46 protein-coding genes, 1 tRNA gene and 3 pseudogenes (1 of these 50 running past the window's edge) are annotated in these 57,671 nt (G+C 70.2%); 40 read left to right on the forward strand and 10 right to left on the reverse strand.

What is annotated here, in order from left to right:
- The first annotated feature begins 594 nt into the window (after positions 1 to 594).
- Positions 595 to 1,578, forward strand: a complete 984-nt coding sequence (locus tag ABTW72_RS19200; RefSeq protein WP_350860988.1) for a tetratricopeptide repeat protein — start codon at positions 595 to 597, stop codon at positions 1,576 to 1,578.
- Positions 1,575 to 2,606: an HAD-IIA family hydrolase gene (locus tag ABTW72_RS19205; protein WP_350860504.1), complete on the forward strand. Its 1,032-nt coding sequence runs from the start codon at positions 1,575 to 1,577 to the stop codon at positions 2,604 to 2,606. Before ABTW72_RS19200 ends, ABTW72_RS19205 begins: the two co-directional genes overlap by 4 nt.
- A 12-nt stretch (positions 2,607 to 2,618) precedes the next feature.
- Here ABTW72_RS19205 and ABTW72_RS19210 read toward each other — a convergent pair whose 3' ends face one another.
- A complete protein-coding gene (locus tag ABTW72_RS19210) occupies positions 2,619 to 2,957 on the reverse strand; it encodes an SCP2 sterol-binding domain-containing protein (protein ID WP_088947517.1) in 339 nt (112 codons plus the stop codon).
- Positions 2,958 to 3,067: 110 nt separating this feature from the next.
- Between ABTW72_RS19210 and ABTW72_RS19215 the strand changes: the two genes are divergently transcribed.
- The 5 genes from ABTW72_RS19215 to ABTW72_RS19235 all read left to right on the forward strand — a co-directional run bounded on the left by ABTW72_RS19215 (position 3,068) and on the right by ABTW72_RS19235 (position 9,701).
- A complete protein-coding gene (locus tag ABTW72_RS19215; RefSeq protein WP_350860506.1) occupies positions 3,068 to 3,658 on the forward strand; it encodes a phasin family protein in 591 nt (196 codons plus the stop codon).
- On the forward strand, positions 3,655 to 3,930 hold the full coding sequence (locus ABTW72_RS19220) for a hypothetical protein (protein WP_350860508.1): 276 nt from the start codon (positions 3,655 to 3,657) through the stop codon (positions 3,928 to 3,930). Before ABTW72_RS19215 ends, ABTW72_RS19220 begins: the two co-directional genes overlap by 4 nt.
- 38 nt (positions 3,931 to 3,968) lie before the next feature.
- Positions 3,969 to 4,829 (forward strand): TlyA family RNA methyltransferase, encoded by an 861-nt coding sequence (locus ABTW72_RS19225; RefSeq protein WP_350860509.1) that lies wholly within the window; start codon positions 3,969 to 3,971, stop codon positions 4,827 to 4,829.
- A gap of 109 nt (positions 4,830 to 4,938) precedes the next feature.
- Positions 4,939 to 5,823: an NAD kinase gene (locus tag ABTW72_RS19230; RefSeq protein ID WP_091407282.1), complete on the forward strand. Its 885-nt coding sequence runs from the start codon at positions 4,939 to 4,941 to the stop codon at positions 5,821 to 5,823.
- Between the two features lie 158 nt (positions 5,824 to 5,981).
- Positions 5,982 to 9,701 carry a S8 family serine peptidase gene (locus ABTW72_RS19235; protein WP_350860511.1) on the forward strand — a complete coding sequence of 1,240 codons (3,720 nt, stop codon included), beginning with the start codon at positions 5,982 to 5,984 and terminating at the stop codon, positions 9,699 to 9,701.
- An 80-nt stretch (positions 9,702 to 9,781) separates the two neighbouring features.
- On the opposite strand, the gene ABTW72_RS19240 is transcribed toward ABTW72_RS19235, so the two are convergent.
- A complete protein-coding gene (locus ABTW72_RS19240) occupies positions 9,782 to 10,801 on the reverse strand; it encodes a helix-turn-helix domain-containing protein (RefSeq protein WP_350860513.1) in 1,020 nt (339 codons plus the stop codon).
- Between the two features lie 89 nt (positions 10,802 to 10,890).
- On the opposite strand from ABTW72_RS19240, the gene recN reads away from it, so the two are divergent.
- From recN to ABTW72_RS19285, 9 genes are all read left to right on the forward strand, one after another.
- Positions 10,891 to 12,648: a DNA repair protein RecN gene (gene recN / locus ABTW72_RS19245; RefSeq protein WP_350860990.1), complete on the forward strand. Its 1,758-nt coding sequence runs from the start codon at positions 10,891 to 10,893 to the stop codon at positions 12,646 to 12,648.
- Positions 12,649 to 12,767: 119 nt separating this feature from the next.
- Complete coding sequence (steA, locus tag ABTW72_RS19250; RefSeq protein ID WP_091407271.1) at positions 12,768 to 13,946, forward strand: putative cytokinetic ring protein SteA; 1,179 nt, start codon at positions 12,768 to 12,770, stop codon at positions 13,944 to 13,946.
- Between the two features lie 27 nt (positions 13,947 to 13,973).
- Complete coding sequence (locus tag ABTW72_RS19255) at positions 13,974 to 14,915, forward strand: copper transporter (protein ID WP_091407269.1); 942 nt, start codon at positions 13,974 to 13,976, stop codon at positions 14,913 to 14,915.
- 67 nt (positions 14,916 to 14,982) lie between these two features.
- Entirely contained in the window at positions 14,983 to 15,849 is an 867-nt protein-coding gene (locus tag ABTW72_RS19260) for a hypothetical protein (RefSeq protein ID WP_350860516.1), read from the forward strand.
- Position 15,850: 1 nt separating this feature from the next.
- Positions 15,851 to 17,533: a murein biosynthesis integral membrane protein MurJ gene (murJ, locus tag ABTW72_RS19265; RefSeq protein WP_350860518.1), complete on the forward strand. Its 1,683-nt coding sequence runs from the start codon at positions 15,851 to 15,853 to the stop codon at positions 17,531 to 17,533.
- On the forward strand, positions 17,530 to 18,699 hold the full coding sequence (locus ABTW72_RS19270) for a glycosyltransferase family 4 protein (RefSeq protein WP_350860520.1): 1,170 nt from the start codon (positions 17,530 to 17,532) through the stop codon (positions 18,697 to 18,699). The genes murJ and ABTW72_RS19270 overlap by 4 nt, the downstream gene beginning before the upstream one ends.
- Positions 18,699 to 21,113: a hypothetical protein gene (locus ABTW72_RS19275; RefSeq protein ID WP_350860521.1), complete on the forward strand. Its 2,415-nt coding sequence runs from the start codon at positions 18,699 to 18,701 to the stop codon at positions 21,111 to 21,113. Before ABTW72_RS19270 ends, ABTW72_RS19275 begins: the two co-directional genes overlap by 1 nt.
- A 163-nt stretch (positions 21,114 to 21,276) precedes the next feature.
- Positions 21,277 to 23,028, forward strand: coding sequence for a CTP synthase (gene pyrG, locus ABTW72_RS19280; protein ID WP_350860523.1), 1,752 nt, complete (start codon positions 21,277 to 21,279; stop codon positions 23,026 to 23,028).
- The gene (locus tag ABTW72_RS19285; RefSeq protein ID WP_112584273.1) at positions 23,025 to 23,630 is read left to right on the forward strand and encodes an NUDIX domain-containing protein; all 606 of its coding nucleotides are present in this window, start codon (positions 23,025 to 23,027) and stop codon (positions 23,628 to 23,630) included. The genes pyrG and ABTW72_RS19285 overlap by 4 nt, the downstream gene beginning before the upstream one ends.
- 84 nt (positions 23,631 to 23,714) lie before the next feature.
- On the opposite strand, the gene ABTW72_RS19290 is transcribed toward ABTW72_RS19285, so the two are convergent.
- Positions 23,715 to 24,056, reverse strand: a complete 342-nt coding sequence (locus ABTW72_RS19290; RefSeq protein ID WP_091407251.1) for a TM2 domain-containing protein — start codon at positions 24,054 to 24,056, stop codon at positions 23,715 to 23,717.
- Positions 24,057 to 24,282: 226 nt separating this feature from the next.
- Between ABTW72_RS19290 and ald the strand changes: the two genes are divergently transcribed.
- The 11 genes from ald (at position 24,283) to ABTW72_RS19345 (ending at position 33,998) form a co-directional block, all read left to right on the forward strand.
- The gene (gene ald / locus ABTW72_RS19295) at positions 24,283 to 25,398 is read left to right on the forward strand and encodes an alanine dehydrogenase (RefSeq protein WP_350860525.1); all 1,116 of its coding nucleotides are present in this window, start codon (positions 24,283 to 24,285) and stop codon (positions 25,396 to 25,398) included.
- Positions 25,399 to 25,436: 38 nt separating this feature from the next.
- Positions 25,437 to 26,402, forward strand: a complete 966-nt coding sequence (locus ABTW72_RS19300; protein ID WP_350860527.1) for a site-specific tyrosine recombinase XerD — start codon at positions 25,437 to 25,439, stop codon at positions 26,400 to 26,402.
- 179 nt (positions 26,403 to 26,581) lie between these two features.
- Complete coding sequence (locus ABTW72_RS19305; protein WP_124862901.1) at positions 26,582 to 27,505, forward strand: ParA family protein; 924 nt, start codon at positions 26,582 to 26,584, stop codon at positions 27,503 to 27,505.
- Between the two features lie 41 nt (positions 27,506 to 27,546).
- On the forward strand, positions 27,547 to 28,599 hold the full coding sequence (locus tag ABTW72_RS19310; protein WP_502892226.1) for a segregation and condensation protein A: 1,053 nt from the start codon (positions 27,547 to 27,549) through the stop codon (positions 28,597 to 28,599).
- Positions 28,592 to 29,716: an SMC-Scp complex subunit ScpB gene (gene scpB, locus ABTW72_RS19315; RefSeq protein ID WP_350860531.1), complete on the forward strand. Its 1,125-nt coding sequence runs from the start codon at positions 28,592 to 28,594 to the stop codon at positions 29,714 to 29,716. The genes ABTW72_RS19310 and scpB overlap by 8 nt, the downstream gene beginning before the upstream one ends.
- Positions 29,703 to 30,473, forward strand: a complete 771-nt coding sequence (locus ABTW72_RS19320; protein ID WP_350860533.1) for a pseudouridine synthase — start codon at positions 29,703 to 29,705, stop codon at positions 30,471 to 30,473. The genes scpB and ABTW72_RS19320 overlap by 14 nt, the downstream gene beginning before the upstream one ends.
- A 196-nt stretch (positions 30,474 to 30,669) precedes the next feature.
- On the forward strand, positions 30,670 to 31,350 hold the full coding sequence (gene cmk, locus ABTW72_RS19325; RefSeq protein ID WP_350860535.1) for a (d)CMP kinase: 681 nt from the start codon (positions 30,670 to 30,672) through the stop codon (positions 31,348 to 31,350).
- Positions 31,347 to 32,753 (forward strand): ribosome biogenesis GTPase Der, encoded by a 1,407-nt coding sequence (gene der / locus ABTW72_RS19330; protein ID WP_347664889.1) that lies wholly within the window; start codon positions 31,347 to 31,349, stop codon positions 32,751 to 32,753. The genes cmk and der overlap by 4 nt, the downstream gene beginning before the upstream one ends.
- Positions 32,754 to 32,967: 214 nt before the next feature.
- Positions 32,968 to 33,041 (forward strand) — tRNA-Pro (locus tag ABTW72_RS19335).
- A 268-nt stretch (positions 33,042 to 33,309) separates the two neighbouring features.
- Entirely contained in the window at positions 33,310 to 33,543 is a 234-nt protein-coding gene (locus ABTW72_RS19340; protein ID WP_350860992.1) for a phage integrase N-terminal SAM-like domain-containing protein, read from the forward strand.
- An 8-nt stretch (positions 33,544 to 33,551) separates the two neighbouring features.
- Positions 33,552 to 33,998, forward strand: a complete 447-nt coding sequence (locus ABTW72_RS19345) for a tyrosine-type recombinase/integrase (RefSeq protein ID WP_350860537.1) — start codon at positions 33,552 to 33,554, stop codon at positions 33,996 to 33,998.
- A 435-nt stretch (positions 33,999 to 34,433) separates the two neighbouring features.
- Here the strand turns inward: ABTW72_RS19345 and ABTW72_RS19350 are convergent, their stop codons facing one another.
- A complete protein-coding gene (locus ABTW72_RS19350) occupies positions 34,434 to 34,868 on the reverse strand; it encodes a tyrosine-type recombinase/integrase (RefSeq protein WP_350860539.1) in 435 nt (144 codons plus the stop codon).
- 1,805 nt (positions 34,869 to 36,673) lie between these two features.
- On the opposite strand from ABTW72_RS19350, the gene ABTW72_RS19355 reads away from it, so the two are divergent.
- Both ABTW72_RS19355 and ABTW72_RS19360 read left to right on the forward strand, forming a co-directional pair.
- The gene (locus ABTW72_RS19355; RefSeq protein ID WP_350860541.1) at positions 36,674 to 37,816 is read left to right on the forward strand and encodes a radical SAM protein; all 1,143 of its coding nucleotides are present in this window, start codon (positions 36,674 to 36,676) and stop codon (positions 37,814 to 37,816) included.
- A 219-nt stretch (positions 37,817 to 38,035) separates the two neighbouring features.
- Positions 38,036 to 38,497: a hypothetical protein gene (locus ABTW72_RS19360; protein WP_350860543.1), complete on the forward strand. Its 462-nt coding sequence runs from the start codon at positions 38,036 to 38,038 to the stop codon at positions 38,495 to 38,497.
- Between the two features lie 430 nt (positions 38,498 to 38,927).
- Here the strand turns inward: ABTW72_RS19360 and ABTW72_RS19365 are convergent, their stop codons facing one another.
- Positions 38,928 to 40,571: an NACHT domain-containing protein gene (locus tag ABTW72_RS19365; RefSeq protein WP_350860545.1), complete on the reverse strand. Its 1,644-nt coding sequence runs from the start codon at positions 40,569 to 40,571 to the stop codon at positions 38,928 to 38,930.
- A gap of 116 nt (positions 40,572 to 40,687) precedes the next feature.
- Positions 40,688 to 40,948 carry a hypothetical protein gene (locus ABTW72_RS19370; RefSeq protein ID WP_350860547.1) on the reverse strand — a complete coding sequence of 87 codons (261 nt, stop codon included), beginning with the start codon at positions 40,946 to 40,948 and terminating at the stop codon, positions 40,688 to 40,690.
- Between the two features lie 649 nt (positions 40,949 to 41,597).
- Here ABTW72_RS19370 and ABTW72_RS19375 point away from each other — a divergent pair.
- The 3 genes and pseudogenes from ABTW72_RS19375 to ABTW72_RS32740 form a co-directional block, all read left to right on the forward strand.
- Positions 41,598 to 43,589 (forward strand): AAA family ATPase, encoded by a 1,992-nt coding sequence (locus tag ABTW72_RS19375; protein WP_350860549.1) that lies wholly within the window; start codon positions 41,598 to 41,600, stop codon positions 43,587 to 43,589.
- 1,038 nt (positions 43,590 to 44,627) lie between these two features.
- Positions 44,628 to 45,023 carry a hypothetical protein gene (locus ABTW72_RS19380; RefSeq protein ID WP_350860551.1) on the forward strand — a complete coding sequence of 132 codons (396 nt, stop codon included), beginning with the start codon at positions 44,628 to 44,630 and terminating at the stop codon, positions 45,021 to 45,023.
- A 40-nt stretch (positions 45,024 to 45,063) separates the two neighbouring features.
- Positions 45,064 to 45,143: pseudogene (locus ABTW72_RS32740) on the forward strand (IS5/IS1182 family transposase); the annotation flags it as partial.
- A gap of 143 nt (positions 45,144 to 45,286) precedes the next feature.
- Here the strand turns inward: ABTW72_RS32740 and ABTW72_RS19385 are convergent.
- Positions 45,287 to 45,691, reverse strand: a complete 405-nt coding sequence (locus ABTW72_RS19385; protein WP_350860553.1) for a hypothetical protein — start codon at positions 45,689 to 45,691, stop codon at positions 45,287 to 45,289.
- Positions 45,692 to 46,007: 316 nt separating this feature from the next.
- On the opposite strand from ABTW72_RS19385, the gene ABTW72_RS19390 reads away from it, so the two are divergent.
- Complete coding sequence (locus ABTW72_RS19390) at positions 46,008 to 47,174, forward strand: PucR family transcriptional regulator (protein ID WP_350860555.1); 1,167 nt, start codon at positions 46,008 to 46,010, stop codon at positions 47,172 to 47,174.
- A gap of 585 nt (positions 47,175 to 47,759) precedes the next feature.
- Here ABTW72_RS19390 and ABTW72_RS19395 read toward each other — a convergent pair.
- Complete coding sequence (locus ABTW72_RS19395; protein ID WP_350860557.1) at positions 47,760 to 47,894, reverse strand: hypothetical protein; 135 nt, start codon at positions 47,892 to 47,894, stop codon at positions 47,760 to 47,762.
- An 80-nt stretch (positions 47,895 to 47,974) separates the two neighbouring features.
- On the opposite strand from ABTW72_RS19395, the gene ABTW72_RS19400 reads away from it, so the two are divergent.
- Together ABTW72_RS19400 and ABTW72_RS19405 are read left to right on the forward strand one after the other, a co-directional pair.
- The gene (locus ABTW72_RS19400) at positions 47,975 to 48,154 is read left to right on the forward strand and encodes a hypothetical protein (RefSeq protein ID WP_350860559.1); all 180 of its coding nucleotides are present in this window, start codon (positions 47,975 to 47,977) and stop codon (positions 48,152 to 48,154) included.
- A gap of 33 nt (positions 48,155 to 48,187) precedes the next feature.
- On the forward strand, positions 48,188 to 48,346 hold the full coding sequence (locus ABTW72_RS19405; RefSeq protein ID WP_350860561.1) for an integrase core domain-containing protein: 159 nt from the start codon (positions 48,188 to 48,190) through the stop codon (positions 48,344 to 48,346).
- On the opposite strand, the pseudogene ABTW72_RS19410 reads toward ABTW72_RS19405, so the two are convergent.
- A pseudogene (locus ABTW72_RS19410) lies at positions 48,316 to 49,095 on the reverse strand (transposase family protein). The gene ABTW72_RS19405 and the pseudogene ABTW72_RS19410 overlap by 31 nt on opposite strands.
- A 217-nt stretch (positions 49,096 to 49,312) precedes the next feature.
- Here ABTW72_RS19410 and ABTW72_RS19415 point away from each other — a divergent pair.
- Positions 49,313 to 50,293 (forward strand): AraC-like ligand-binding domain-containing protein, encoded by a 981-nt coding sequence (locus tag ABTW72_RS19415; protein WP_350860563.1) that lies wholly within the window; start codon positions 49,313 to 49,315, stop codon positions 50,291 to 50,293.
- Positions 50,294 to 50,563: 270 nt separating this feature from the next.
- The gene (locus ABTW72_RS19420) at positions 50,564 to 50,890 is read left to right on the forward strand and encodes a DUF6355 family natural product biosynthesis protein (RefSeq protein ID WP_196930466.1); all 327 of its coding nucleotides are present in this window, start codon (positions 50,564 to 50,566) and stop codon (positions 50,888 to 50,890) included.
- A 370-nt stretch (positions 50,891 to 51,260) separates the two neighbouring features.
- On the opposite strand, the pseudogene ABTW72_RS19425 reads toward ABTW72_RS19420, so the two are convergent.
- Positions 51,261 to 51,494 (reverse strand): annotated as a pseudogene (locus ABTW72_RS19425) (transposase); the annotation flags it as partial.
- A 458-nt stretch (positions 51,495 to 51,952) separates the two neighbouring features.
- Between ABTW72_RS19425 and ABTW72_RS19430 the strand changes: the two are divergent.
- The 3 genes in view from ABTW72_RS19430 to ABTW72_RS19440 are tightly spaced (at most 14 nt apart) and all read left to right on the forward strand, a layout consistent with a single transcriptional unit that may run on beyond the window.
- Positions 51,953 to 56,896, forward strand: a complete 4,944-nt coding sequence (locus ABTW72_RS19430; protein WP_350860565.1) for a CHAT domain-containing protein — start codon at positions 51,953 to 51,955, stop codon at positions 56,894 to 56,896.
- A 14-nt stretch (positions 56,897 to 56,910) separates the two neighbouring features.
- Positions 56,911 to 57,279: a hypothetical protein gene (locus ABTW72_RS19435; RefSeq protein ID WP_350860567.1), complete on the forward strand. Its 369-nt coding sequence runs from the start codon at positions 56,911 to 56,913 to the stop codon at positions 57,277 to 57,279.
- A protein-coding gene (locus tag ABTW72_RS19440) for a CATRA conflict system CASPASE/TPR repeat-associated protein (RefSeq protein ID WP_350860569.1) crosses the window boundary here: on the forward strand, positions 57,260 to 57,671 show its 5' portion. The gene runs 1,076 nt beyond the window's last position; the window shows 412 of its 1,488 coding nt (coding positions 1-412); it begins with the start codon at positions 57,260 to 57,262; its stop codon lies off the right edge, out of view. Before ABTW72_RS19435 ends, ABTW72_RS19440 begins: the two co-directional genes overlap by 20 nt.

A 57,671-nucleotide genomic window follows, 5' to 3' on the forward strand; every position in this document is an offset into this window, starting at 1 on the left:
TTCCGCGGTGGTGACCGCGACGGTGGTTTCCGTGGTGGTGACCGTCGTGAGGGCGGTTACCAGGGCGGCGACCGCACTCGTTCCGGCCCGCCCCGTGAGGGTGGCTTCCGTGGCGGTGACCGTGAGGGTGGTTTCCGTGGCGGCGACCGCCGCGAAGGCGGCTTCCGGGGCGGCGACCGTGATGGCTCGCGTTCCAGTGCTCCCCGTGAGGGTGGTTTCCGCGGTGGTGACCGCGATGGCTCGCGTTCCAGCGCTCCCCGTGAGGGCGGCTTCCGGGGCGGCGACCGTCGCGAAGGCGGCTTCCGTGGCGGGGACCGTGATGGCTCGCGCTCGGGCGCCCCGCGTGAGGGTGGTTTCCGTGGCGGTGACCGCGAGGGCGGTTACCGGGGCGGAGAGCGTACCGGCGGTTTCCGGTCCGACGAGCGGCCGCGCCGCGACGGGGAGTTCCGTCGCGATGACCGCACGGGTGGCTCCGAATCGTCCGAGGGTGGGCGTATCTCGGCTCCGGCGCTACCGGACGACATTGTCGCGACCGACCTCGACAAGGACGTTCGTGCTGAGCTGCTCTCGCTGAACAAGCCGGTCGCCGAGACGGTGGCCCGGCACCTGGTCGCCACTGGGCAGCTGATCGACGAGGATCCGGCCGAGGCGTTGGCGCACGCGCTGGCCGCCCGGCGGCTCGCGTCGCGCATCTCCGCTGTCCGTGAGGCGGTCGGCCTGGCCGCGTACCGCGCGGGGGAGTGGCAGTCGGCGATCGCCGAGCTGCGCACGTACCACCGGATGAGCGGATTGCAGAGCCACCTGGCCGTGCTCGCGGACTGCGAGCGGGCTCTCGGCCGGCCGGAACGGGCCATTGATCTGTTCCGTGGCGCGGACCGGGAGAAGCTGGACCAGGCCGTGGCGATCGAACTGCTGATCGTCGCCGCCGGCGCGCGGGGTGACCTCGGGCAGAAGGACGCCGCGGTCGCGATGCTCCAGGTTCCGGACCTCACCAACGAGGCCACCGTGCCGTGGACGGCCCGGCTGCGGTACGCGTACGCCGACGCGCTGCTCGCGGTGGGCCGGCGCGAGGAGGCCCGCGAATGGTTCTCCCGCGCTGCCGACGTGGACACCGAGGGCGAGACCGATGCCGCCGAGCGGCTGCTCGAACTCGACGGCGTGGTCATCGAGGGTGACGACGAGGACGAGGCCGCCGAGGAGATCGCCGCGGGCCCGGGCGCTCCCGGCGCGGTGCCGGCTCGACCCGACGCCGACCTGGCCGGCGAGGCGAACGACGACGACGACGACGATGACGACGACGACGACGATGACGACGACGACGACGACGATGACGATGACGACGATGACGACGAGGACTTCGACGACGACGAGGAGGACGACGCTGTCGGCCGCCCCGCTGACGACGAAGGCTTCGACGACGAGGACGAGGATCGTCACCCCACCGAGAGCGGCAACGCCGACGCGGCCACCACTGGAGACAGCGGCGTGACGGACGGGGACGCGGCGAACGGCGACGCGGCGAACGCCGACGGGACCGTGCCGGCCCGGGACGACGAGTCGGGGTCGACGCAGCGGTGAGCGCGGGCGTGGAGGAGCGGCTGGTCGACGGGTACACCCTGGTCGTCTTCGACCTGGACGGCGTGATCTACCTGATCGACCGGCCGATCCCCGGCGCCGTCGAGACGGTGGCCCGGCTGCACGCCGAGGGACGGGCGGTGGCGTACGCCACCAACAACGCGTCCCGCCGGTCCAGCGAGGTCGCGGACCTGCTGACCGGGATGGGCGTGCCGGCCCGGCCGGAGGAGGTCCTCACCTCCGCCGCCGCCTCGGCCGAGTTGCTGCGCGACCGGCTGCCCGCCGGCGCGTCGGTGCTGGTGGTCGGCGCGGAAGCGCTGCGCGCGGAGCTGCGCGCGGTCGGCCTGAACCCGGTCACCCAGGCCGATGAGAAGCCAGCCGCGGTGGTGCAGGGGTACGGCCCGCAGGTCGGCTGGGCCGAACTGGCTGAAGCGTCGGTAGCGGTGCGGGCGGGTGCGATCTGGATCGCCACCAACACCGATCGGACCCTGCCCAGTGGACGGGGACCACTGCCCGGCAACGGTTCGCTGGTCGCCGTGCTGCGGACGGCACTGGAGCGGGACCCCGACGTGGTGGTCGGCAAGCCGGAGCCGGCGCTGTTCGAGACCGCCGCCCGGCGCAGCGGCGGTGGGCGGAGCCTGGTGGTGGGTGACCGGCTGGACACCGACATCGAGGGCGCCCGCCGGGCCGGGCTGGACAGCCTGCTCGTGCTCACCGGCGTCAGCGGCGTACCGGAGCTGCTGGCCGCCGAGCCGAGGCGACGTCCCACGTACGTCGCGAAAGACCTGGCGGGGCTCTTTGACCCGGCTGCCGCCGTGCGGGTCCCGGGCCCGGCGGACGCCGGCGGCTGGTCCGTGACCGACCGGCACGGCACGCTGGAGCTGGCCGGGGCCGGTCGGCCGCTGGACGCCCTGGCGGCGCTCTGCGCGGTGGCCTGGTCGGCGTCGGTGCCGGCGCTACCGAAGATCCGTCCGGTGGGCCCGGACGCGGCCCACGCGGTGGAGAGTTTCGGTCTGACCGCGGCGGCGTGAGCCGGCCGGCTGTCAGAGCAGCTTGCGCAGCTTCAGCAGGTCGAACGGGTTGGCCTTGATCGACACCCGGCGGGAGGTCACCGCGCTGGTGACGTCCAGGTCGCCCCGGACCAGGGCGAGCAGGTCGTCGCTGGACGTGCTCAACGCGATCTTGGCCTTGGGGTCGTCGCCGTCGGTCAGCTCGACCAGCCGACCACCGGTGATCCGGCCGTGGAACGCGGTGTCCAGGTCGGTGATCCGGCAGGCCAGCGTCCGGTCCAGGTCGATCCGTTCGCGCACCGTCTCGGCGTTGCGATCCAACCGGGCGGCCAGCTCCTGCAACGCCTGCCGGCACTCGTCCACGCTGGCCACATCTCCCCCTTTTGATCGCCACGCCGTCCTCGGCACCGTACCGCACGGGTCGGTCCGGGGTGCCCGGTAGCGTGACACCTGCACACCCCGCCCCGTGGAAGGACTCAGGCATGCAGGACGCGTGGCGCGCCTACCTCGAGCTGGCCATGGGCCTTGCGGAGGCGCCCCGGAAGAAGGCCCAGGACGTGGCGCGTCGCCTCGTCGGCTCCGGCGGCGCGACCGCCGCCCAACTCCAGGCCCTCGGCGAGGAACTGGTCACCACCGGCGCCGCCAACCGGGAGGCGCTGACCAAGCTGGTGCGCTTCGAGGTCGACCGGGCCCTCGGTGCGGTCGGTCTGGCCACCGCCGACGAGGTGGCCGAGCTGACCCGGCGGGTGCACGACCTGGAACGGCAGCTACGGGAGGCGCGGTCCGCCGAGCCGGCCGGCGCGCCCACCGCCGGCCCCACGCCGCAACCCGACCCGACCGTCGCCGCGCGGCCCGGTGCCGGGCTCGTGCCGTCCGACGCGTCGGCCGGTGCCCCGGTCTCCGCGCCGGTGGCGAAGAAGGCAGTGGCGAAGAAGGCGGTCGCCAAGAAGGCCATCGCCAAGAGGTCGCCGGCGACGATCAGCCGGACCGCCGACGAGGACGTCCCGACGCCGGCCGTGATGCCCGCCAAGAAAGCGGCGGTTCGCAAGCAGCGGCCGGACGACGCCGAATGACCCGGCCCGGTCCACCGCCCGGCGGGTCCTTCCCGGCCCGGCCCGGTCCGCCGGCCGGCGGCTCGTTCCCCGCCCGGCCAGCTCCGCCGATGGGTGCCCGCCCCGGGCCGCCGCCGGATCTCGGGGACGACGAGACACGGCATCCGGCGGTGGACGCCGCCGTGCGGGCCATCGCCAACGCGGCGACGCTCGCTCCCGCCGACCAGATCGCCCAGTACGAGGCGGCCTACGAGACGCTGCGGGAAACCCTCGCCACCATCGACCAGACCTGAGCGGGACGACCAGGCCTGAGCAGACCGGAGAACCACCCATGGCACGTCGTAACCGGCTGGACGCCGAACTCGTCCGCCGCGGTCTGGCCCGCTCCCGTGAGCAGGCCGCCGCGCTGGTGGAGGCCGGCCGGGTCCAACTGCGGGGCGTGGTCGCCCGCAAGGCGGCCGCGATGGTCGACCCCGCCGACCCGCTCCTGGTGACCGGTGCGGACCCCGCTGAGGAGTACGTCTCCCGAGGCGGGCACAAGCTCGCCGGCGCGCTGGCCGCGTTCGCCCCCGGTGGGCTGCACGTGGCCGGGCGGCGTTGCCTGGACGCGGGAGCGTCGACCGGTGGGTTCACCGACGTGCTGCTGCGCGCCGACGCGGCCGAGGTGGTGGCCGTGGACGTCGGCTACGGGCAGCTCGCCTGGCCGCTGCGCACCAACGATCGGGTCCGCGTCCTGGAGCGCACGAATGTCCGTACCCTCGACGCTGACGCGATCGGCGGCCCGGTCGACCTCACGGTGGCCGACCTGTCGTTCATCTCGCTGCGACTGGTGCTGCCGGCGCTGGCCGGCTGCACCCGCGACGACGGTGACCTGGCACTGATGGTCAAGCCGCAGTTCGAGGTCGGCAAGGACCGGGTCGGCGCCGGCGGTGTGGTCCGCGATCCGGAGCTGCGCGCCGAAGCGGTGCTGGACGTGGCCGCGGCGGCCGCGCGGCTCGGCCTCGGACTGGCCGACGTGGCGGCCAGCCCGCTGCCCGGGCCGAGCGGCAACGTGGAGTTCTTCGTATGGTTGCGCCGGGGCGCACCAGCGGCCGACCCGGAGCGGGTGCGGGCCGTGGTTGCGGCCGGGCCGGACGGCTCGACGACGGCCGGCGAGGTGCCGGACGTGGCGGCGGAGGAGGTCGCAGGGTGAACGCGCGCAGTGAGGACGCCGCAACGGGCCGCACGGTGACACGCGGCCGTGCCAAGGCGACGGCGCCGGTGGCGCGACGCCGCCCGGTCCGGCGTGGGCGGGCGGCCCGATGAGCCGGACCGCGCTGCTGGTGACCCACACCGGCCGTCGGCGCAGCACCGAGCACGCCCGGTCGGTCGCCGCCGACCTGATCGACGCCGGTTTCGAGGTACGGGTGGTCGCCGACGAGGCCGACGACCTCGATCTGCCCGGCGTGGTGCCGGTCGCCGGCCCGCAGGCCGCCGAGGGCGCCGAGATCGTCTTCGCGCTCGGTGGAGACGGCACCTTCCTGCGCGCCGCCGAGCTGGCCCGGCCCGCGAAGGCTCCGCTGCTCGGCATCAACCTCGGCAAGGTGGGCTTCCTGGCGGAGGCGGAGATCGACGATCTGGACACCGCCGTCCGGGACGTCGTCGGCCGCAACTACACGGTCGACGAGCGGCTGACCCTGGACGTCACGGCCGAGTTCGACGGTGGGCCGACCATCGAGTCCTGGGCGCTCAACGAGATCAGCATCGAGAAGGGCGAGCGGGCCCAGATGCTGGAGCTGCTCGTCGATGTGGACGGTCGGCCGCTGTCGCGCTACGGCTGCGACGGTGTCGTCTGCGCCACCCCCACCGGCTCCACCGCGTACGCGTTCTCCGGTGGCGGCCCCGTGGTCTGGCCGGAGGTGGAGGCGCTGCTGCTGGTGCCGATCAGCGCGCACGCGTTGTTCAGCCGCCCGTTGGTCACGGCCCCGACGTCCACCTTCGTGATCACCGTGGACCCGTTCACCACCCTCGCCGTGCTCTCCTGCGACGGCCGGCGCGTCTACGACCTGCCACCCGGCGCGCGGGTGACGGTGCGTCGGGGCGCCCTGCCGGTACGCATCGTGCGGCTGCGTCCCCGCCCGTTCACCGACCGGCTGGTGGCCAAGTTCGGCCTCCCCGTGCACGGTTGGCGTGGCAGCCGCCGGTGACCGTGGGGCACACGGTCGGTGGATGTCGGTTGTCCACCTGACGACATGTCGCCGCTGCGGCGGCTGGCGACTAGTGACCTGGTGACACGCTCCGACGCAGACTCCGATCGGCCCTCATCTACGGATGGCGGGCCTGGAGGAGTAGAGGAGCCCATCGCATGCACTGGTCCCCACGCTGGCTCGCCGTCGGCGCGGTCGGCGCGTTGGTGGTCGGCATCGCCGCACCGGCGTCCGCCGACCCGCCCGCCCGGCCCACCGGCCCGACGTCGGGCACGCCCGCCCAGCACGCACCCGTCCGCATCACCCTGATCACCGGCGACCAGGTCGAGCTCGCGCCCGCGGCGCCGGGCCGGTTCGCCGCCACTGTCCGCCCGGGACCCGGGCGCGAGCGCGTCATCTTCCAGACCCTGGAGGTCGACGGCCGGCTGCGGGTGCTGCCCAGCGACGCCGTGCCCTACGTTTCGAGCGGGGTCCTCGACGCCAACCTGTTCGACGTGCAGGAGTTGGCCGCCGACGGATACGGCGACGCCGCGCAGGGCGCGTTGCCACTGATCGTGCGCTACCAGGAGCAGACGGCCGGGCGGGTCAAGCCGCTTGCCGGTGCCACCGACGCCCGGCCGTTGGAGAGCATCAACGGCGCGGCGCTGCGGGTCGGCAAGGGGGCCCTCGGCAACCTGTGGACCACGCTCGCCGGTACGCCGGCCAGCCGGACCACGACTGCCGCCGCGCCCCGACTGGGTGCCGGCATCGCCCGTATCTGGCTGGACGGGCGGGTCCGCCCGGCGCTGGAGCACTCCGTGCCGCAGATCGGCGCCCCGACGGCCTGGGCGGCCGGGCGCGACGGTGCCGGCGTGAAGGTGGCGGTGCTCGACACCGGTGTCGACGCCACCCACCCCGACCTGGCCGGTCGGGTCGCCGAGGCGCAGGACTTCTCCGGCAGCGGCAGCGCCCGCGACGGGCACGGCCACGGCACCCACGTGGCCGCCACCATCGCCGGCAGCGGGGCGGCGTCCGACGGGTTGCGCAAGGGTGTCGCCCCGGGTGCGCGGCTACTGGTCGGCAAGGTGCTCGACGACGCTGGCTCCGGCTACAGCTCGTCCATCATCGCGGGCATGGAGTGGGCCGCCCACTCCGGCGCGAAGGTGGTCAGCATGAGCCTCGGTGGCGACCCCACCGACGGCACCGACCCGATGAGCCAGGCGGTGAACGACCTGACCGCTGAGACCGGCGCGCTGTTCGTGGTCGCCGCCGGCAACGCGGGCGCCGCGCGTACCGTCGGCGCGCCCGGCGCGGCCGCGGCGGCGCTCACCGTCGGCGCCGTAGACCGTGCCGACAACCTGGCGGAGTTCTCCAGCCGGGGCCCGCGCCTCGGCGACAACGGTCTCAAGCCCGAGATCACCGCGCCGGGCGTCGGCATCGTCGCCGCCCGGGCCGCCGGCACCGCCATGGGTACGCCGGTGGACGACGCGTACACGACCGCGTCCGGCACCTCGATGGCCACCCCGCACGTGGCTGGAGCGGCGGCGATCCTCGCCCAGGAACACCCGGACTGGGCCGCCGCGAAGCTCAAGGACGCGCTGGTCAGCACCACGAAGGCGAACCCGGCGCTGACCGTCTTCGAGCAGGGTGGCGGTCGGGTCGACGTGGCGCGGGCGCTCGGCCAGCGGGTGTACGCCTCGGCCACCGCGGACTTCGGCCGGATCTCCACCGGCGGTGCGGCGGTCGAGCGGACCGTGACGTACACCAACGGCACGAAGACCGCGCAGACCCTGCGACTGGCCCTGGAACTGCGCAACCTGGACACCGGCGTGGCCGAGCCCGACGGGGTCACCGTGACCTCCGCCGAGGTGACCGTGCCGGCGGGCGGCAGCGTGGCCGTGCCGCTGCGCGCCGACCCGGCGAAGCTGGGCCGGGGCCCGCACGGTGGCTGGCTGGTGGCGACAGGCACGGACGGCGTTGCGGTACGGACCCCGGTCGGGCTCACCGTCAGCGGTCCCGTGCACCAACTCACCATCAAGCTGCTGGACCGGCAGGGTCAGCCGGGCCTCTCGCCGGGATTGACCGTCTTCGGTGAGCAGCCCGAGTCGGACTTCTGGGGCATGTGGGGTGGCGAGGGCACCCTGGAGGTCGAGGAGGGCACGTACGTGCTGACCGCGCTGGTGACGCACGGCGTCCCGTTGGACGAGCAGATGACCCAGATCATCGAGCCAGAGGTGACCGTCGACCGGGACCTGACCGTGGTGCTCGACGCGCGCAAGGGCACACCGGTGCGGATCGAGACGCCGAAGCCCAGCGAGCAGCGGGCCACGCTCAGCTACTACGTGCACCGGGTGCTGGGCAATGGCCGGCAGATCGACCACGGCGTGATGGCCTACAGCACCGTTCAGCAGGTCAACGTCACGCCGACCCGTCAGGTGCGCCAGGGCGAGTTCGAGTTCGCCTCGCGATGGCAGCTCGTCGCGCCCATGGTGGACGCGAAGATCAGCGGCGTGTCCGGTCCGTCGGACATCAACCTGCTGGGCACGTCGCCGGCGCCGACCGGTCGGCGGAAGCTGCCGCTGGTCTCGGCCGGCACCGGCACCCCCGCCGAGCTGACCCGGGTGCGGGGCGCCGCCGTGCTGCTCGGCGCCGACCCGAACCGCTCGGAAGAGGAGCAGGTGGCCGCCGCCGCGGCAGCCGGCGCCGCTGCGGTGCTGATCGTCCGGCCAGAGGACCAGAGCGCGTGGACGGTCTGGCGGCCTACCGGAGACCGGCTGCCGATCCCGTCGATGGTGGTCGCGTACGACGACGGGCAGCGGCTGATCGCGGCGGCGCGCAAGGGTCGGGCGACGCTGGACCTGACGCTGACCGTGGACAGCCCCTACCTGTACGACGTGTGGCAGGTGTCGAAGGGCCGGGTGCCGGAGCGTGTCGTGCACACGGTGACCGCCAGGAACACCGCCGAGGTGACCGCGAGCTACGGCGACATGGGCGCGGGCTGGGCCACCGAGGAGCGGTTCGGCTGGCGTCCGTGGCAGGAGTACGCCTGGAACGACGACCAGCGCATGGTCCGTAACGGCACCACCCGGCAGGAGTTCGTCAGTGCCGGGGACTCCTGGTGGCAGCAACGGGTGCTGCACAAGCAGATGTTCATGCAGTGGGGGCAGCTGGCCGGTGGCCTGACCCAGCAGCCCCGGCGTTACGCCGCCGACGACCGGGTGACCGAGACCTGGCACACGCCGGTGCTCCGTCCGGCCGTCCCGGCCAGCGGGGTGCCGGTGCCCACCCGCACCGGTGACAACCTGGAGTTGCGGGTGCCCGAGTTCGTCGACGCCGAGGGGCACTACAGCGTGGCCGGCGAGAGCGAGGAGTCGGACACCGTCACGGCGCGGGTCAGCCGCAACGGGCAGCAGATCGCGGACCTCTCCGACGGCTGGGCGTCGGTGCCCACGACCGCCGGGGCCGCCCGCTACCGCCTGGACGTGACCACGCAGCGGTCCTCGGCCGACTGGCGTTACGGCACGCGGACCGACACGGCCTGGGAGTTCACCTCGGCCCGACCGGCGGGCGACGCCGCCAAGGCGTTGTCGCTGCTCCAGGTGGACTACCGGGTGCCGGCCGACCTGCGCGGCACGGTACGCGGCAACCGGCCGCACCAGCTCGGGCTGACCCTGCGGCAGCCGGCCGGGGTGCCGGCGCCGACCGGTGCCAGTGTCCGGGTGCAGGTCTCCTTCGACGGGGGCGTCACCTGGCGCAACGCGCCGACCACGGGGTCGGGCACCCGGTACACCGCGACCGTGCCGGCGGGGCGCGGAACGGTGTCGCTGCGGGTGCACGCCGCCGACCGGGCCGGGAACACCGTCGACCAGACGGTGCTCCAGGCGTACGGGCTGCGCTGATCGGACGGGGCGGGGCGGCCTGGCCGTCCCGCCCTGCCGGTTGAGGGTCCGCCGTCGATCGACGGCGGACCCTTTTCGCGTCAGAGCCAGCCGCGTCGGGCCACCTGGAACGCCAACCCGGGCCGGGTGTCCACGCCGGCGGCGGCCATCAGGTCGGCGATCCGCCGTTGCACGGTCCGCCGGCTCACCCCGAGCTGGGAGGCGATGGACTTGTCCGGTACGCCCGCCACGAACAGCGACAGCAGCCGGGCCTCGTCGGCGTCGGGCTGGTAACCGTCGCCCGGCTGGTCGGCGGGCTCCGGCCGTCGAGCCTCGGGGGTCGTGACGGCGAGGGGGTCGTCGAGCCGCAGCCGGGTGGCCACCCGCCAGTGGCTCTCGAAGAGGGCGAGCAGCGCGTCGAGCAGTTGACTGCGGCCGATCACGGCGGCGCTCGGTTCGCCGCCGTCGCGGTCGGGCACCAACGGGCAGATGGCCGTGCGGGCGTCCACGATGGCCAGTCGGACCGGCAGCCGGTCCAAGACGCGGGCCTGCTCCCCGGCGGCGACCCCCTTGGCCAGGTCGGCCAACGCGCCCGGCTCCAGCAGCAGGTCACGCTCGTAGATGGCCCGGTAGCTCACCCCACGGGCCAGCGCGTCGAACTCCTCGACATTCTCCGGGCCGGCCATGGCGAGGGGATTGGCCCGGCAGAACCAGAGCACCTCGGTACGCGCCGAGTTCTGCAGGTCGCGCAGGCGGTCCCGCAGGACCCGGGCGCCGGTGATCACCTCGACCAGGTGGTCGACGTGGTGTCGGCGCAGCCCGGAGCGGTACTCCTCGGCCAGTTGGGTGACCAGTCGGCGGGCCGACTCCAGGTCCTCCTGGCGTCGCAGCAGCGTCCCGCCGAGGGCGACGTCCGGGGCTGTCGGGCGCAGCGGGGCGTCCGGGTCGTTGTCGCTGCGCTGCACGAGGCCCTTGCCGCGCAGTGCCTCGACCTGCGCGACGACCTGCTCACGGGGCCGGTGCAGGCGACGGGCCAACTCGTCGATGCGGGCCGTGGTGAGCTGGAGCAGGCAGCGGTAGAGCTCCTCTTCAGCCGAGGTCAGGCCGATCACGTCCAACACGGGGCAGAACTGTACGTCGGCCGGGTACGGGCCCTACCCGGGCCCGTCGGCTGGTCAAGTGTCGGGCCTCGCGTCTACTGTCGGTGGCTGTGCTGGAAGAGCTGCGCATCACCGGACTGGGCGTCATCGAAGACACCACGCTGCCGTTGACCGGCGGCATGAACGTCATCACCGGCGAGACCGGTGCGGGCAAGACGATGGTGGTCACCGGCCTCGGCCTGCTCTTCGGCGGCCGGGCCGACGCCGGGCGGGTCCGCGCCCAACCCGGCCGTGCGGTGGTGGAGGGGCGGCTGCGGCTGCACGGGCGGGTCGCCGACGCCGTGCACGCGCGGATCATCGAGGCCGGCGGCGAACCCGACGAGGACGGCTCGGTGCTGCTGAGCCGCACGGTGACGGTGGAGGGGCGCTCGCGCGCCCACGTCGGCGGTCGGAGCATGCCGGTGTCGATGCTCGGTGAGGTCGGCGAGCAGGCGGTCGCCGTGCACGGCCAGTCCGACCAGCTGCGGCTGCTGCGCCCGGCCGAGCAGCGGGCCGCACTGGACCGGTTCGCCGGCCCCGCGCACGAGAAGCTGCTCGACGCGCTGCGCGAGGCGTACACGGGGTGGCGTCGGGTCGTCGACGACCTGGCCGACCGTCGGCGCAACGCCCGCGAGCGCAACCAGGAGGCCGACCTGCTGCGGTTGGGCCTCGACGAGATCACCCGGGTCGATCCGCAGCCCGGCGAGGACGACGAGCTGAAGACCGAGGCGCAACGGCTGGAGCACGCCGAGGGCCTGCGGACGGCCGCGCAGATCGCCCAGCAGTGCGTGGCCGGTGGCGTGGAGGCCGCCGAGGAGACCCCGGACGCGGCGGCGCTGCTCGGCACCGCCCGGCGGACCCTGGAGGCGCAGTCCGGCACCGATCCGGCGCTCGGTGAGCTGGCAGCCCGCCTGGAGGAGGCGGCCACCCTGGTCACCGACGTGTCCGCGGAGTTGTCGGCGTACCTGGCAACGCTGGACGCGGACCCGGCCCGGTTGCAGCACGTCTACGAGCGGCGGGCGGCGCTGCGCGCGTTGACCCGCAAGTACGCCGACGACGTCGACGGGGTGATCGCCTGGGCCGATCGGGCGCGCACCCGACTGTCCGACCTGGACATGTCCGACGACGTGCTCGACGAGTTGGAGCGGGAGGGCCAGCGGCTCGCCGTCGAGGTGGCCGACCTGGCCGGGCGGGTGTCCACCTCCCGGCAGGAGGCGGCGGTCCGCTTCGCCGACCAGGTCACCGTCGAGTTGGCCGGGCTGGCCATGCCGCACGCGCGGATCGAGGTGGCGGTGCTGCCCCGTCCGGCCGGGCGTGCGGAGCCGACGCTTGCGGTCAACGGCGTCGAGGTGGGTGTCGCGCCGGACGGTGGTGACGAGGTGGAGCTGCGGTTGCTGGCCCACCCGGGCGCGCCGTCGCTGCCGTTGCAGCGCGGTGCCTCCGGCGGTGAGCTGTCCCGGGTGATGCTCGCCATCGAGGTCGTGTTCGCCGGTTCCGGCGGCCCGCCCACGTTGGTTTTCGACGAGGTCGACGCGGGGGTCGGTGGGCAGGCGGCGGTGGAGATCGGCCGCCGGCTGGCCCGACTGGCCCGTAGTCACCAGGTGCTGGTGGTCACGCACCTGCCGCAGGTGGCCGCGTTCGCCGACCGGCATCTGGTGGTGGCGAAGGACACCGGCGGCGCGGTGACGACCAGCGGGGTGCGGGTGGTGGAGGACACCGAGCGGGCTCGGGAGTTGGCGCGCATGCTGGCGGGTTTGCCCGATTCAGATCTGGGTATCGCCCACGCCGAGGAGCTTTTGGCAGTGGCCGCCAAGGAAAGGCGGTTGTGACCCCGCGTATTGTGAGCGCAAGCACACCGGCTTGTGCCGGTGTGTGCTTCCCTGGGTAGGCGGCCCTGCTCAGGCATGTCGCGACAGAAAAGCCTGCCTCACATGCCAGGATGGTCACGATGCGTCTACCCACGTTGCGCCGGAACCGGAACTCCGAACCGGGCAGAGTCCTCGGCACCGCGCGCCTTGATCGCCGGACGAAACGCCTGGTCGGTCGGCTGCGCCCCGGTGACATCGCGGTCATCGACCACGTCGACCTGGACCGGGTGGCGGCCGACTCGCTCGTCGCCGTCGGGGTCGCGGCGGTGCTCAACGCCAAGCCCTCGGTCTCCGGCCGTTACCCGAACCTCGGCCCGGAGGTGTTGATCGCCGCCGGCATTCCGCTCCTCGACGACCTGGGTGAGGGCGTCTTCGAGCGCATCCGCGAGGGCGACCAGGTGCGCATCGAGGGCAACACGGTCTTCGCCGGTGACGAGCCGGTGGCCCACGGCAGCCTTCAGGACGCCGAGTCGGTCGGCAAGGCGATGGCGGACGCCCGGGAGGGTCTGTCGGTGCAGTTGGAGGCGTTCGCCGCCAACACGATGGACTACCTGCGCCAGGAGCGCGACCTGCTGCTCGACGGTGTCGGAGTGCCGGACATCGAGACCCAGATGCAGGGTCGGCACTGCCTGATCGTGGTGCGCGGCTACGACTACAAGGCCGACCTGGACGTGCTGCGCCCGTACATCCGGGAGTTCAAGCCGGTGCTCATCGGCGTCGACGGCGGCGCGGACGCTCTGGTCGAGGCCGGCTACACCCCCGACATGATCATCGGGGACATGGATTCGGTCACCGACGACGTGCTGCGCTGCGGCGCCGAGGTGATCGTGCACGCGTACCCGGACGGGCGTGCGCCCGGCCTGCCCCGGGTCAACGGCCTCGGTGTGCCGGCGATCACCTTCCCGGCCGCGGCGACCAGCGAGGACCTGGCCATGCTGCTCGCCGACGAGAAGGGTGCCTCGCTCCTGGTCGCGGTCGGCACCCACGCCACCCTCGTGGAGTTCCTCGACAAGGGCCGCGGCGGGATGGCCTCGACGTTCCTGACCCGGCTGAAGGTCGGCGGCAAGCTGGTCGACGCCAAGGGGGTGAGCCGGCTCTACCGGCAGAGCATCTCCGGCTCGTCGCTGCTGCTGCTGGTGCTGTCGGCGATCGCGGCGATGGCGTCCGCGGTGGCCGTGTCGACCGTCGGGAAGGCGTACCTGGGCGTGGTCGCCGAGTGGTGGGACAATTTTGTGTTCCAGCTGTACCGGCTCTTCTAGTTCCCGACCGATCAAGAGGCTGCAAGCGTGATCAACTTCCGCTACCACGTGGTGTCCCTCACCGCGGTCTTCCTGGCTCTGGCGATCGGCCTGGTGGTCGGCACAGCCGCCCTCAACGGCCCGGTCGCCGACTCGCTCAAGGAGCAGGTCACCGGGCTCCGCAAGGACAACCAGCAGTGGCGCCAGACGGTCAGCAACATGGAGAAGCAACTCGCGCTGGAGGAGGAGTTCGCCGAGGAGATCTCCCAGGTCGTCCTGCCCGGCACCCTCTCCGGGCGTCGGGTCGTGGTGCTGAGCCTGCCCAACGGGCGTGACCACACCGAGGGCGTGCTCAAGAAGCTCCAGCAGGCCGGGGCCACCATCACCGGTCAGGTCGACCTGCAGGACAAGTTCATCAACCCGGACAACAACTCCAACCTGCTGGAGTTGGCCGTCACCGCCGCCCGCCCGACCGCGCAGACCACCGGCCTGCCGGGCAACGGGCACGGCGTGGAAACCTCCAGCGCGCTGCTGGCCAGCGTCCTGCTGGACCGGGCCCAGGGCGTCGCGCCGGTCAGTGACGCGGACCGGCGGGCGGTGCTCGCCGCCTACAACAACGCCGGCTACCTGACCACCGACAGCAACAAGGTCACCGCCTCGGCGGAGGCGGTCGTCGTGGTCAGCGGTCAGCCGTACGTCGACAAGGACTCCGACAAGCGGGACGAGTCGGTGGTCAAGATCGCCGAGCAGTTCGACCGGACCGGGGCGATCGTGGTGGGCGGCAACGGTTCCGTCGGTGGCAACCTGGTCGGCGTGGTGCGCGGCGACCCGGTGCTCGCGCAAACCATTTCCACGGTCGACAACGCCAACACCGTGCAGGGCCAGGTGGTCACCACCCTTGCCCTGGTGCAGCAACTCACCGAGAAGAAGGCCGGGCAGTACGGCGTCGGCGACAACGCCCCGTCGCTGCTGCCTAGACTGCCCCAGTGAGCGAACGACGTACCCCCGTGTCCGGATCCGACCAGGTGGCGCGTGACCGAGCCAGCGAGGTGACGGCGTGAGCGCCCTGGGCCGGCTGTTGATCGCCGGCGCGGGCGCCGCGGCGGCCCGCTACGCGCTGCGTGAGGCGCGCACCTCGCCGGCCGGGCCCGCGTTGGAACGCACCAACTTCCGTGGCCGCACGGTGAGCCTGGCCGCCGGGCCGGCCCTCGCCGCCGGTGCGGCCGCCGCCGGCGCGTTCGGTGCCACCGGCGGTGCCGCCGGTGGGGCCGCGTTGGTCGCCGGTCTCGGCGCGGGCGGCGTCGGGCTGTACGACGACGTGGTCGGCGCGCGGCCGGAGCAGAAGGCGGCCAAGGGTTTCGCCGGGCACCTCGCCGCGCTGCGCCAGGGGCGGGTCACCGCCGGTCTGGTCAAGGTCGTCGGGGTGGGCGCCGCCGGGCTGGGCGCTGCCGCGCTGCTCGCCGCCGACTCCCGGGTCGCCGCGCACCCGCGCCGGCAGCGGCACGGTGCGTTCGGCCGGGGTGTCGACGTGCTGCTCGGCGCCGGCGTGATCGCCGGCACGGCCAACCTGCTCAACCTGCTCGACCTGCGGCCGGGCCGCGCCCTCAAGTCCGGGCTGCTGCTCGCGGCGCCGCTGAGCGGCGGCCCGCAGGGCGGGATCGCCGCGGGTGCGGCCGGTGCCGCCGCCGGCCTGCTCCGCGACGACCTGGCCGAGGAGGTGATGCTCGGCGACAGTGGGGCGAACGCGCTCGGGGCGGTGCTCGGCGTCGCGCTCGCCGCCCGTACCGGCCCGCTCGGCCGGGCCGGTCTGCTCGCCGTCCTGGCCGGGCTCACCGCCGCCAGCGAGAAGGTCAGCTTCACCGCGGTGATCCAGCGGACCCCGGGGCTACGCGAACTCGACGCACTGGGCCGACGCGCCGACTGACGTGACCAGACCGGCACCCCTCGCCGGCGCCGGCCGGCTGGCCGGGGCAGCCGCGCTCATCGCCGTCCTCACCGTGGCCAGCCGACTCGCCGGCTTCGGCCGCACCGCCGTGTTCACCTGGAGCTTGGCGCCCACCGACCTCGGTGGCACCTACGTGGTGGCCAACGCGGTGCCGAATTTCATCTTCGAGATCGTCGCCGGGGGAGCGCTGGCCAGCCTCGTCGTACCGTTGCTCGCCGGCGCGGTCGCGGCGGGCGACCGGACGGCCGTGGCCCGGACCACCGGTGCGTTGCTGACCTGGACGCTGGCCCTGCTGGTTCCGCTGGCGCTGCTCGTGGTGCTGCTCGCCGGCCCGGTGGTCGAGTCGCTGGGCCACCACCTGACCACCGCCCAGCAGCAGAGCGGCGTGCGGATGCTGCGGGTCTTCGCGCCGCAACTGCCGCTGTACGGGGTCGGCATCGTGCTCACCGGGGTGCTCCAGGCACATCGCCGTTTCGCCTGGCCGGTGCTCGCCCCGTTGCTGTCCAGCCTCACCGTCATCGTCGTGTACCTGGGGTTCACCGTCACGCAGGGCCGGTACGCCACGGTCGGCGGGGTCAGCCCCGGCGGTGAGTTGCTGCTCTCCGGCGGCACCACCCTCGGCGTGGTGGTGTTGTCGTTGTCGTTGCTGATTCCGGTCCGCCGGTTGCGTCTCGGGCTGCGGCCCGGCTTCGGGTTTCCCACCGACGCGCGGGCCCGGGTCGGCGGGTTGGCGGTGGCCGGAGCGGTCACCGTCACCACCCAGCAGATCGCTCTGATCGTCAGCCTGAACCAGGTCACCGCCGGCGCGCGGAGCAACCCGGGCGTCTACAACCTGGCGCAGACCGTCTACCTGTTGCCGTGGGCGGTGCTGGCGGTGCCGCTGGCCATCGCCGCCTACCCGACCCTGGCGGCGGCGCGGGCCGCCGGGGACGAGCAGACCTACCGCACGACCCTGGCACCGGCCGTCCGCGGTGTGCTCCTGTTCAGTTGCCTCGGCACGGCCGCGTTGATCGGGACCGCCGGGCCGGTCGGGCACTTCTTCTTCCCGTCGGACACCGCGTCGACCGCCGCCGCCGCGATCATCGGGTACGCCCCCGGTCTGGTCGGCTACGGCCTCTTCGCGGTGCTCACCCGGGCGCTCTACGCGCGGGGCGAGACCCGGGCGGCGACGCTCGCCACGGCGGTCGGCTTCCTGGTGGTGCCGGTCGTCGTCCTGCTGCTCGGCGCGGTGCTGCCGTTGCGCGACCGGGTGCTCGCGGTGACGTCCGCGAACTCGGTGGGGATGCTGGTGCTCGGCGTCCTGCTGCTCCTGGCGGTGCGGCGCAGCGCCGGCCGTCCCGCCCTCGCGGGAGCGGCCCGGGCCGCAGCGGCCGGTGGCCTCGCCGGTGTGCTCGCTGGGCTCGCCGGGCTGGGCCTCAGCCGTTGGCTCGACCAGTCGGACGGCGGCACCCCGACGACGGCGGCGGCGTTCGGTCAGGGCATGCTGTCCGGGGTTCTGGTTGGGGTTGTGTTCCTCGCCGTGGTCTGGTTCGTCGACCGGCGGGACGTACAGCCACTGCTCGCCGGGGTGCTGCGGCGTCTGGGCCGGCGGGGGCCGTCCGGCGGTGCGCCGACACCGGGCTCCGCGGAGCGGGGCGACGGGAAGGAGACGGCGACGCGATGACTGAGCCAGCTCAGCCTGCCAACTGGTCGGGCACCGTCGCGTTGGTGCTCGCGTCCAGCACCGGCGGGGTCGGCCAGCACGTCCGTTCGGTGGCCCGTGGCCTCGTCGCGGGCGGCACCACCGTCGTGGTCTGCGGGCCCGCCGCCACTCAGGAGCAGTTCGACTTCACCGGTGTCGGTGCGCGGTTCGAGCCGGTGGAGATCCCGGCCAGCCCGACTCCGGCCGACGCGCGGGCGGTGCTCGCGCTGCGCCGGGCGCTCGCCGCCGCTCACGTCGACGTGGTGCACGCGCACGGCCTGCGGGCCGGGTTGGTCGCCGTGCTGGCACGTCCGGCCGCCCCGCTGATCGTCACCTGGCACAACGCGGTGCTCGCGGGGGGACTGCGGGGCGGTGTGTCCCGGCTCGTCGAACGGGTGGTCGCCCGGGGCGTCCGGGTGGCGCTCGGCGCCTCCGCGGACCTGGTGCGACGGGCCGCCGAGGTGGGTGCCGCCGACGCCCGGCTCGCCCCGGTCGCCGCGCCGACGCTGCCCGCGCCGCGTCGGCGCCCGGCGGCGGTACGCGCCGAGTTCGGCGTCCGCCCGGACCAGCCGTTGATCGTCTCGGTCGGTCGGTTGCACCCGCAGAAGCGTTACGACGTGCTGATCGACGCGGCGGCCCGCTGGCGTACGCGTACCCCGCCGCCGGTCGTGGTGATCGCGGGCAGCGGGCCGGCGTATCTGCCGCTCGCCGCGCGGACGTCGGCCGCCCGCGCCCCGGTGACCCTGCTGGGGCACCGCACCGACGTGGCCGACCTGCTCGCCGGCGCCGACCTGGCGGTGGTGACCAGCGACTGGGAGGCGCGACAGCTCTTCGCCCAGGAGGCGCTGCGCGCCGGCGTGCCGCTGGTGGCCACCGCTGTCGGCGGGCTCCCGGACCTGGTCGGCGACGCCGCCACGCTGGTCCCCGCCGGTGACGTGGACGCTGTCGACACGGCCGTACGCGCGTTGCTGGACGACCCGGCGGCGCGTGCGGAGTTGGGCCGGCGTGGCGCCGAGCGGGCGGCGACGTGGCCGACCGAGGCGGACACGGTGGCCACGCTTGCCGCCCTCTACGCCGAGCTGGCCGGAAATCCCGGCGGTCCGGCGGCCGCCCCGGGCTCCGACGCCCCGAGAACGGGACACCGGTGATGCTGCGCCGAATCGCCCCCGCCCTGTTGACAGTGCTCGTGGTGGCGCTGGGCGTCACCGCGCTCGCCGCCCGTCCACCCCAGGGCACTCCGCAACGCACCGCCGACTTCGTGGTGCTCGCCGGGATCGCCGGGCTGCGCTGGGAGGACGTTGATCCGCAGAGCACCCCGACGCTGTGGCGGATGGCCCAGGACGGCTCGATCGGCTCACTGTCGGTGCGTTCCGCGCACCGGCCCACCTGCCCGGTGGACGGCTGGCTGACCCTCGGCGCGGGCAGCTTCGCCGCGTGGAACGGCAGCCGGTCGGTCGACGGTTGCCCGTCGGCGGGGGTGACGGTGGAACAACCGGACGGCATCGGCGCGAACCTGCCGGACCAGGAGAGCGTGGTCCAGTACAACCAGCAGCGGCTGCCCTGGGGTGCCCTGCCCGGCTCGTTGTCCGAGTCGGTGCGATGCTCCGTCGCCGTCGGCCCGGGCGCGGCCGTGGCCGCCGCCCGACCGTTCGGCCGCGTCGACCGGTACGCCTCGGGGCTGCCGGCCGATCCGCGGCCGCTGCTCGGCTCGTGTGTGCTGAGCATCGTCGACCTCGGCACGGTCGAGGGGGCCGACCCGGCCACCCGCGCGGAGGAGGCCCGCGCGGCGGACGCCGAGCTGGCCCGGGTGCTGGCGGCGCGACCCCCGCGGTCGTTGGTGATGGTCGCGGGGATCTCCGACACCACCCAGCCGGCCCGGCTGCACGTGGCGGTCGCCGACGGGCCGGGCTGGGAGCGGGGGTGGCTCACCTCGGCCAGCACCGGCCGGGACGGGTACCTGCAACTTGTCGACCTCGCGCCGACCGCCCTCGCCGCGTTGGGCCGGCCCATGCCGGAGCGGCTCTTCCTCGGCCGCCCGGCGATCAGCACCGGTGACCGCCCCGCCGACCTGACCGAGGCCATCAACGCGCCGGCGAACGCCGACCGGGAGGCGGCCGCCCAGCGCTCCGTCTCCGGGGCGTTCTTCGCGCTGCTCGCCGGGGCGCAGGTGCTGCTGGCGATCGCGATGCTGCCGCTGCTGCGCCGCGCCCGTCCGCACGCCGGCCCGGCCGGCCCGACGCCCGTCTCCGGGCGGATCGTGGCGGTGATGGAGGTGCTGCTGGTCGCCGTGGCGTTGACAGTGCCGGCGGCGCTGCTGGCCGACGCGGTGCCCTGGTGGCGCGGCGAGCACCCCGGGTGGATCTTCGCCGGGGTGACCGCGCTGCTGGTGGCCGCCGGCACCGCGGCGGTGCGGTTCGCCCCCGGGTACGCGAACACCCTCGGGCCGCTCGGAGCGGTGGCCGGCCTCACCACGCTCGTGGTCGGGCTGGACGTGCTCACCGGGGCCCGCCTCCAGCTCAACAGCGTGGTCGGCTACTCCGCGTTGCAGGGCGGCCGGTACGCCGGGCTGAGCACTGTGGGGTTGGGAGTGTTCCTCGCCGGTGCGCTGGTCACCGGCGGCTGGTTCGCCCAACGGGTGCACCGGGGCTGGCGACCGGCGGTGATGGTGGCGGTGGGTGGTCTCGCCGTGGTGGTGGTCGGCAGCCCGTACCTGGGCGCCGACCCGGTCGGCGCGATCGCGCTCACCGCCGGGGTGAGCGTCGCCGCCGTGATCAGCGCCGGCGGCTGGTTGACGATCAGCCGGCTGGCCTGGGCCGCCATGGCCGCGCTGGCGGTCGGTATCGGGTTCGCCGTGGTGGACCTGCGGCGTCCGCCGGGGGAGCGGGGCAGCCTGGGCCGGTTCCTCTCCGCGCTCGGTGACGGCACCGGCGGGTTCGCCGTGCACCGGTCCAGCACGGAGAACTTCGAGACGTTGGTCAACAGCCCGTTGACGGTGCTGGCGCTGGCCGGCGGGTTGCTGGTGTGGTTCGCCCTGTTGCAGCCGTGGGGTGGGCTGATGCGGCTGTTCGGCATCTACCCGGCGGTCCGGGCGGCGCTGGCCGGCACTGTGGTCGCCGCGGTGCTCGGTGGTGTGCTCGACGGCGCGGCCCTGGACGTGATGGGCGCTGCCGCCGCCCTGGTGGTGCCGATGGCCGCCCTGGCGTCGCTACGGGTGCTCGGGCACGCGGCGGACCGGACCCGCCCGGCAGCGGGCCGCTCCCGCGCCAACGGCGCCGACGACGACTCGGGGTCCGGCGGGGTCGGCCCGGTCGGTGGGGGTGACGGTCCGACCGGCGGCGGTGGGCCACTGGGTGCCGTGCATCCCCGTCCGATCGCCGGCCCGCCTCCGAGCGCACCGGTGACCCTCGCCCAACCGGCGTCGGACGCTGCGGGCGAGCGCCGCGGGGGCGCCGACGAACCGGCCGAGCCGACCGCGAGCCTGTCGACGCCGGACGCCGACCCGACGGTGCCCGTAGCGCCCCGGCAGGTCTCCCGGTCATCGACGGAGGTTGCCGCGTCCTGAGCGCCGGGCCTCGTCCGGATGGCCCGGAGGTGTCGCAGCCGGGGTGCGGCCTGCGGGTACCCGCCCGGGAGGTGTTACCGTCGAATCCCGTGGATCGCGTGATCACTCTGCTGATCAAGCACGGCGGTCTGCATGACCGCGACAGACGACACGGGAGCAGGCCTTGGCCCCATCAGCACGGACGACCAGGCACATTTTCGTCACCGGGGGCGTCGCCTCCTCGCTGGGTAAGGGCCTCACCGCCTCCAGCCTCGGCAACCTGCTGACCGCGCGCGGGCTGCGCGTGGTGATGCAGAAGCTCGACCCCTACCTGAACGTCGACCCGGGGACGATGAACCCGTTCCAGCACGGTGAGGTCTTCGTCACCGAGGACGGCGCCGAGACCGACCTCGACGTCGGGCACTACGAGCGGTTCCTCGACCGGGCGCTGTCCGGCAAGGCGAACGTCACCACCGGCCAGATCTACTCCGACGTGATCGCCAAGGAGCGGCGCGGCGAGTACCTGGGCGACACCGTCCAGGTCATCCCGCACATCACCAACGAGATCAAGTCGCGGATCCTGGCGATGGCCGACCCGGACGAGGACGGCCAACTCCCCGACGTGGTGATCACCGAGGTCGGTGGCACGGTCGGCGACATCGAGTCGCTGCCGTTCCTGGAGGCGATCCGTCAGGTCCGCCACGACCTGGGCCGCGACAACTGCTTCTACCTGCACGTGTCGCTGGTGCCGTACCTGGCGCCCTCGGGTGAGCTGAAGACCAAGCCCACCCAGCACTCGGTGGCGCAGCTGCGCAACATCGGTATCCAGCCGGACGCGATCGTGCTCCGCTGTGACCGGGAGATCCCGGTGAAGCTCAAGGAGAAGCTGTCGCTCTACTGCGACGTGGACGCCGAGGCGGTCGTCGCCGCCCCGGACGCCCCGAGCATCTACGACATCCCGAAGGTGCTGCACCGGGAGGGGCTCGACGCGTACGTGGTGCGCCGACTCGGCCTCTCCTTCCGGGACGTGGACTGGGCCAGCTGGGACGACCTGCTGGAGCGGGTGCACCGCCCCCGGCACACCGTCACCGTCGCGGTGGTCGGCAAGTACGTCGACCTGCCCGACGCGTACCTGTCGGTGAGTGAGGCGATCCGGGCGGCGGGCTTCGGCCACCGGGCCCGGGTGCAGCTGCGTTGGGTGCCCAGCGACGAGTGCGTCACCCCGGCCGGCGCCTCCGCGGCGTTGGCCGGCGTGGACGGCATCCTCATCCCCGGCGGCTTCGGCGTACGCGGCATCGAGGGCAAGATCGGCACCGCCCGGTACGCCCGCGAGGCCGGCATCCCGCTGCTCGGCCTCTGCCTCGGCCTGCAGTGCATGACCATCGAGGTGGCCCGGCACCTGGCCGACCTGGACGGCGCCAACTCGTTGGAGTTCGACGAGCAGGCGGCCCACCCGGTCATCGCCACGATGGCCGACCAGGAGGACATCGTCGCCGGTCGGGGCGACCTGGGCGGCACCATGCGGCTGGGCGCGTACCCGGCGACGCTGACCGAGGGCTCGATCGTCGCCGAGGCGTACGGCAGCACCGAGATCAGCGAGCGGCACCGGCACCGGTACGAGGTGAACAACGCCTACCGGGACGCGCTGACCAAGGCGGGCCTGCACATCTCCGGCACCTCGCCGGACGGCCGGCTGGTCGAGTTCATCGAACTGGACCGGAGCCTGCACCCGTTCTTCGTGGCCACCCAGGCGCACCCCGAGTTGAAGAGCCGCCCGACCCGCCCGCACCCGCTGTTCGCCTCGTTCGTCAAGGCCGCGGTGGCGTACTCGCAGGCCGATCAGCTGCCGGTCGACCTGGACGCGACGGCGGAGGCCCCGACGACGCGCAAGGCCGCCCGCAACGGCGCCGCGACGAAGGCGTCGTCGGCCTCGTGAGCGAGCTGGAGCACCGCTACGAGGTGCGTTCCCGGGAGGAGCGGTACCGGGGGCGGATCTTCGACGTGGTCACCGAGGAGGTGACCATGCCGGGCGGTGGGACTGGGCTGCGGGACCTCGTCCGGCACGTCGGTGCGGTGGCCGTGGTGGCGCTCGACGACGCCGGTCAGGTGGTGCTGATCCGGCAGTACCGGCACCCGGTCGGGCGGCACCTGTGGGAGCTGCCGGCCGGTCTGATGGACGTCTCCGGCGAGGAGTTGCCGGCGGCCGCGCTGCGGGAGCTGGCCGAAGAGGCCGACCTCACCGCCGGGCGGGTCGACGTGCTTGTCGACCTGCACAGCTCGCCCGGGTTCACCAACGAGATCGTCCGGGTGTTCCTGGCCCGCGACCTCGGCGACGTGCCGGCCGACGAGCGGCACGAGCGCCACGACGAGGAGGCCGACCTCCAGGTCGTCCGGATCGACCTGGACGAGGCGGTCGCCATGGTCCTGGCCGGCGAGATCACCAACGCGTCCGCGGTGGCCGGGCTGCTGGCCGCGGCCCGCGCCCGGGACACCGGCTTCACGCAGCTGCGCCGGGCGGACGCGCCGCTGCCGCGCTGAGCGTCGCCGCCGGTCCAGCCCGGTGGGGGAGTACGCGCCAAAGGGGCCCCGCGGTCAGCCGCGGGGCCCCTTTCACTGGTTGGTCTAGGAGTCGCGCAACGGACGGCCCTGCGCGTCCGTGCCGCCGTTGACCAGGATGAGGATGCCGTCGACGACGCCCCAGAGAGCGCCGACGCCGCAGGTCACCAGGCTCACGACGAGCTGGAGAACGGCGATCTTGGTGTGTCCGGTGTAGAACCGACCGGCACCGAAGGTGCCGAGCAGGATGCCGAGGATGCCCGCGACGATCTTGCTCTTGTCGGATACGCCCTGGGGATACCCCGGCTGGGGGTAACCGGGCTGGTATGGAGGAGTGGTCATGGGCGGACACATTAGTGATCCACTCGCCGGCTGTCCGCACCGCCGCCCGGCAGATGGGACGATAATGGTGAAACACTGTCCTGTTGGCTGAGGTGACGGTCGACCGCCGGGTCTCGGCGGTGCCCTGACACTTCGTCAGGACACCCGGGCACCGGGTGCCACTGTGCTGGCTCGCGGCGGCACCGGGCGCGCCTAGACTGCCGCCGCAGGACCGGTGTACCGCGATGGCAAAGGGGCCGTCGTGGCACCGAGCAGTCGGGGGAGAGCAGCCCCGAAGAGAGGTGTCTGCATCGTGAAGGTCGGAATCCCACGCGAGGTCAAGAACCACGAGTACCGCGTGGCGATCACGCCAGCGGGTGTCAACGAGTTCACCCGCAGCGGCCACCAGGTCTTCGTCGAGTCCGGCGCCGGGGTTGGCTCCAGCATCACCGACGACGAGTTCGCCGCCGCCGGCGCGAAGATCCTCGCCACCGCCGACGAGGTGTGGGAGACCGCCGAGCTGGTACTCAAGGTCAAGGAGCCGATCGCCGAGGAGTACCACCGGATGCGCGAGGGGCAGGTGCTCTTCACCTACCTGCACCTGGCCGCCTCCAAGGAGTGCACCGACGCGCTGATCGACCGCCGGGTCACCGGCATCGCGTACGAGACCGTCGAGCTGCCCGACCGGTCGCTGCCGCTGCTCGCCCCGATGTCCGAGGTGGCCGGCCGGCTCGCCCCGCAGGTGGGCGCCTTCTACATGATGCGTACCGGTGGCGGGCGCGGTGTGCTGCCCGGCGGTGTCTCCGGCGTGTACGCGGCCAAGACCGTGGTCATCGGCGCCGGCGTCTCCGGCATGAACGCCGCCGCGATCGCGCTGGGTCTGCAGTCCGAGGTGCTGCTGCTGGACAAGAACGTCGCCCGGCTGCGGCAGGCCGACGCGATCTACCGGGGCCACCTGCAGACCGTCGCCTCGAACGCGTACGAGGTCGAGCGCGCCGTGCTCGACGCCGACCTGGTCATCGGCGCGGTGCTGGTGCCCGGCGCGAAGGCCCCGACGCTGATCTCCAACGAGCTGGTCTCCCGGATGAAGCCGGGCAGCGTGCTGGTCGACATCGCCATCGACCAGGGCGGCTGCTTCGAGGACTCGCGCCCCACCACGCACGCCGACCCGGTCTACAAGGTGCACGAGTCGATCTTCTACTGCGTCGCGAACATGCCCGGCGCGGTGCCGAACACCAGCACCTACGCCCTGACCAACGTCACCCTGCCGTACGCCCTGGAGCTGGCCAACCAGGGCTGGCGCGAGGCGCTGCGCAACGACCCGGCGCTGGCGCTGGGCCTCAACACCCACGCCGGGCAGGTCACCTACGGCCCGGTCGCCGAGGCGCACGGCATGGACGTGCTCCCGCTGGCCGACGCGCTGGCCTGAACGGTGGCGGGCTGACCGGCGGCACGGACTCCGCCGGCGTGGGCACACCACCCACGCCGGCGCTGCGCCGTGCCGTTCGCGGTTACCTCGACCACCTGACCGTCGAACGTGGCCTCTCCGCTAACACGCTCGCCTCGTACCGCCGGGATCTGGACCGCTATCTCGCCACCCTGGCCGATGCCGGCGTCACCGACCTCGCGTCGGTCGGCGCCGGCCTCGTCGAGTCGCACCTGGCGCGGCTGCGCGCCGGCGACGACGCGCACCCGCCGCTGGCGGTCTCCTCCGCCGCCCGCGCGGCCAGCGCGGTACGGGGCCTGCACCGCTTCGCGCTGCGCGAGGGCCTGGCCGGCGCCGACCCGAGCCGCGACGTCCGCCCGCCCACGCCGCCCCGGCGGCTGCCCCGGGCGCTACCTGTCGACGACGTGGTCCGGCTGCTGGGGACCGCGGGCCCGATCACCGCGACCGGCGACGACGCGCCCCTCGCGCTGCGCGACAGGGCGCTGCTGGAGTTCCTGTACGGCACCGGCGCACGCATCTCCGAAGCGGTCGGCGCCGCCGTGGACGACCTCGACACCGACGACGGCACGGTGCTGCTGCGCGGCAAGGGCGGCCGGGTGCGGCTGGTGCCCATCGGCGGGTACGCCGTCGACGCCGTCCGCGCCTACCTGGTCCGGGCCCGTCCCGGGCTGGCCGCCGCCGGCCGGGGCACCCCGGCGGTGTTCCTCAACGCCCGCGGCGGCGCGCTGTCCCGCCAGGGCGCCTGGGGCATCCTGCGACGCGCCGCCGACCGGGCCGGGCTGCCCGTCGACGGGCTGGCCGCGGTCTCCCCGCACACCCTGCGCCACTCCTACGCCACCCATCTGCTCGACGGCGGCGCCGACGTCCGGGTGGTCCAGGAGCTGCTCGGCCACGCCTCGGTGACCACCACCCAGGTCTACACGTTGGTCACCGTGGAGCGGCTGCGCGAGGTGTACGCCACCGCCCACCCGCGCGCCCAGGGCTGAACCGGTCGCGGTCGAAGCCGACACGCCGGGCCGGTGCCGAACCCCCTGCTGGTCGGTGGCGTACAGTCGGCATCGGCGCGGACCTCCTGGAGCGACACGACCGGGGTGCGCAGCGGCGCCGCGAAGGACGTCGGACGGCTCCGACGCCGGGTGGGTCGTCGGGAGGGGGCAACGAGCACATGGCTGGCAACGGTGACCGTGCCGAGACCTGGACGTCGGAGCTCCGCGAGCAGCAGGCGACGCTCGGCGCGGACCTGGGTCCTGCGGACCCGGCTGCCTACACGATGCGCAAGCCCATTCCCGAGCCGATGCCCACCGACCGGCACGGCCCCGCGCGCATCATCGCGATGGCCAACCAGAAGGGTGGGGTCGGCAAGACCACGACCACCATCAACCTGGGTGCCGCCCTCGCCGAGTACGGCCGCAAGGTGCTGCTCGTCGACTTCGACCCGCAGGGCGCCCTCTCGGTGGGCCTGGGCGTCAACCCGCACAACCTCGACCTGTCCGTCTACAACCTGCTCATGCAGGACGACGTGATCGCCGAGGACGTCCTCATCAAGACCGACGTGGCGGGCCTGCACCTGCTGCCGGCCAACATCGACCTCTCCGCCGCGGAGATCCAGCTCGTCAACGAGGTCGCCCGGGAGATGGCCCTGGCCCGGGTCCTGCGCACGGTCCGCAAGGAGTACGACTACATCCTGATCGACTGCCAGCCGTCACTCGGCCTGCTGGCGATCAACGCGCTGACCGTCGCGCACGGCGTGCTCATCCCGCTGGAGTGCGAGTTCTTCAGCCTGCGCGGTGTGGCACTGCTGCTGGACACCATCGACAAGGTGCGCGAGCGACTCAACTTCGACCTGGAGCTCGAAGGCATCCTCGCCACCATGTACGACAGCCGCACCACGCACTGCCGCCAGGTCCTCCAGCGGGTGGTGGAGGCGTTCGGCGACAAGGTCTACCAGACGGTCATCACCAAGACGGTGAAGTTCCCCGAGTCCACCGTGGCCGGTGCCCCCATCACGACGATGGACCCGGCCTCCTCCGGGGCACGTAACTACCGTCAGCTGGCCCGCGAGGTGATCGCCGCCCAGTCGGAGCGGTAGCCGGAACGCCCGGTGCCCGCCTCGTGGACTACGGTCGTCCGGTGACCGCGCCACCCCTCGACCCACCCGAGACCGCCGCTGCGGCCGTGGTCGACGGTGTGCAGCCCGCCGGGTTCACGGTTCGGCTGGCCAACTTCACCGGTCCGTTCGACCTGCTGCTGCAACTGATCGGCAAGCACAAACTCGACGTCACCGAGGTGGCCCTGCACACGGTCACCGACGAGTTCATCGCCTACATCAGGGCGATGGGCGACAACTGGGACCTGGACGAGGCCAGCGAGTTCCTGCTGATCGCCGCGACCCTGCTCGACCTGAAGGCGGCCCGGCTGCTGCCCGCCGCCGAAGTCGAGGACGAGGCCGACCTCGCCCTGCTGGAGGCCCGGGACCTGCTCTTCGCCCGGCTGTTGCAGTACAAGGCGTACAAGGAGGCGGCGGCGCACATCGCCGAGCTGGAGGCCGTCGGCGGCCGACGCTATCCGCGTGCCGTCAGCCTGGAGCCCCGCTACGCCGAGGCGCTGCCCGACCTGGTGCTCGGCATCGGCCCGCAGCGGCTGCTGAAGCTGGCCGTGAAGGCGATGACCCCGAAGCCGGTGCCGGAGGTCTCCATCGCCCACGTGCACATGGTCCGGGTCAGTGTCCGGGAGCACGCGGCGATCCTCGCGGCCCGGCTGCGCCGGTCCGGCACCGCCACGTTCTCGCTGCTCTGCGCCGACTGCGAGGCCACCCTGGAGGTGGTGGCCCGGTTCCTCGCGCTGCTGGAGCTGTACCGGGAGGGCCTGGTGTCCTTCGTGCAGGAGCAGGCCCTGGAGGAGCTGACAGTGCGCTGGACCGGCCCGACCGACGGCGACACCGAGCTGAACGTCGACGAGTACGCCGGCACCCCGGTCGACCCGGAGTCGCCGGAGCTTGAACTGGCGGGGTCTGGTCCTGAGCCGCTGGCGGCTGAGTCTGCGCCGGTGGGGGCAGAACCTGCGGGGGCTGGGCCTGTGCTGGCGGGGGCTGAGCTTGAGCCGGCGAGGGGTGACCTTGTGCCGACGGGGGAGGCCGGCGGGCCGGACGGGACGGGAACGACGGAGGGTGCGCGGGATGAGTGACGAGCAACGTCGGGACTCGCTGGCCGACCAGGCCGCCGCCTGGGTCCCCCCGTGGGACCGCCCCCGCCCGCCCGCCGCCGCCGACACCCCCACGCCGCCGGACGAGTCAGCCGCACCACCGGACACCGAAGAGCTGGCCGAGCCGGCCACCGATCGGGCCGCGTTGGCCGAGGCGCTGCCCGAAGCACCGGCGCGCCGGCCGGAACCCGACGCTGCCGCCGATTCCGCCGAGCCGGACCAGGCCGCGTCGGGCTCCGCGCAGGTTGACCCGGATGGGCCGGGCCTTGTCGACGTGGACCCGGAAGGGCCGGGCCCTGTCGAGGTGGCCGGGGGCGGGCCAGGCCCTGTCGAGGGTCGGCCCGATCCCCTTGAGGTGGGCTCGGACGAGGCGGGCCCGGGTGAGCCAGATCGCGTTGAGACGGATGCGGACGAGGTGGGCTCGGCGGGACCGGACCTCGGTGCCGTGACGCAGGCCACGGTGAGGGAGTCGGGTGGCGCTGGGGACGTACCCCGGCGGCAGCTCGCGGGGCGGCGGCGGGCGAGTGTCGCCCCGGAGCCCGCGCCCGAGCTGTCCGACGCCGAGTTGCGCGGCGCGTTGGAGGCGATCCTGCTGGTCGTCGACGAGCCGGTCAGCGAGCTGGTGCTGGCCCAGGTGCTGGAGCAGCCCGCCGAACGGGTCGGGCCGATGCTCGACGAGATCGCCGCCGGTTACACGGCGGCCGGGCACGGGTTCGAGCTGCGCCGGGCGGCCGGCGGGTGGCGGCTGTACACCCGGCCGGAATACGCTACGTACGTTGAGCGGTTCGTGTTGGACGGGCAGTCCGTGCGGCTGACCCAGGCGGCGCTGGAGACGCTCGCCGTGGTTGCGTACAAGCAGCCGGTGACCCGTTCGCGAATCTCAGCCATCCGGGGTGTGAACTGCGACGGGGTCATCCGTACGCTGGTCACCCGTGGCCTCATCGAGGAGTGCGGCACCGAAACGGACAGCGGGGCGTTCCTCTACCGGACCACCACGTTGTTCCTGGAGAAGCTCGGGCTGAACACGGTCGACGAGCTGCCGCCCCTCGCACCCTTCCTGCCCGACGACGTAGAAGAGCTTGCTGATGCGACCCGATAACCGTTCCCCCAAAGCCGACGCACCCGTCTACGAGGGGGCTGAGCGCCTGCAGAAGGTGCTCGCCGCCGCTGGCGTGGGTTCCCGGCGTGCCTGCGAAGACCTGATCTTCCGCCGCCGGGTCACGGTGGACGGGCGGGTCGCCAAGCTCGGCGACAAGGTCGACCCGGCCACCTCCGTGATCCACGTGGACGGGGAGCGCCTCCAGGTCGACATTCGCCTGGTCTACGTGGCGATGAACAAGCCGCGTGGGGTGGTTACCTCCATGGCGGACGACAAGGGGCGCAACGAGCTGGCCGAGTTCATCGGCAACCGGGTGGAGCAGCGGGTCTACCACGTGGGGCGGCTCGACGCGGACAGTGAGGGCCTGCTGCTGCTCACCAACGACGGCACGCTCGCGCACAAGCTCATGCACCCCTCGTACCAGGTGCTCAAGACCTACCTCGCCGAGGTGGTCGGGCCGATCCCGCGCAACCTGAGCAAGCGGTTGTTGGCCGGCGTCGAGCTGGAGGACGGGCCGGTGAAGGTCGACTCGTTCAAGGTGGTGGACACTCTGGGTAAAAGCGCCCAGGTGGAGCTGAGCCTGCACGAGGGCCGCAAGCACATCGTCCGGCGGCTGATGGAGGAGGTCGGTCACCCGGTCACCCGGCTGGTGCGTACCTCGATCGGGCCGATCCGGCTCGGTGAACTGCGGACCGGGCGGATCCGGCGGTTGACCAACGCCGAGGTCGCCGCCCTGTTCAACGTGGTGGGTGACTGACCCCCGAGTTCGGGGTACGGCAGCCGGTAGGCTCCACCGATGGCCGGGACGCGGCCGCCCGGGTGGCGTGGGTCGCCTCCGGCGGCGTCGCGCGCGGGTTCGTTAACGCACCCGGGCATGATTGATGACGATTGACAAACCGCTTGCGGCGCCAGATCACCGGGCGATCCGTGAGGTACGGGCTGAGGAGGACACGGTGGAGGAAAACGTACGGACCGGGCGATGTGTGGTCGCTGTGGACGGGCCGTCCGGTTCGGGTAAGTCCACCGTGTCGCGGCGGCTCGCCGCGAGCATCGGTGCGCGCTACCTGGACACCGGGGCGATGTACCGAGCGATCACGTGGGCCGTGCTGCGCTCCGGCGTGGATCTCACCGACGCCGCGTCGGTGGCCAAGGTCGCCGGCGAGGTCAACCTGCGCATCGGCACCCACCCGCAGGGGTACGCCGTGACGATCGACGGGGTGGGCGTGGACGCCGACATCCGTGGCACCGAGGTGACCGGCGCGGTTTCCGCCGTCGCCGCCGTGCCGGCTGTCCGTGAGCTGCTCGTCACCCGGCAGCGCGAGATGATCGCCAACGCCGGTCGGATGGTGGTCGAGGGTCGCGACATCGGCTCGGTCGTGGCGCCGGACGCCGACCTGAAGGTCTTCCTGACCGCCTCCGAGGCGGCCCGTGCCGCCCGGCGCAGCGCCGAGGACGCCACCGACGTGGCGGCCACGGCCGCCGACCTGGCCCGACGGGACCGTCTCGACTCGACCCGCAAGGTCAACCCGCTGGCCCAGGCGCCCGACGCGGTGGTGCTGGACACCACCGAGCTGGGCATCGACGAGGTCGTGGCGCGGATGCGCGACCTGCTCACCGAACGGGGCGTGGCATGAGTAGCGATGGTGGTGGCTGGGTCGAGCTGCGGGAGCCCGACGTCGCCGTCGAGGAACCGAGCGGCCCGCAGCCGGTGGTGGCCGTGGTCGGCCGCCCCAACGTCGGCAAGTCGACGTTGGTCAACCGGATCATCGGCCGCCGGCAGGCGGTCGTCGAGGACGTCCCTGGCGTGACCCGCGACCGGGTCCCGTACGACGCGCAGTGGAACGGCCGGGCGTTCACAGTGGTGGACACCGGCGGTTGGGAACCGGACGCGAAGGACCGGGCCGCGGCCATCGCGGCGCAGGCCGAGACGGCGGTCGTCACCGCCGACGTGGTGCTCTTCGTGGTCGACGCGATGGTGGGCTCCACCGACGTGGACGAGGCCGCGGTGAAGATGCTGCGGCGCAGCGCCAAGCCGGTGATCCTGGTGGCCAACAAGGCCGACAACAACTCCATCGAGATGGAGGCCACCTCGCTGTGGTCACTCGGCCTCGGTGAGCCGTTCCCGGTGTCCGCGCTGCACGGGCGGGGCTCCGGCGACCTGCTGGACGCCATCCTCGCCGCGCTTCCGGAGGCGCCGGCGATCGTGGAGAACCGTCCGCGTGGACCGCGTCGGGTGGCGCTGGTCGGGCGGCCGAACGTCGGCAAGTCCAGTCTGCTCAACCGGTTCTCGGGCGAGGAGCGGGCGGTCGTCGACTCGGTGGCGGGCACCACTGTGGACCCGGTGGACAGCCTGGTCGAGATCGGCGGTCAGACCTGGCAGCTGGTCGACACGGCCGGGCTGCGCAAGCGGGTCGGCAAGGCCAGCGGCACCGAGTACTACGCCAGCCTGCGGACCGCCGGCGCGATCGAGGCCGCCGAGGTGGCCGTGGTGCTGCTGGACTCCAGCGAACCGATCAGCGAGCAGGACCAGCGGATCCTGTCGATGGTGACCGAGTCGGGCCGGGCACTGGTCATCGCGTTCAACAAGTGGGACCTGGTCGACGCCGACCGTCGGTACTACCTGGACAAGGAGATCGACCGGGAGTTGCGCCGCATCCCCTGGGCGATCCGGCTGAACCTGTCGGCGATGACCGGCCGTGCCGTGGACAAGCTGGCCCCGGCCCTGAACAAGGCGCTGGCCAGCTGGGAAACCCGAGTGCCGACCGCGCACCTCAACCAGTGGCTCACCGCGCTGGTGCAGGCCACCCCCCACCCGGTACGTGGTGGGCGGGCGCCGCGGATCCTGTTCGCGACGCAGGCCGGTGTGGCACCGCCACGGTTCGTGCTCTTCACCACCGGCCCGCTCGACGCCGGCTACCAGCGCTTCGTCGAGCGCAAGCTCCGCGAGGAATTCGGGTACGAGGGCAGCCCGATCGAAATCTCGGTCCGCCCGCGCAAGAAGCTCGGCCCCGGCGGCCGAGGCAAGGCGCACGGCTGACGCCGCCGTCCAGTTCTGCCGAGTGCCGGATGGGCGATCCTGCCCATCCGGCATTTCTCTATCCAACCCCACCCTCCTAGGACGCTCTAGGCGTTGTGCGGTAGCTCCGTGTGGGGTGGTTCCGCTACGTCGCGACGCCGGTGGGGCCTGTGCGGACGACCCGGAACTGCTGCGCTAAGCTGTACCGGCTGCCGCGGGGGAAACCACGCGGGGGCGGGACGTGGCGCAGCTTGGTAGCGCACTTGACTGGGGGTCAAGGGGTCGTCGGTTCGAATCCGGCCGTCCCGACAGCGAGAGGGTTTCCACAGGTTAGAGCCTGTGGAAACCCTCTTTTTCGTGTTCACGGTGGTTCGTCGAGGTCGAGCACGCCGCTTATCGACCCCTTGACTCGACGGGTGACCGACATGGCTCTACTGGACCTCACCAAGCTCACCACCGACCTGTCCTCGACCGGGGCGGGGTACCTGCGCGACTGGGACCGGACGCTGCGGGCGGACACTACCCGGAGACGACCCGGTACGACTACCTCCTCGCCGCGGCGCAACTGGCTCGCTACCTGGCCGAGCATTCGCCCGACCCTGATGCCGCCGACGCCGCGGAGGACCCTACCGAGGTGACCCGGAGGCATGCGGAGGCGTTTCAGACGTGGATGATCGAGACCCGGTCCGCGTCGACCGCGTTGAACAAGCACAAAGGTCTGCAGCAGTTCTTCAAGTGGTTGCTGGCTGGGGAAGACATCGACCGGTCCCCAATGGATCGGGTCCGACAGCCCAAACGCCACAGAAGCTGATACCGATCATGAGGGACGAGGACACGAAGAAGCTCCTCGACGCCTGCAAGGGCAAGACGTTTCCGCAGCTGCGCGACGAAGCCATCATCCGCCTGTACTACAACACCGGTGCGGGGCTGTCGGAGATCGGCAACCTGCTGCTCGACGACGTCGACCTGAACACGGAGTCGGTGCACTACCACGGCAAGGGCGCCAAGGACCGATGGGTGCGATTCGGGCCGAAGACGGCCCGGGCCATCAGCCGCTACCTACGGGCGCGAGGCAAGCACAAGGGATCGGAACTGCCGGATCTGTGGCTCGCCGACCGCGGTGGGCCGAGGTTGGCGGCCAACGGCATCAAGATTCGCCTGAAGCGGCTGGGCCTCGCCGCGGGCGTGGCGAACGTGCACGCCCACCGCTGGCGGCATAACTCCGCCCACGAGTGGAAACGCGCCGTGGGAACACCGGCGACCTGATGCTGCTGCTGGGCTGGACCTCCGAGGATATGCCCCGGCACTACGGCGCCAGCGCGGCGGCCGAACGGGCCCAGGAGATCCAGGTGCAACTGGGCATCGGGGAAGGGGTGTAGACGCCGGCAATACGGTCGGCCGATCGGAGCACCAGCTCGGCCGACCGCCTTATCCGGTCATTAGCCCCAACGCGTCCGCGGCCAAGCCCCGCTTACGCTCCGGCACCTGGCGTGTCGTGCCATCTCCGCGCGTACATCTGGAGCGAGCAGTCCCTCGGGATCGACCTGTCGTTCGAAGCGATCGAGGAAGCCCCGCGTGCCGGCTGCCGTGCGGGCGAGACGGTCGGTCGTGCTGGCCCAGGATGCGTGGGCGGCCATGCGTGCCCGGCGTCGACGCTGTTCCGGTGTCAGCTCCGTCGACCTGGCTGTTCGTTCTTCGGGCTCAGACACGCTCACCGATCCCGAGACGGGATTGGCTCTCCTGGGCGCGTTCGGCGGCTGCGCTGGCGCCGTAGTGCCGGGGCATTTCGTCTGAGGTCCAACCGAGCAGCAGCATCAGGTCGCCCGTGTCGCCGCCGGCGCGCTCCACTCGTGGGCGAAAGTTGTGCCGCCAGCGGTGGGCGTGGACGTTCGCGACGCCGGCGCGCCGGCCGCGACGTTTCGGCATGAGCTTGATGCCGTTGGCGGCAAGTGCCCGTGTGCCTTGGTCCGCGAGCCAGAGCTCGGCAAGGAGTGAGCCTTTGTGCTGGGACCGCGTTCGGAGGTAGCGGCTCATGGCGCGAGCGGTCTTGGGTCCCAGCCGTACCGTGTTGGCTGGCGTCGATGCACACTCCGAGTCTGAGCGTGCCGCTGGAGTACCAACCGTGAGAGTATGCACGTGACCCAGACGCCTGGCTCCCGTGCCTTTGACTCGCAGTGGCGGGTGCTTGAGAAGCGCCGATACTTTACTGTACCAACTCGGAGGGGAATTGATCCAGCGTATCGTGAAGTGGACGGAAGGGTACCCGTGGGAAAGTAATCCCGCTGGCAAGCATGTGGGAGGAAGTAAGGCTGAGGGACGCGCTAACGACTTAGACCACGGCGCTGTATTCGCGATTGACCTACAGTCGGACTCGCTTGCCGGATCGCATCCTGATCTTCTTCTAGCGCTGAGCCGCAAGGGAAGAATGGGGCGAATAGTTTCCCATTGTCACGAGGTGGTAGGCGGTCATCGGATCTGGACATTCGTGGTTGAGTTTGATGCTGAGTAGTGCCAAATGCGCTGGAGCGACTAGGCAATGAGGGTACTTCAAAGCTGACCGGGTTCACGGTGGGACGTGATCCGGGGCGGGAGAGTCACACCGAAGATCATCCCGAATTAGCGGCGCGTCATCGACCGTCACAACCGCCGAGCCGCACAAGCACCTCGGACTCGGCTGCTTCACGAACCGCAGACGGGCCTCATAACTCCCAACTTTCCGAGTTCTGGAGTCAGGCATTAGCAGATGATGGTGCAGGGGGCGGGGACGCCCGTTGTATATGTCGTCGCGGATTTCGGCGCAACCAGCGCAGCAAAGCAACGGTCTGCTGGACGAACCAACCTTGGCTGCCGAGGCCTGAGCCGTGAGCGGCGCCGCGTCGGATGATGGCCGGTGTGGTGGCCTTGGCTCGTAACTCATGGTGGACGTGTCGAAGTCGTAGCCACGGTTGGCGTAGATCCGCTCGGGTCATCGCCGTGGCCAGCCGCGTATGCCCTTGATCGGTGCGATTTCGTCGACCCGAGTTGCAGTTGGGTGACGTCGTGGCGGTTGCCACCCGTCAGGCTGAGGGCGAGGGAGATGCCGCCGGGGTTGGGATGACGTGGTGTTTCGGGGCCGGCTTGCGGCGGTCGACCGGGCTCGGACGGGTTTAGGCCGCACTTGAGAGCCCGGATGTGCGTGCCGTCTATCACCGGCCGGGACATGCCGAGCTGGTCGGCGGTTCTCAGCTTGCCCAGCAACACCTCGTGCAGGCGTTGCCGCGCATAAGCGTCGGTCCAGTCCCGCAACCGCCGCCAGCAGGTCATGGCCAGCCCGACCCCAAGTTCTTGATGCAGGATACTCCCTTGGGTTCGCGGTGTGGAGCTCGAACAGGATCCCGCGCAACACATTGCGGTCATCGAGCGGCTTGCGGCCGGGGGACCGGTGCCGGCGAGGGGGAGGCCGTGGCGGCAGTGATTCGATCTCGGCCCAAAATCAGGCAAAACGGTCCTCGCGTCCCGAGGCACGCCAACATCATTAAGTTCGGAGTTCCTAACAACGTCCGCGGAACCCCGCAGAGCGGCACCGTCAGCAGCAGGCACACGAATAGAAGGCCTAACTGCGGAGGAGGTACCGGCTGAGCAGCATGCCAACGGTTGCTCGTCGCACAGGCGATGAAAGGTCCAGTCGGCCGTCCAAGGGCTAACGCTTGATGTAACAGCCCAGCGAAACGGTGATGCCACCGAGCTGAATGATGGTGCCAAAGTAGACATCGATCATGGACGACAAAAACCACGCATGTTAGCTTGTGAGCCATGACACAGCAGGAGAAAGTAGAAAATTCAGCCAAGCAGTACGGTTCGGACGACGTGCCGACATCTCTCGAAGAGCGCATAGAATCTGCCAGGAAGGCGGCAAGGTGCGAGACTGAAGAGGGGTTGGACGGCGCCGATTTTCAGTCGCAATGGAGCTCTTGGACTCGGGCGAGCTAGTGCCGCTGCCTCCGGTTACAACCTATGTGTTGAAGGTTGCCAGTAGATGCAACCTGGCCTGCACCTACTGCTACATGTATGAGGGGCCGGACCAGTCGTGGCGTCGGCAGCCAAACCTGATGTCGGAAGAAACGCTCGAGGCGGCTCTGGCGCAGGTGGCAGAATATGCACAAGTCAACAAACTGAAAAGCGTCTCGCTCGTCATCCACGGCGGCGAGCCGCTGCTTATCGGACTCACTAAGCTGCGAAGCTTCCTGCAGGTGGGACGGCAAGTTCTGGGCCGAGCCAACGTCGATGTCAATTACTCCATACAAACCAATGCTACGCTCATCACACCAGCTATTGTTGAGTTGCTGCAAGAGCACGATGTGGCAGTCGGCGTATCGTTGGACGGAAGCGTGGCCAACCATGATCGCCGTCGTGTCGATCGCTCGGGCCGTGGTAGCTACAGTCGGGTCATTGACGGAATTGAAATGCTGCGCCACTACTCAGGTGGAAAACAGCCGTATAGTGCTATAGCAGTTATCGACTTTAATTCAGATCCTGTCGAACAGCTTCAAAGCCTAATCGAGCTAGGATTCACGCGCGCCGACTTTCTTCTACCCGACCTGAACTGGGACCACGTAGCTCTAGTCGACCAGTCCCAAGTCGGGGCTTGGTTGATCAGAATGTTTGACGCTTACGTCACGTCCGAGAGTCCCATGTATCTTCGCACCTATCAGACGATCTTAAAGCTATTGTTGGGTGGTCGCTGGGGTTCAGACGCTTGGGGGGAAAGTAGCGCCGGAACTCTTATAATTGAGTCTGACGGCGAATACGAATACCACGATGCTCTGAAGACCGCTTTCGATGGCGCTGGCAAGAGTGGCAAGAATGTTCACACTCACCCTATCGCCGCCGTAGCGCAACAGCCGTTGATGCAATTGATGACCGACCGCCTAGCTCACATTGCCTCCGCCTGCTCGGGATGTGAGTTCAAGCGGGTTTGTGGTGGCGGGCACATCGTTCATCGTTACAGCACCGACAATGGATTCATGAATCCATCTGTCTACTGCGGAGCAATCAAGCTGTTATTGCGGCACATGAATCAAGTGCAGCTGACCGAGTCTCATTGATATTTCAGGATGAGTACTGTCGTGCCAAGTCTGCCGCTACGTCAACGCCTTGTTCGGCGAAGTGTAGCGTTTTACCGAGGTCCTTTTATAGCTTTTGTTTTGATGCTTTGCCTCTTGGTTTGGGAGATCGTCAGAGTGAATCTGACGGCCACACGTAGGTCTGAGTTTCCATTTACGCTTACTTTCTTGGGCGTGGCTCCAACTGCTGCGCTAGCGGGGGTGCTTGGTACGCTGTTGCTGGGACGCGCTCAGTATGCCTTCGTGAATCGCCCATTGGTTGGGGCGGGGAGCGACGGTTGGCATGGCACCCGCCGCTCGAGAAAGTGGACGGTTCATCTCTACAACGGCGGCCCTGGCCATGCTGTCGTTTATCGCTACGAGTACTATCTCACGCTGAAGTCCGATCAGCGCAGCCGCGGTCCTCTTGACTATTTGGGAGTCCGATCCGCGCTACTCGCAGCCGGCCTGAGGGACGAAAAGGACTTCACTTTCCGCTGGATCAGCCCGGGGGCACCGCTGCCCCCACAGAAGGCTGCACGAGAAGGTCTTGAAATGTTCAGCCTGAATCTTAAAACCTTAGGTCTTCTGCAACACTTGGAAGTTCTAATTCAGGTGAACGACGTTGTTGGGGATCGTCATGAATGGAGACGCGACTTTATTGAAATTGCGCCTATCGAGTAGCAGGGATACGATATTGGGCGCGTGGAGCTGAGCGCCGTCTCGTGGGCGCGATCGGAATCTGCATTCATGCTAGCGACTTCGACGTAACTCTGACTCTCCCTGGAGACGGTGCTTCCTCTCGCAACCCGCCTATCTCTTGGACACTTTCCTGTTGGCGCAGGACGGCGTCGGTCATTCGGCGGTTCGGCACTCGACTCATTTGACCTATGAGGCTTAAGGCAGTCCGGGCGCCTTGTTCGTAAGGACCACGGCGTCGAGCTACAAGGTGAGCGAGGATGGCGCCGAGCTCTCGGGGCCGGCTGCTTGAAGTATCGGGTGCCATCACCTACTGTCTCGCTGGATTTTGGAATATACGACCCGTCCCGGGGGAACTATCAATGGGCAGAGGTAGTCGGGCGGGTGCGGGTCGCAATTGAATCAACTGAGGCGCCTAAGGGGCCTCCCGTAAATGGGTGAAGGCGTCGCCCGGTGCTGGCTCGGGGATCAGCGGTGAGAATGATGTCGTCGAGGTTGGCGATGCCGCCTGCAAGGTGGCCGGAGGCTGGACTGCCGCATCTTCGAGCGCAGCCATGGTGATTCCCGCGATGGAGGATCCGTCATCGATCGTCGCAGCGCCGTCAGCGAGCAAGTCGGCGAGGTCCATTAACTGCGGGAACTGTCGATCGCGTCCGGGAGCAGCCAGCTCGAGGATTATGCTATTCGGGTCATTTCCCGCTTCCGTCCACGCCGCAAGTTCGAACATGTCGGTGCTGGTTAATCCGGTCGCCTGTACACGGGCCAGCCACGTCTGCGGCTCCATTGAGCGGCCCCGCTCACGGCCGTGGAGGTATTCGGCGATGCTTTGGTGGGTGAACTCCAAACTGTCGCCGCGGTTTACGATGAGTCCGGTGCTTACAAGGACCTCGCGTATGTGCTGGTCGGTGATTTCGTCCGGGATCTGTACGTGCTGCCGAGCCAGCCATGTCCTGACCAGCCCCACACTCGGCTGTCGATCCAATTCCAGCCGCTGCTCGGCGAGGAACGTTAGCCACCCGCGGCGGCGGCTGACCAGGGACTCGCCGAAAGCCTCGGCCTCTGCGCTCAGCTCGCGCAATTGTTCTCGCACCTTGCCGCGTACGGAAGGGAAGGTCTGCCGCCCCTGTAGCAGGGCGTCAACGAAGCGCCGATAGAGACCAGCGCGACTGTACGGCAGCGGCTCGTCCGGACTCTGCTGGTGGACGTCGGCCGCGATGGTGCACAGGAGCGGAACACGGACCATCGTCATCATCCGATTCATGTCGACCTGGTGAAGGAAGCTGCCTTGGCGATCGGCGGCGTGCTCTGGGTCGCGCAGGTGGTACCACCTGCTGGCGAAAGATTCGACGGCGGGCCGATCGAACGGTCGCAAGTTATACTCGCCGAGCCGGTGTGCTCGTTCCATACGATTCATGAGCGGGCGGAGACTGTGGAACTCGGTAGCGGCCAGCACCCGGCTCGACACTACGAACCGGGCCTGCGCCCCATAGGTCGCGATGTGTGCCGCCAAGCGTTCGATAAGCTCTGCCCGCCGACGCGGGTTGAAAATCTCATCGAGCCCGTCGACCAGCACCAACCAGTCCACTCCGGGCTGCGGCGGCACCTCGAAGAGCGTTGCGGGCAAATGGGTCGGCAGGTATCCGCTCAGATCTGCCTTGACCGCATCGGCGACCGACTCGTACCACGGTCGGTCAGTAAGTAGACGTGTAGCGGCGCAGCGGATCGCCACCGCTGGCCCAAATGAGGGCTCCTCGCCCTCCTCGGGCTGGTCGGGTCGCAGCCACCAGGCCGCGGACTCCGTCACCAGGTGTTGCAGCAGCGTTGATTTCCCACCACCGGGTCCGCCAACGACTAGGGCGTTGCGGTGCCGGGAGAGCATCTCCGAAGCTGGGATGACCGATGGTTCCACGGGCGGTGAGCCGCCGCGGGCGATGGCCCCGCGCCGTTCGGCCATCCAGGACTCGGCTCGTTGTTCGACGTACACGGTGGAGAGCGGTACCTCGCCTTCAACCACCCGGTACGGCAGCCTTTCCGATACCGTTTTTTGCGCCACGAGCATTTTCCACAATGGTGAATGGCTCTCGGGAAGGAAGAGGCGTGGCTTGCGGGCTCGAATCGGCCCAGCAAGGCACGATAGGCATCAAATTGTTTTTCGAGGTCGAGCGCGTCAATGAACTAGGCAGCCTTCTGCTCGGGCACGTAATACTTCAACATGCCGCATATCCGACCTGTCGACAACTCGACGATCGGTGCCCCGCTCATCCCCGGCGCCACACCGACTTCGGCATGAGCCTTGACGTAGGGCTCGCTCGGTCCCTGCACCGCCATCCGGACAATATCGGGCCCGAGGTCGGGCTCGGGGGCATCTCGGTTAAACCCGAAGGCTGCAATCGCGGCATCTTGGTTGTAACCATGATGCAGGAGCAGTGATCTCATCTCGGCCACTGGATGGTCGATGTTGCCGTCGACTCCGATGAAGGCAAGATCCGGAAAGGGTAAGAAATCCGGTCTCGACCTGCCGGCGGGGGTAGTCGCTTGAGGACGGTCCCACCAACAGGAGGCTGTCCCCGCAACCGAATTCGCACACGTTCGTTGCCGGGTTCCAGCACATGCGCGCACGTGAGCAGAATATTTCGCTCAACGAAGAAACCCGTGCCCGACCGCCGCTTGGAGCTTATGTGTACGGTTGCCTGCCTCACATGCTGGACGGCAGCTGTCGCCGAGTATGACATAGGCCTCCTTGCATGCGGCAAGCCGTGCACACTCGATAATACCGCCATCGGGTGCCTTCATGCATCGGTCCAGCCCGCTGGACAATCCGGCAGTCGCCCTGAGCCCAACCGCGGACCCGCGACTCGCTCCGGTGTTCTCGCGCCTGCTGTTCGTGCTGTGGGGCCGCCGCCCGTTGGGCCGCCCGCACGCGGTGGGCGGGCGTGCGAGGACTCCCATGCATCCATCTTCGCAGTATCGGACTTCGGCCCTGGCAGCAAGCGACCCCACAGCGGGTCGATGCCGTGATGTGGCTCCAAGCCGCGCTGCCCGCCGAGCACCTCGTGTAGTCAGGGGCAGCTGGCATGATGCGCACGTGCGCATCACCAGGATCTCGGTCATCAATTTCCTTGGCTTGGCCGCGGCGGAGGTCTGCACCGACAGGCCGCTAACCGTCGTCACAGGCGCGAACGGCAGCGGCAAGTCGACGTTGTTGCAGGCCCTTAGCCTGGTGGTTGATGCCGTCCAGGCAAGCCTCAACGGGACGCTCCCTCTTGACAGCGAGTGGTGGACGGCTGGGCACAAGGGCGCGGAGTCGTTCGAGGTCCGTGTCGGTGTCAGGTTCGACGCCTTAGACGAACGCAGGCTGATTGACGCCTACTACCGCGCTGCCATACTTCACCTGCTGCATCCCGAGGCGACCGATGTGATCGCGCTTAGCTCGGCAGTCGATGGGCAGAGCACGCCCGAATCAGCGTCACCGATGATGGTCGGCGACCTCGTGGTCATATTCGATCAGCGGCAGCGGGGGCCTTGGACGGTAGGATGGGAGTTCGCTCTGCCGCGCGGGCCGGTGAACGTCCAACTCCTGGGCAACGAGATGGGTCGCCTGCTGGACGGTCCCGTCGCGGCCGGTCCTACCAGCCTCCAATACCTGAGTGAGTTGTGCCCTTCCACCAACGACATAGTGGAAAAGGTCGACGACGGGAGGGTTCCGGTCGACCTTTGGAAGTACGTGCCAGACCGGCGCATCGAGTTCGTCGTTGAACAGGTGAACGCGCCCGTGCAGCCGCCGAGTGTTGCCGCTGTCTCGGCCGACCCGGAGTATCGGTCTCAACCACAAGCCCGGGTGCCTTTCGCTCACATTCTGGAACTGCTGATACGGCGTCGTCTCCAAGTTACGGACAACCACCGGGCACCGATGCGTACGCGGTTCGGAGCCCAGGAGCTCGCGTGGACGCCCAGCCTGCGGGACGGTTCGCTTCTGGCTCTAGAGCTGCACCGGCTGAAGAACGGCTCAGCAGGCGACCGTCGCCGGTTCGCCACAGTGCAGGCGTCCTTCAGGCAGCTGACCGGGGAGCAGGTCGACTGCACCGAACGGGTGATGCCGGATGACAACGGGAACACGGAGGTGATACTCGTCCCTGCCATCCAGATTGAGGTTGGCAACGACGGACACGATGTTCCGCTGCACCGCGCCGGAGCGGGCGCAGCGGAGGCCCTTCTGCTTGCCACTCTGCTCGCCGACGAGCGTCGGTGTGTGTTCCTCGACGAGCCAGCTGTCCACCTGTCACCGACGGCGCAGCGACAACTGTTGTCGATGTTGCGCGGACGTCGAAGCGGCCCTGGCCAGGCCCTCTGGGTGACTCACAACCCTGATCTTGTGCCGGCGCAAGCAGCGGACGATCTGACCAGCATCGTCCGTATGGCTCGGGACACGGGGCGGACCGTGAACTCGCTTGTCGCGAACTCACGGGTGGACGTGGCCACCGTGATAAGGCTGCTTGCCTCGGCTGAGGTGCGTAGCCTGCTGTTCGCGGCCGGGGTGGTGCTCTTCGAGGGCCCCACCGACCTCGCCGCTGTGGGACGCTGGCTGGACCGATCCGTCACAGGTGTACGAGGGCCGTTACCGACGCCGGATGAACGGAACCTTACGTTCCTGTCGGTTGACGGCCAGAACGGATTCGGGGCTCTCGCATCGCTTGCGAATCAGCTCGGGGTGCCATGGGTAATCGTCGCCGACGGCCCCGCCTTGCGCCCGGGCAGCATCATGGCGAAGCAGCTCGCGAAGCTGGGTAAAGCGGTGCCACAGTCCGGAGAGAAGCTGACTGACGTTCGAGCGCAGTGGGCCGCCGAAGGTGTCTTCTCCCTCGCTGACGACTTCGGCGACGACGGGTCCAAGGCCGGTGAGATCGAGGCATTTCTGAGCCGCCTGGACGCACAGACGCTCGCCAGAGTTCGCAAGGATGTGGGCACGCTGAAGGGTGTGAGGGTAGGCGCTGCCTTCGCTGACGCCGTGTCAGCACCGCAGGAGGTAGTGGCGCTGTGGGCGGATATCCTCCTCACTTTTGACCTGCCACGCACGTAAGGCAACAGTGCGCAGCGCGACGGTGACGCTTCAGCCAAGCCAGAGAACGACCAGCATGCCGATACGTGAACCGGCACCAGCTCGGCGGGGTCGATCATGCCGTTGCCGGGCGAGTGCCCACGAGCGCCGGCCGACCTTAAGATCGAGCAGGCCGAGCCAGGCGCATCGCCGGGAGCCTGTTCCTGGCAGTCAAGACGAGATCGGGTGGCTAATGCTGGTAACGAAGGGGTTTTAACAACCAATGACAAGCCTTGAAGGAGGAGGCTTGATGCGAGGTTCTCCTGGGTTCAAATCTCCTCGTGGCCACGAGGGCTGTCCTGGCAACACACCCCGCGGTCACGCCAGCCGATACGGAGGAGCCTGGAGGCGCGGAACCGGCAGCTGTAGAAGTCGCACGGTTCGTGCTGGTAGAGCTTCATCGGGGTAGACGTTCGACGACCAGTGAGTCGTTCGGCTGGGGTGACTGTCTCACTGTTCGGCGGAGCGTATGTGGCTGCGGCGGTCACGACAATTGTCGTACGCCCCCTCACTGGAGACGCCGTGCAGCAGACACCTGATTCGTCGGAGCCATCTGCTCGGCATCCGCCCGGAGTCGACGCGTCGCCGTCTGCTGGGCGGTCCTCGGTGCAGCCCGTGGTTCCGGCTGCCCAGCTTCGGGCGGGCGTGAGGGTGGGAGTCGTCCTGTCAGTGGTAGTCGTTGGTGGACTCTTCATGTGCTGTGTCGGTGTGGGCGCTCTTGCCGCTGTCGGTTTGATCATCGGCGAGGCGTCACCTTCTCAATCCGCTCCGACTGTCTCTGCCGCCGGACCGACGCCGTCACCAAGTACCCGAACACCTGAGCCGGTTCGCACCACCGCTTTACCTAGCCAACCGGCCACGGCCCCCGCACAGCCGACTCGGCTACCGACGCCTGGACAGCGCCTACCCGTCTTCGACACCTTTGAGCGTCGGGACGTCAGCTCCGGATCCGGCGCTCGCCGTCTGGCCTTGCGGGTCGAGCTACGCGTCTTTCCCGTCGACGGCCGGCAGGTCATCGACGTGGCGACGCAGATCGTGGAGAGCCATCGAGGGCAGGGGTGGCAGGCGCTGTCAATCGTTGTCACGTACGACCGACGTGAGGTGGTGCCCAGCTACGCGGTGTTCGAATGGGCGCCCGAGGGGCGCTGGACCGACGCCGCCAACGGAGACGCCGCTTCGTGGCAGGGCTACCGGCTGCATCAGGCCGTCGTTCGCGACAAGCTGTCGCAGCCTGATGAGTGCCAGGTGCCGTCGGAGCAGGCCTATGTGATCAACGCCGAGTTCAACCAGGCAACCGAGGACAACGTCGACGTCAGCGAGGAAGCAGTGCTGGCGGATATTGCTGAACAGCACAGCATCTCGGTTGCCCGCGCTGAAGAACTGGTCCTGGCTGTCGAGGACTGGACAATGTGCTGAGCCCCAACACGCAGGCCGTGTCCACCCGGTGCTTTAGGGCATCGGTCGATCCCGCGGGCGGGCCGAGCACGAAGATCCACCTCGCGGTCGACAGACGCGGCCGACCGTTGTCGGTCCTGCGGCGCGATGACCTGGTCGGTCAACTGGGACGTGACGAACGGCAACCGCTTCGCCAACACGGTCGGCCCGCACCTGGACGCGCTGCCCTGAGACCGGCACCGCCGGCACGGATCCCGCAACGGGATCCGTGCCGGGTGGGCCGATCAGATGAACGTGAGCGAGCTGAAGAACGCCGGGTAGCAGTCGACATAGATGTCGTAGACGCCGGGCGGCACGTGCACGGGGCCCAGGGTGGCCCCGTTGGAGCACCGGGCGCTGACCGCGGTCGTCGGCTGGCCGGTGAGGGTGCAGCCCTGGAACACGATCAGCCACGGGTCGATGTACTGCCCGGCGTACGGGCAGGAGCCCGACATCACCGAGAAACCGCCGCCCTTCGCCGGTGAGGCGGCGGCCGCCGTCGACGTCGTGACGCTCAACGTGCCGGCGGAGCTCGCCGATGCCCGCTCGGCTCCGATGGCGGCGACAGCCGCATCGCCCCTCGGCGCGGGTGCCGCGACCGCCGCGGACGGTGCGGCCATGAACGCGGCGAGCATCGCCGTCGCGGCCAACAGCAGACTGGATGCGCGGAGAATGCCGGATCGTGCTCCGGCGGAGGGTCGACTACGCCATGTCATAACCAGAACCACCTCTCGAGTGCTGTGCGATCTGCGGATGCCGGGGCGCGTACCTGGTCGCACCCGACCCGGCCGGGCCGTCGTCCGACGTCCATGGCGAAGCGTTCCAGGGTGCCGGTGGCCGGGTCTTCGTGATATTGCGAGAACCGGGTTCGCCGGCGTACCCCGGTTCTTGCGAATGTCCGCAAGGCTGTCCGGTCCGCGTCAACCGGGCGTCGTGGCCGGAACGCATCGATTACCGTTGACCGGCATGGGCGGTCTGTTCAGCCTGTGGCGGCAGCGAGTGGCCGACAACGCCCGCCGGGCGGTGGACGCCTACCAGGAGGAGCTGCTGGAATACCGCAACCTCGCGGCCATGCCGCGGGTGCGGTCGGAGATGCTCGATTTCGCGGTCTTCCTCCGTCAGCGCACGGTCGACCTCGCGGCGGACAGCGCGCCGTTCCACGTGCAGGATCTGGACCTGATGGCCGCGATGGGCCGCCAGCGCGGCGAGAAGGGACTCACCCTGACCGCGCAGCGGCAGGTGCTGCTCGTGCACACCCGGCTGACGCTGCGCGAGGTGTACGAGGCGGCCGGCCCGAACGACATCGCCGCGACGATGCACACGCTCGCCTGGCTGGCTCCTGCGGGACTGGCCGCCCAGGGCGCGTACACCCGGGGCTGGATCGAGGGGCAGCGGCGCGCGCTGGCGACCGTCGCCCAGGTGCGGCTGCTGACGGTGATGCTGCTGGCCGGCGACGACAGCGCGACCGAGCTGGCGCGCGGCCTGCACATGCCGGTCCCCGACCACGTCGTCGCGACAGTGGTCCGGGTGGCCGGCGGGTCGTCCGGGCCGGACCAGGCGGCGCGGGACGAGTTCGCCGGCGCGCTGCTGAAGACGCACTGGATGCCGCTGAGCTGGCCGGAGCCGCACGAGGTGGTCGCGCTGATCCCCAGTTCGCCGGGCGGCCGGCAGCCGGCGGTCGAGCGCGGGCTCGCGCTGGCCCGCGACGTGGCCTCGATGACCGGCCGGCCGTGCGCGGCCGGCACCGCGCCTGGGCGGGTGCGCGCGTTCGGCGACGCCGTGGCGCTGGCCCGGCAGGTCAGCGAGGTCGCACCGGTGCGGGCCGTGCCGCGCCACGCGTACACGGTCACCGACGTCTTCGCCGAGCTGGGCGCCGCCCGGCTGGCGGAGGTCGGGCAGTGGCTCCAGGTGGTGGCGGCGCAACTCGACGCCGGCCCCGACCTAGTCGCCACGCTGGACGCCTACTACCAGCACGACATGAACCGGCTCGACACCGCGGCCGCGCTGTGCATCCACCCGCGCACGCTCGACTACCGGCTGACCCGGGTGCGCGACCTGACCGGGCTGGAGGCGGGCTCGACCCGCGGCGTACGCGTGCTGAGCACCGCCGTCGCCCGGATCCTCGCCGGCTAGATCAGCAGCCGGGTGAGCTCCATGTTCTTCATACTGATGTAGCTCAGCTTGTTACCGAAACGCATCGAAACCTGTCGCGAGCTGATCATGCCGGACGGGCCCGTGGGGCTCGAGAATTGGGTTACGCCGGCTGAGCTGCAGCTCGCTCGACAAAGACCTGGCCGACACGATGAAGGCCATGAGCACATCGCTGATGTACCTGCTGCTTCGCCAGGTTCTACAGATGTTGTCCCAGCTCGCCTGCGATGGTGGGGCCAGGGACGTGGAAATCCTGGTACTCCGGCATCAGGTGGTGGTGCTGCGCCGACAGGTGCACCGCCCAGATCTTCAACCCGCCGACCGGGTGGTGTTGGCGGTGTTGTCGCGGCTGCTGCCCCGCCCGCGCTGGTCGGCGTTCTTCGTCACCCCAGCGACACTGCTTCGGTGGCATCGGGAGCTGGTCGCCCGACGACGGACCTACCCGCATGCCCGGCCGGGCCGGCCGCCCGTCGACAACCGGGTCCGTGGGCTGGTGCTGCGCTTGGCGGCGGAGAACCCGACCTGGGGGCACCGGCGCATCCAAGGTGAGCTGGTCGGCCTGGGCTATCAGGTGGCGGCCAGCACCGTGTGGAAGATCCTCCACCAGGCCGGCATCGACCCCGCGCCGCGGCGGTCCGGGCCCACCTGGCGACAGTTCCTGACCGCCCAGGCCCGCACGATGCTGGCATGTGACTTCTTCACGGTCGACACCGTGCTGTTCAAGCGGAATTACGTGCTGTTCTTCGTCGAGATCGCCACCCGCCAGGTCCACGTCGTCGGGGGTGACCGCCCATCCGAACGGCGCCTGGGTAGCGCAGCAGGCGCGCAACCTGCTGATGGACCTCGACCAGCGGGTGGCCGAACTGCGGTTCCTGCTCCGCGACCGGGACACGAAATTTACGGCGGCCTTCGACGCGGTGGTCACCGCCGCGGGCATCGACGTGATCAAGACTCCGCCGTAGGCACCGTGGGCAAACGCGTTCGCCGAGCGCTGGGTGGGCACCGTACGCCGGGAGTGCACCGACCGGATGTTCATCGTCGGCGAGCGTCATCTGGCGGCGGTCCTCAGCGAATACGTGGCCCCCTACAACGGCCACCGTCCACATCGTTCATTGAGCGCTTTTCATCGTGGGTTTGGGCTGGTCGGGCTGTGATGTAGGGCGAGGATGGCCTTGATGATCGCGGTGGCGCGTCGGGGGCAGCAGCGTAGCTTGGCCAGGATCTTCCCCGCCCTTGAGGGCGGCGACGGCGCGCTCGCCGACAGCGCGGATCTTGGCTTGGTGCCGGTTGACGGTCTTCTGCCGGCGGGACAATCGTGGCCGGTGACGGCGGGGCTTGAACGGCGTGCGGCTGCTGCCGCCAGCGCCTTGGTACGCCTTGCCGGCGAAGGTCATCACGTTGGCGCTGGTCAGCGCGTCGGTCAGGCCGTGGGTGCGGGCGGCGGTCAGGTCGTGCACGGCGCCGGGCAGGGCCGGCGAGGCCCAGATGAGGCGTCCCATGCAGTCCGCGATGACCTGCGCGTTGACTCCGTGGCGCTTGTGCTTGCCGGAGTAGTACGGCCTCTGGTCCGCGACTCGGTCGATCGGGATCAGGGCGCCGTCCAGGATCGCGTACGCGATCCTGGCGATGCGCCGCATGGCCGCGTTCAGGTCCTCGGCGTGCGTGGCGAGCAAGTCGATGGCTTCTCGGACGTACCGCCAGACCGTGGTGACGCTGACCGCGAAGCCGCAGGCCAGTCGAGCGATGGTGTCACCGTTACGCTGATGGGCCAGGGTGAGCAGGGCCTGCCGGCATCAAGACGTCGCCACCGGCCGCGGCGGCGGGTGCGTTCAGCGCGGATGAGGTCGGCCAGGTGGTTCAGAGTGCGGCTGGACAGCGCGAACGCAGACGGGTAAGACAGCACAGCGAGGCTCCCGGTTGGGGCATTGGGTCTTGGTCGACGGCTGTCTTACCGGAAGCCTCGTCCTATGTCGACACACGCTGCCTGCCACCCATCGCGACCAGGCCCATCACGATGAAGAGCCCTCAATGCCTGACCCGCACCATAACATCGCAACGCCGCTATATCGACGCTAAGCTATCGTGGTCTGACCCCTGCAGCGACAGCGCGAAGGTGAGTCATGGACGTAGTCAGCACCACCGAGGTCCCGGTTGAAGACGGGTTCGCCTTCTGGCGCGAGGTAAACTCGAAGCTCTGGGTGCCCTACGATTTACGCTGTGAATCGCAGTGGGAGCCCGGATTTCGGGCTCAGGTCGGAATCAGCGAGTTCGGTCCCGTGCAGGCGACATTAATGACCACGATGCCGCACTCGGTCCACCGTACTCCCAAGCTCATTCGGCAGGCCGATCCCGAGGTGTTCAAGCTGGGTTGCCTTGTGCGCGGTGGCGGCATGATCACGCAAGACGGCCAGCGTACAGATTTCGGCGTGGGGGACCTGATACTGTATGACACCTCCCGGCCCTACGTGGCCGAATTCACCCCGGATGCGCCAGTTAGTCAGCTGCTGCTCCTGCGCTTCCCGCGCTCGTTACTGCCGTTGCCCCCTCGGGAGTTGCGGCGCCTGAGCGCAGTTCGCATCCCTGGCGCCCAAGGCATCGGCGCGTTATCTTCACAATTCCTGCTGCGCCTTGCCCGGCACATGGACGAACTCAGTCCGTTGGACGCCGCCCGGCTGTCCACCCTCACCATTGACGTGTTGACAGCGGCACTGGCCAACGCGCTGGACGTCCAAAGCGCGGTGCCCTCCCACACCCAACGGCGAGCGATGATGGCTCAGATCCACGCCTTCGTCCGAGAAAATCTTAGCGATCCGCGCCTGACACCGGACGCGATCGCCGCAGCGCATCACATCTCGTTGCGATACCTGCACAAGCTGTTCCACGAGGAAGGGCACACGGTCGCCGGCTGGGTCCGCGAGCGTCGCCTGGAGCAGTGCCGACGCGACCTCGCCAACCCCCAACTAGGCGCGCGCCCGATCCACACGATCGCCGCCCAGTGGGGGTTCACCAGCCCGGCGCACTTCAGCCAGGCGTTCCGCAGCGCCTACGGCCTTTCGCCACGCCAGTTCCGCGAGCAGTGCGCGAGAGTACGCGCAGACTAAAGACTTGTGCGCTTACCAGTAACGACAGACCCGGCTGTGGGCTGCACTCTTATCTTAGGAAGTCCGCTCAGTCAGGGTTGAATCTGAGTCCGGCTTACGGAAGAAGGTTCACTTGAGCGTGTTACATCGGTCCGTGTTTTCGCGATGGAAGGAGCGCGAGGAAGTACATCGATCACTTCATGCAGCCAGCAGCATCATCTAGGCCGCAGCGGCGGCTGACAGGAGACCATTGTGAAAATGTGGTACAGAACGGCGTTTCGGATCTCGGCAGTGACCGCGATCCTCGGCGCACTCACCCTGTCCGGGACCGTGGCACAGGCAAGTCCGGGCGCAGGCTCCCGCCTGTCCCAACCCGAAACCACCGCGGTTTCGGAGCAGGCCAAGCCCGGCAGCGAGGACGTCGCCGCGCAGGTTTGCGGCTACTACGAAGACGCGGTGACGGCCTGGTACAACCACTGCGGGAACACGCATGTGCTCATCTACGTCGACGCGACGTGGCCCCGCGACGACTGGACCTGGTGCATCGGCCCGGGAACGTGGGACATCGGCGGCGCCAACGCCGTATCCAACGCCTGGTACTCGGGTCAAACTTGTTGAACCGCCAGCCAAGCGCTGCGCGATTCTCCACCTGCGTTCGGTGGTTGCGGATTAGGTCAGCGCGGCAAATGAGGGTGCGGTCGGACAGGGGAATCGCGGCAGGGTAGGACAACAGCGAGGCTTCCGGTTGGGGCGTCGGATCTTGGTCGACTGCTGCCTTACCGGGAGCCTCGCCCTACGTCGATCCCTGCCCCCACCCCACCGCCGTGACCAGCCCCGTCACGATGAAAAGGGTTCATTGGACCAGCAGCCACCGAGTCGGCCGCCGAAGGTCGTAGACCTGACCACCGCCCGGGTCCAGCGACGCCCAATCCTCGGTGGCCTGATCAACCAGTATTCGCCGGCGGCGTAGCCGAAGCTCGATTTTCGAGCCCGACAAGTCACCGAACCGGTCGACGACGACCTTGCGCACATCGTCACGTACCGCGTCGGCGTCCCACTTCGCCCGGTAGAGCAGCCGCTGCATCGCGTCCGGACGACCATGCCCGGCCTGCTCGGCCAACTGCCAGCATGTCTTGACTTCGAGGTCGGAGAGGAGGCCGGTGACGAACCCGGCGGCCGACCGGGAGTGGAGTGCATGGCGGGCCGTCGAGGAGCGGCGCAAACTGGTTCTTCAGGGTCAGCGATACGGCCTGTTGGCACTCGGCCTCGTACTCGCGGGGGTTGTCGCTCTCGCTGCTCTCGGCCAGCCGTGGGTCGCCGGTGTCCTTGCCGGAACGAGCTTGTCTGCGATTGTTGCTGCGTTCGTAGCCGGCCAATACGTCCCGGCTGAGGCACCCGAATCGGGTCTACGACATCAGGGCCGAGAGTTTGGCGATCAAACGCCTGACGGTCGGACAGCAGGCAACCCTAGCCTTACCGGTCCTTATGCCGAGGCTCGCTAAAGATAGAAGCTCGAACCGTCGCCGTACGGGCACGCCCAAGTTGCTCCCGCTTCCAGAACCTCTCGGCGCGGCCGCACCGATCCTGCATCCACACCGAGCGCCCTTCGCAGAACGTGCCTGCCTGGATTCCATCCGTTACTGTCGTACTCGTCTCAGCTGCCTCGCCGCAAGGAGACACGTGGATCGGGACGCCTTGGTTGCACGGCTGCGCCGCGCCTTTGGTGGGGACACCCCGCGCGATGCCTCCCATGACTCGGCCGCGCTCGAGGCCGCTGCCCGGCTCGAACGAGCGGCCCGTCCGGACGACGTCGAGGCCTGGGCCCTGATCGCGCTGCTGTACTGGCAGCGGTGCCTCGCCACCCCGCACGGATCCGAGCGGGAGTACACGTCCGCGGCCGCCCTCACGCGCTCGTTGAGGCCGGCGCTAGACCCTCTCCCGACACGCCTGCCGATGCCCACCTCGGACCCCGTTGTGCTCGTGGCTTCCTGCGCCGATCACGTTGCCGACCTGCTGAGCCGGCGTGCGTTCAAGGTCATGGAGCAGCCCGGCTTCGCGACCGACGCCGCAGCACAGACGCAGGCCGCCGCTGTGCTCGGCGAGGCGTCCATGCTGACCCGGGCGCTCGGGCCGTCCGCCCTGGCGATCTACGGCAACCTCGGCGCGGTGCTTATGGCCCGGTACCGGGCGACCGGTCAGGTCGCTCACCTCGACCAGGCCGTCGCGGCGTGGCGACGGGCGGTGGCCGCGCCGGGCACGCGCCAAGACGTCGTTGCGGTGACGTCGAACCTGGCCACCGGATACGAGGCGCGCTACGAGGTACGTGGCCGGGCCGTGGACCTGGACCGAGCGGTCGAGGCCCGGCGTCGCGCCGCTGCGATGGCCGGCGGCGACCGGTCTCTTCACCTGATTGCGCTGGCAGAGGACCTGCGGCGGCGTCACGCGCGCACCGGTTCCGCCCGGGATGCCGACGACGCCGTCTGCAGCGCCGAGGCCGCCCTGGCCGCGGCGGTCACGCCGGAGGAACGGCGCGTATGCGCGCAGAAGTTGGCCGCTGTGCTGACCGCGCGGTACGACCTCTCCCACGCGCGGGCCGACCTGGACCGGTCGATCGAGGTGATGGGAGACGCGGTCATGCAGGACGCTGGCTCCGGATCTCCGAAGATCCCTGGCATTCTCGGTTTGGCGCTTTTCCAGCGCTTCAAGGACTTCGAATCGGTGGCCGACCTCGACACCGCGATCGACGTCCTCCGTGGGGCGTCGTTATCAGGCGACGGCGCTAATCTCGGCTTCCTCCTGGTCGCGCTCGGCGATGCGCTACGCGCGCGCTACCAGCTCAGCAGCAGACTCGCCGACCTGGACGAGGCGATCACGGTGGGCCGGCGGGCCGTGGCGGATGACGTCGCGGATCCCGAAGCGCTCGGCGAGCCTCGCGCCGACCTCAGCATGAGCTTCCGGCTGCGATTCGAGCGCACGGCCGATCCGGCGGACCTGGACCAGGCGGTTGAGTTCGGCGAGGCCGGGGTCGCCGTGACGCCGCCCGGCCACACCGACCGTGCGCGCCGACTGGCCGCAGCCGGTATCGCCCTCGCGCTTCGCGGCCACACCCGAGGCGAGCTCTCCGACATCGATCGGGGACTCGAGTACATTCGTGCGGTCATCCTGCCCGCACCCTCCACGGAGCGCCCCGGCCAGCTGTCGAATCTCGCGTCCGCTCTGCTGTGGCGATTCTTTCTATTGCGGCAGCGCGAGGATCTGGATGCGGCCGCCGAGGCCATCCGGGCGGCGGTCGAAGCCCTGCCGCTCGACCGCTCCAAGACAGCGGTGGCCCTAACCAATCTGAACGGAATTACCGCGGCGCGGTTCGACGACAGCGGCGCGCCGGCCGTCCTCGACGAAGCGGTCGACCTCATCCGCCGCGTGCTCAGGACGCTTACTCCGACAGATCCGATATGTCCCGAGGTCGCCGAGGGTCTCGCGGACGCGCTGCTGGGGCGTCACCGGCACGGCGGGGGTGACGGCGACGCCGAGGAGCGCCTTGAACTTCTCCGGTACGTGGCGACGGCGACCCCGCCCGGTGACGTTCGTGTCGGCGGCCGATGGCAGGCGCTCGGCGATGCATTGTCGACTAGGTATCACCGAACCGGGGGATCCGCCGACCTCGACGAGACCATCGACGCCATGCGTCACGCCGTGGATTCCACCGGGTTGGCCGATCCGGCCCTGCCGTTGCGGTTCGCCTGGCTGGGCACGATGCTGACCCTGCGCTCCGACCGGGCCGGTGTTGATAACGATCTGCGCGAGGCTGAGATTCTGGCTCGCCGGGTCGCGGATCTGCCTGCCGGAACTGGCGAGGATGAGGATGTGGCTTTCCAGGAAACCTTCGTGGCGAACGCCCTGCTGTCCGCCTTCGAGCGTCAGGGATTGCTGGCGGACATCGATGCGGCGGTGAAGCATGCGCGGCGGGCGGTCGAGCTTCTGCCGGTCGGGGAGGAGAGCCCGGAGCGCCTGGGAACGCTCGGCGTCGCGCTCTGCACGAGATGGGAGCGGACGGGCGCGTCTGCCGACCTCGACGAAGCGGTGGCCATGTGCCGCAAGGCGCTGACCGTCCAGTCACCGGACGACGAGGCGTACGCCGGTCGCCTCGTCAATCTGGGCTCGGCGTTGCGCCTGCGGTACCGGCGCGACGGCAACGGCGCCGACCTCGACGAGGCCGTCGACCTGCTCCAGCGCGCGACCGCAACCGCCGCACCGGAGCGACAGAGATCCGCTCTGTCGGCTCTGTCGCTGGCGTTGCACGCGCGCTTCGAGCACGCCGGACAGATAGCGGACGTGGACGCGGCCGTCGTAGCCATCCGGGAAGCGGTGGCCAGGACGCCCGCGGACAATCCGGCGCTCGCGGGCTACCTGTCGAACCTCGGGTACGTGGTGCAACGCCGGTATGAGCACATCGGCAGGGGCGCCGACCTAGACAGTGCTGTCGAGGCGTGCCGGGCCGCGGTGGCCACCACCCCGGTCGACCACCCGGACCACGCGCTGTACCTCGGTAACCTTTTCCCGGCGCTGTTGCGTCACTTCTATCGCGACCAGTCGCGGGCGGAGCTCGACGAGGCCGTCGGCGTCATTCACCGTTGTGTCGACCTGACTCCGCCGGACAGCGCTCAATGGGCAGACCGCCGGTCGGGCGTTGCCGCCGTGCTCTTCACCCGCTTCGAGACGTACGGGAATTCCGCCGATCTCGACGAGGCGATCAGCGTCGCCCGTGAGGTCATCGACCGCGTCTCGCCATCCGACCCGGAACTCAGCTCGCACTTGCACGGGCTCAACATCATGCTCCGGCACCGGTACCTCCTTCGCGGTGACGAGCGGGACATCGCCGAGGCGGTCGAGGTGGCCGAGACGTCGGTCGACATGCTCACCGCCGATCACCCAGAACGGGCCGGTCGATTGTTCGATCTGGCCAACACCCGCCGCGCGCGCCTCCACCGGCAGGGAGACCCGACGGACCACGATCGCGCTCTCAGCGAGTTCCGCGCCGGTGCCCAGGTCCAGACTGCCTCCCCGGCCGCTCGCGTAAAGTGCGGCCGTCAGTGGGCCAGGATGGCCGCGGAGAGAGGGGAGTGGGACGAGGCCGGCGCGGCCTGTGCCCTCGTGCTGGAGCTGGTGCCACAGCTGGTCAGCCACGCGCTCGACTTCGGCGACCGCCGCCGCCACATCGAGGAGCTTCAGGGCCTCGGACAGCTGGCGGCCCGCGCCGCGATCGAGCGTACCGGCTCCGCGGACGACGCCTGGGTGATGCTCGAGGCGGGCCGGGGCGTGCTGCTCGGGCAGGCTCTCGGCGTACGGTCGGATCTCGCCGAACTGAGGGCCGCGGAGCCGGACCTCGCCGACCAGGTCTTGCACCTGCGGGTTCGGCTGAATGCGCCTTCGCCGGCGGACGGGCGCGCCGACCAGATCGCCACGGTGTTGCGGCCGCTAACCGAGGACCGCCGCGAGCTCGTGGAGCGCTGGCAGGAGCTGATGGAGACCATCCGGTCGAGACAAGGGTTTCAGCGATTCGGCCTGCCGCCGACCGCGGACGAGCTCCGGCCCGCCGCAGCAGGGGGTCTGATCGTCGCGGTCAGCATCTCGGGCACCGGCTGTGACGCGCTCATCCTCACCGAGACCGCCAGCGACCGCTTGGAACTGCCGGGGCTAACCGAGGAGCGGGTGATCGAACAGGCCAACCGGATCCTGCGAGCGCTGCGCCCGCCCGCCGGAGAGAAGATCGACACCAGCTCAATGCACGACGTCCTTGAGTGGATGTGGGACACGATCGCCGAGCCGGTACTGAGGCACCTCGGCCTCACCGCGCCCCCAGAGCCCGGCGCGGAGTGGCCGCGGATGTGGTGGATCCCGACCGGAGCGCTGACCGTCCTGCCACTGCACGCCGCCGGCCACCACCGGGACCCGGCTAGCGGCCAAAGTGTGCTGGACCGGGTCGTGTCGTCGTACACGCCGACCGTCCGGATGTTGCTGCACGCCCACCGGCCTGCGCGCCCGCCGCGAGAGGCGCTGGCCGTGGGTATCAACCGGACGTCTGACGACCGCGTCCCGGCGCTGCACATGGCCGAACGCGAGGCCACGACCGTCCACGAGCTGCTCGCCGGCCGGCCGCCCCTGCTTGGCGAGCGGGCGACCCGAGCGGCGGTCCGGTCAGCCCTGCCCGAGGCCGCGTGGATCCACCTCGCCTGTCACGCGCTGTCCGACCGCGCCGACCCGGCACGGAGTCACCTGACGCTCGCCGACGGCCCGATTACGGTGGGCGATCTGTTCGAGGTTGATGTGCCGGACGGGTACCTCGCGTACCTGTCGGCCTGCGACACCGCCACCACGCCGCTGAGTACCCTCGATGAGGCGATCCACATCGCCGCGGCGTTCCAGATCGCCGGCTACCCGCACACGGTCGCGACGCTTTGGCCGATCTCCGATCTGCTCGCGCCGGATATCGCATACCGGATCTACGAGGCCGTTCTCCACGGCGCCACCCCCGCCCATGCGGTCCACCGAGCCGTACGGGACCTCCGCGGGAGGCACCCTGACGCGCCGCACCGCTGGGCCTCCCATGTTCACTTCGGACCATGACGAGGAGCCCCGCCGTGCCGCCCCCCTCCCGCCGGTTCGTGACCATCGCTTCCTGGGTGGCCGACATCATCGCGTACGCGCACACCTGGCCGCTCGACGAGCGGGCTGTCAGCCGCTACGAGGCGGTCCTCGACGCCATCGAGGCCGCGGCCTCATCGCGCGACCAGGAGGCGATGAGCGCCGCACACCGCGCCCTCGTGGACCTCGGGGACCACAACACCCGGTACGGCAGCCGCGCCCGGCCGAAGGCGGCGTCCGAGCGGCCGTTCCCGCACGAGCGCACCAACGAGTTGGTGCATCGTCTGCGCGGCATCGGCGGAAGCCCGGAAGGACGGGGCGGAGAGGACCGCGGCGAGGGCAAGCATGGTGCCGACACTGACTGATCACCGGATCGTCCTGCACTTCTTCGCGCCGCTGACCGGCCCGGACAGCGCGACCGCCCACGGGCAGCTCGACGAGATCTGGCGGGCCTGCGCGGAGAAGCTCGGCATGACCGCCTTGGTCGACCCGAATACCCCGGCCGATCCGTCTCCCGCCACGCCGGGCGGCCGCGCCAGAGGCACGGTCGCCGGCCGGCGGGCGCCCGGTGCGGCCCTGCGCGAGGCATGGTGGGACGAGACGGGTGACGTCACCTGCCTGTCCGTGACCCTCAGCCGGGACGCCCCGACATGGGCCGAGCTCCACGACGAGTGGACCGCCGCTACGCCGGACCTCGACCCGCGCTCGCTCCTGGGGCAGGCACTCGTCTTCACCGCCCTCGTCGAGCCAGGCCGCA

The sequence above is a fragment of the Micromonospora sp. NPDC127501 genome (genome assembly GCF_040302185.1).
In the GTDB taxonomy this organism is placed as follows: Bacteria; Actinomycetota; Actinomycetes; order Mycobacteriales; family Micromonosporaceae; genus Micromonospora.

Coding starts and splice junctions, on each gene's coding strand:
- ABTW72_RS19415 (WP_350860563.1), top strand. CDS start 49,313: ATGGACGTAGTCAGCACCACCGAGGTCCCGGTTGAAGACGGGTTCGCC.
- scpB (WP_350860531.1), top strand. CDS start 28,592: ATGAGTGACGAGCAACGTCGGGACTCGCTGGCCGACCAGGCCGCCGCC.
- ABTW72_RS19345 (WP_350860537.1), top strand. CDS start 33,552: ATGAGGGACGAGGACACGAAGAAGCTCCTCGACGCCTGCAAGGGCAAG.
- ABTW72_RS19305 (WP_124862901.1), top strand. CDS start 26,582: ATGGCTGGCAACGGTGACCGTGCCGAGACCTGGACGTCGGAGCTCCGC.
- ABTW72_RS19230 (WP_091407282.1), top strand. CDS start 4,939: ATGAGCCGGACCGCGCTGCTGGTGACCCACACCGGCCGTCGGCGCAGC.
- ABTW72_RS19320 (WP_350860533.1), top strand. CDS start 29,703: ATGCGACCCGATAACCGTTCCCCCAAAGCCGACGCACCCGTCTACGAG.
- ABTW72_RS19215 (WP_350860506.1), top strand. CDS start 3,068: ATGCAGGACGCGTGGCGCGCCTACCTCGAGCTGGCCATGGGCCTTGCG.
- ABTW72_RS19225 (WP_350860509.1), top strand. CDS start 3,969: ATGGCACGTCGTAACCGGCTGGACGCCGAACTCGTCCGCCGCGGTCTG.
- ABTW72_RS19370 (WP_350860547.1), bottom strand. CDS start 40,948: ATGAGATCACTGCTCCTGCATCATGGTTACAACCAAGATGCCGCGATT.
- ABTW72_RS19220 (WP_350860508.1), top strand. CDS start 3,655: ATGACCCGGCCCGGTCCACCGCCCGGCGGGTCCTTCCCGGCCCGGCCC.
- ABTW72_RS19390 (WP_350860555.1), top strand. CDS start 46,008: ATGGGCGGTCTGTTCAGCCTGTGGCGGCAGCGAGTGGCCGACAACGCC.
- der (WP_347664889.1), top strand. CDS start 31,347: ATGAGTAGCGATGGTGGTGGCTGGGTCGAGCTGCGGGAGCCCGACGTC.
- steA (WP_091407271.1), top strand. CDS start 12,768: ATGCGTCTACCCACGTTGCGCCGGAACCGGAACTCCGAACCGGGCAGA.
- ABTW72_RS19355 (WP_350860541.1), top strand. CDS start 36,674: ATGGAGCTCTTGGACTCGGGCGAGCTAGTGCCGCTGCCTCCGGTTACA.
- ABTW72_RS19235 (WP_350860511.1), top strand. CDS start 5,982: ATGCACTGGTCCCCACGCTGGCTCGCCGTCGGCGCGGTCGGCGCGTTG.
- ABTW72_RS19275 (WP_350860521.1), top strand. CDS start 18,699: ATGCTGCGCCGAATCGCCCCCGCCCTGTTGACAGTGCTCGTGGTGGCG.
- ABTW72_RS19270 (WP_350860520.1), top strand. CDS start 17,530: ATGACTGAGCCAGCTCAGCCTGCCAACTGGTCGGGCACCGTCGCGTTG.
- ABTW72_RS19365 (WP_350860545.1), bottom strand. CDS start 40,571: ATGCTCGTGGCGCAAAAAACGGTATCGGAAAGGCTGCCGTACCGGGTG.